Below are 57671 nucleotides of genomic sequence, written 5' to 3' on the forward strand. Positions count from 1 at the left end.
GGAACAACCTAGATTTTATGGCTTTTATAGATACTACAGGCACGTTTCATGGGTGATTTTGGTATATTTATTTAATCGCTTAGTTAATAAGAAACTTGGGTTAAACACAAGAAAAGCACCATGGAACCGCTAAGATTCTAGCTTCTCACGCTAATTTTGCAACAACCTCTATAAAAGATAAAAATGCTGTTTTGGCTAAATTGCAAGATATCATCAGGAATATGGAAGATTAACTTCTTGATTACACCTTGAATAGGCACTAGTTACAACTAGGGTAAATAAGAATGAATTACATTGGAAAAAATCCGATTTCATGCACACTCTGTCAATATACAAACTTAAAGCACTTGACAACCTTTTTACGGTGACAAGTGCTTATCTGTTTTCTAATGTTAATTATTCTGCTGCTCATACGAATGAACTCGGAATAAAATAAAGGATACTGGTATTTGGATAAAAGAAAAACCATTTTCCCGTTGTTCCAGTGCTTTCATGCCTGGTTAATTAGCGGGAAAATGGTTTGTTTTTGTTCATAGACATCCTATTTATCGGCGATCTGTCTCGTCTTCGTCACCTAACGAGATAGCATGCAAAGAAAGTTCAAAATCATGCATCAATTGCATAGATATCATCCTCACTATATAACTTTAGTTCTTTCTTTAGATTAAGTAGTTTTACCATGCACTTACTACATTCAGAATCTAGACCCATATTACCAAAACAAGTAGCCAACTGCAATAAGGCGGTGCATTGGCGTCTTTTAAACCCGTTCTTTTCCGCTATTTGTTCAGATTCCTGATAGAAGGGGATTGCTTCCTTAAATTTGTTTTGAGCCGAAAGTATGTCCCCCCTTACGATCAGTACTTTTGAGAGTCGGTAATGGGAATTTCCCTTAGCTATATCTAATGCTTGTTCAATACTCTGTTCAGCATCTTTCCAACATTTTTTATGAGAATGAATAATTGCCAAGTATGTAAGGGCATCGATTAAATTTCTGGGAAAGTGTTGGTCACGGTCGTAATTCGCTACCATGTCGAAACATTGCATTGCTTTTTCTAACTGTGCTTGCAGTAAATAAATACTTCCTAACACATTGATTAAGTCAAGATAGCGATTCTGAACTTGATTTCGTCGGGCTATGTCAATTCCTTCTCTGCATACATCAATTGCTTCTGTGTACATCTTCATTTTCCGCAATATGATGGCACGGAATTTATATATATTTAGAATGGTGAAGATATTCCTGATTTGAGGTATAAATGTCCAAAGTTCATCTAAAATTTGTTTAGCTGCGTCGTATTGATACATATTTAATAAGTAAAGTATTTTATTGCTCATTAAAGGATATTTAATTTCTTTGCCTTCCCTATTTTCATCGCAGGCAGCCAATCCTTTTTCTACATAATCAAGTGCTTTTTCTATTTCGTTTTGGGTATAACTGCAAATACTTAATTCATTATAGCAAATGGATACAATATTACCTCTGTAAAAAAGTTTATATTGATTATGTAATCTAATAGCAAACTCATACTGTTTCTTCGCTTTTTTAAATTGCTTTTTTGCTTGCAAATTCCTTCCTTCAAGATATGTGAAATACGGAGCTAATGGGTGATACCTTTCTAATGAGAGCTGTTTTAACAATTTCTCGGCTTCTTTTGGTTTTCCATGATCAAACATTGACTCAATATATTCCAACTGAAAAGCGAGCGACTCAATCCGTTCCTGTTCTTCAGTAACCAGTGCCTTAAGTTTTTTCTGGGTTAACATTAACTTAGCTAAATACCTTAAAACTATACTTTCATCTACATTATTTACACCCCGCTCAATGTTCGAAATCGTACCGTAAGACATTTTATTGTCCGATAAATCCTCTTGTCGTAAATTTTTCTCCTTCCTGACTCTCCGAATTACATACCGTACAATACTTGGTTCAAGTCCATAATACATTATTTTTCCTCCTATCGCCAAATCAAATTGTATTTTATTTCCATTGTACAATAATTCTGGATAAACTGGTGATCCGAATATATGATTTAAAGAAAAATTTTTTGAAGCAATCCCTTTCTTTCTATTTCTTATGCTATATTCTAGGACCTGATATTAAATACAAACTGACTATTCAATCAAATGATATTAAATTAAATTTGTGTTGAGCCACTATACTGAATTATACTACAATTCACTTGAACACAGGAAATTTCAGGGAGGTGAGAACAATGCTAAGGCTGCCTGTTGGAGGACAGTCAGGAAGGGGAAGCGTGGTAAATGTCCAAATCGGAAACGGTGTGGAGATTGCCATTTCGTTTCTGGACCTGATAAGCGCGGAAATTGAGGAAGGGGTTTACATTTTCGCGGGCCGGGTTTCTGATGATTTTTGCATAAAAAAAGAAGCCGAATGGTGATCGGCTCACAAAAAAAGCAAACGGTGATTTCATTATAACACAAGTGCAGAGTGGTGACTTTCCACAGAAAGGAAAAAAGTGATGCCGAAAAAAGAAACGGTCCATTATGTTTCTGACATTCAGGCAGTCAGTTACATTGTCTATGTTTTGGCAAAGCTGGGCTATTCGAGGAGTCAAATTACGGTGGTAACCAGGGAGCTACAAAAAATGTTTGATTTGCGGTGCACTTCCCGTACATTTGACAACAGTTTAATCAAGGGCCGGGCGGAACGAAAAAAATGGCTGCCGACGATTCGTTCAGATCAGACAAGTCCTGACGATCAGGACTAGAGATGGATAGGAGCCGGAGAGGAAACGGGAGGTTTTAGATGGTGAAGCTAAAAAAGTATCGTTTGCTCCTTCAGATTGGAAAGATGATTTCTCTGGGTTCGTTTTTAACGCGAAAGGAAGCCGAGCGGAAACGGGAAGAAGAGGAGCCGTGGTATAAACGACAAGCGGAGTTACACCCTGCCTTATCTTATGAAATATGGATCGAGGAGTCTGATTTAAAACGGAAAGACACGATTTGTTACAAGGGATTCACATACAAAGTAGCCGAAATCGGTGACGTCATTGTTTTGCGCGGCGTTTTCAAATCGGCAAAGATACAGGTCAAAGACTTATTAAAAGTACGTTGATCCATGTCCCGCCTGATGTATTTGGATGCTTCGGGCGGGACGTTTCTATCATGGGGGATTTATGCTGGCGGAACCGCACTAACCCAAGTATTGATGTATTTGAAGTTCCGCCATTACCGGAATAGGATATTGCGAACTTTCCCAAATGTACTTATCACAAAAAACATTTACATTTTTCATTATGATCGTTAAACTGATAATGACGGGATATCCACTCAAAGATGATGGAAAATGTGAAGGTGCACAATGAAAAAAATTGACAAAAGCAGCCGTATTCCACTTTATATTCAGTTAATGGACATTTTGCTTGATGAAATTGAAAACGAACTGAACGAAAATGATCAGCTGATGTCTGAACGGGAAATCTGCCAAAAGTATGACGTTTCCCGAACGACCGTCCGGCAGGCGGTCACTGAATTGGAGCGCGAGGGTTATATTTACAAAGCGCATGGAAAAGGAACCTTTGTCGCTCCCAAAAAGATGCATCAAGACTTAATCCGCTTTTACTCATTCACCGAAGAAATGAAGAAACTGGGCAAAACGCCGTCCTCCCGGGTGTTATCATTTGACATCGTTGCAGCCGGGCAAAAGATTGGACGTAAGCTGGGGATTTCGGAGAATGAAAAGGTGTACAAATTTTCACGGCTCCGTTTGGCGGATGGGGTTCCGATGATGCTTGAAACAACATATGTTCCGTATGAGATCTTTCCGGACATGACCAGAGAAGATCTGGAAACAACTGCTTTGTATGAACTTTTTACAACACGGTTTCAAAGCAAAATATCGATGGCGGAAGAATTTTTCCAACCACTGGTCACAAGGGCGCATGAAGCTGAATTGCTGGATATGCCTGTTTCGGTCCCGTCGTTAAAAATTGAGCGGTTTACATATGAGAACGACAGAATCATCGAGTATACCAATACGATTGCCCGCGGCGATAAATTTAAATATCGCGTACGCCTGGAAAACTGATATTACGTATGGTTCAACTGGTAATGACGTGATGATATCATAAAGGAGAGAATTTCTATGGATCAATTAAATACAGACGGCAACCGGCATACGATGAAGGAAATTTTCCAGCAGCCAAAGCTCTGGCGGGAAACCGTCAACATGATTGAGCAACAAAAAGAAGAGATTCAAGCCTTTCTCCATGATCCGCTCATCAGGAAAAAGGCCCGGGTGCTTTTTACCGGAGCGGGTACATCCGCTTATGTGGGGGATACCGTCACCCCCTGTGTCAGCCGGAAAATCCCCAACCGAACAGAGTCGATTCCGACAACGGACATTGTGGCAAACCCCATGGATTATCTGCATGAACATATCCCCACCATCCTGGTTTCTTTTGCCAGAAGCGGAAACAGCCCCGAGTCTGTCGGTGCCTATGATCTGGCAGAGCAAATCGTCAAAGATATTTATCAAATCGTGATCACATGCAACCGTGAGGGAAGTCTCGCGAAAAAAGCCTCGTCCAACAGCAATAGCCTGGTGATTTATATGCCGGAGGAATCAAACGATCTGGGCTTTGCGATGACCAGTTCATTTAGCTGCATGTATCTGGCGGCACTTCTGCTGTTTGACCTGGACGATTTAGAAGCGGCGAAGAAAAAAGCTGCACAAATCGCCAACCATGCACAGCGAATTTTAAATGAGCAGCTGAAGGAAGTGCAGGAGCTTGTCAGTTTAAATAAGAAAAGGGTTGTCTACCTGGGGTCTTCCACGTTAAAAGGGCTGGCCAAAGAGACTTGCTTGAAAAATTTGGAGCTGACTTCCGGAATCATTCCGACATTCTGGGAATCGATTTTAGGGTTTCGCCATGGTCCCAAGTCGTTGATTGATGATGAAACGTTAATCTTTGTGTTTTTGTCCAACGACCCCTATACACGCCGGTACGATCTTGATTTATTGCGGGAATTACACAGCGACGGCGGAAACAAAACGATTGTCGCTATCACTTACGGGGATGAGCCGGAATTGTATGAATGGTGCGGGAAAGTGCTGGTGGTTTCAGAGACGGAACATTCCGGTTTGGAGGATCATTTTATTGCGTTGGATTATTTGTTATACGGACAGTTATTTGCAATGTTCAATTCCCTCTCTCTTGGAATCGACCCGGACAATCCGTCTCCAAGCGGGACTGTGAACCGTGTGGTTAAAGGTGTTCATATTCATCCTTTTGCAAATTAAGAGAGGGGGAACCGGAACATGGAGTTTGTAAAAGAGTCAAAAATCGTCTACACGCGAAATGTTAGCCCGCGCGCAAAGAGAGCAATATGCCATTCCCGCTTTTAATATCCATAACCTTGAAACCATTCAGGCAATCGTTGAAACAGCCGCTGACATTCGGTCACCCGTCATCTTAGCCGCAAAGCAATGGCAAGGCATAAGGCCAAACAGCATTCCTGCCTAATATGTAAACAAGTGCGGCATCCCCCCTGCAAGCAGCCCGGATTTTTCCGGCTATGCTGTTTCCCATCTAAGGATGGTATACTGAAGTCCATTCTTCATGCAGGCTTGCAGGGTTGAGTCGCACTTATTATTATGAATGGCATACAAATTGCATCATCTGCACGAGCATAAAGATTGATACAACCATCATCGCCAGCAAAACTCCAATCACAACTTGAACGGCCAAACCAAATTTTCTCATTGTTTCAGCCCCCTTAAACGCAAACTCTCCATCCCTTTTTTTAGAGAAGAAGATTGATTTTATTTTATAGTTCAACCTATAAAAACCTACATAAATATACATTTTGATCCTTTTTTTTCACAAAAAAATTGTTCCAGATTATATAAACAGATCCGGCAAATGAAAATCCCTTTACAAGTCCCCTGTATATGGAGCCGCCTCCGCTATTCCTGTTCGTTTAACCGTTTTGACTCCAGATAAAAAGCCTGGATAAACTTTTTGGTATGGAGACGAATGGGTGATTGAACAGACTTGGTCCCATTCTCCAATTCAAGCATCTTTTTCCTGATTTCTGTAAAATCAAAAAACTTGGGAGCATAGTTTTCAAATGTCGGATTGGAATAATCAGTAAGACCGATGGAAGCCAGGTGATTTAAAGATTGAATCACAGCCCTGCGGACCCGTTGTTCGGAAGCCTTGATCTCCCTGTTTAATTCTGCTGTATTCGCCGACCTCCCCAGTTTTCTCCCCGCTATAGTTAAAAAGATATCTTTCAGCGAAGGAAACTCGTGTCCAAGGGGCTTCTTTTTTTCATACTGATAGAGAAACAAAAGGATTTCCAGTAAATCTTTGCTCCCGGTTTCACTCAGGATTCCCAATTCCGATAAAACCAGCTTTCCGGAGGTCAGTATATTTTTCTCTGTACATGTCGCTTGTTGTTCGGCTGGATTTCCCGTCAGGGCGTTCAATGACCTCTGAATGTCACGGATCGATTTTTCCAGGCGCATCCGTTCCGCTACTCGTTGAATGACTCCCCGCACTTCAAGGCGGTTGATCGGCTTGGTAATATAATACTCAATTCCCAGCGAATATGCTTCACCAACCATATTTTTGGATTCAACCTGGGAAATCATAATGATTTTTCCGGCAAAAGAACCCAATAGCCGCACGGTTTCAATGCCATCCTGTACCGGCATCATTAAATCGATGAACAGAATATCCACTTTTCTGCCATTCAGCAGGTAAGCATCAACCAAAGAGCCATCTTCAGCTTCCCCCACTACTTCCCCAAGGTCATCATCCTCAATGATTTGCGCCAACATCGAACGAATCGCTTCATCATCATCAATGATAAAAAAACGCATCGCCTCATCCTTTCTCCACAAGACTTTCGGCCGGCAATCGGATCACAAAAACGGTTTCAGGATTGACTGTCCGGCTCTGTACGGAGACCGTGCCGTTTAATTGTTCAACCATTTCCTTCACATAAGAAAGACCGATCCCTGTGGACTGTTTGCCGGAAAGGTCATATTTTGTGGTAAATCCGGGTTTAAAAATAAGTTCCTGATTTTTTTCCGGGATTCCGGGGCCATCATCGCTGACACGGAATTCAAGCCATTCTCCATCCTTACAAATATCGATTTCAACCTTCCCTTTCTCCCGGATCGACTCTACGGCATTTGACACCAGATTATTCATCAGCGATAAAGTGGAATAAATATGATAAGGTGGATGATAGCCTTCAATATAGAGCGAAAATTGAATATTTTTATCCAATAAACGAGCGTACTTTTGATTGGTTCGGATCACAATGCCGCCCAGATCCCTGATGCTCATATAATCGGTTAAGCTTTGTCTGGAAATCAGCCTGGAAAGCCCTGCATAAATTCTTTGATTATCTTTTTTTATTTCATGTACCTGCCCGGCAATCCGCAAGGCAGTTTGTGTGTATTCTCCAATCCCGTCGAGGGGTTTGTGGTGTTTTAGATTCCTGTATAAATCATAGCAATCTCTGGTAATCTCTTCAGCATTTTGCAATGATTTCCGCAATTGAATGGTTTCTTCAAACAAATTGGAAATAAGCATCATCTTTTGTTCATTTTCCTCTTTTTCCTGGCGAAGCTTAATCAGGTTAAAAAAGCCGAGAACCAAAAAGCTGCGAACAACGGCAATAACAATGATTTTACCGATAATCGATAAAGTGATGGTTTTCTCTATGATAGAATATCGGGTAAGCAGTTCCGCAAAACTGGCTCCCGCTTCCACCAATACTCCCAAAAGTCCCACGACCAGCGGCCGATGATGAAAATGGTTGATTTTTGCGAAGTAGAAGAGACAACCATAAATAAAATAATACAAAAAAGAAGGAAAATAAATGTTAAAAGAAGCTCCCCATTCAATTCCCCCATTCCACAACTCCAGAGCCATGCGAAACGCCACCACACATACGCCGATCACAAATCCTGAGAAGATGGGAGATATTTTTCTGATCCATAATAAGAAAAAGAAAAAAACGGGGATGCTGAAACTAACGCGATAATCATCGTTAAAAGGGTTAAGTTTCAATTCACCGGCTAAGGGCACAGTAATGACCATCAATACAAAAATCAGTATATTTTTTTTAATGAACAGCACTTCCCCCCATTTTCCCTAAATAATGATTATTTAAGAGGTACTATTTATTATACATAATTTTCTAATTATTTTACAGTTCGTTTTAACTGATTCTAACGCTTCGCATGATGTTAACTGATGAGATGTAACACAAACTCCCCGCTGGCTTTATAGCGGGGTTTTGTTGGCAAAAGCGGCTGTTCCGGATAAAAAAACAGCGGGCAGGAACCGATTCTCCTGCCCTGTCTGTCAGTTGCATTCTTTTATGGATCGTTTGTATCAATGGGAGTCTGTCAGTGATGGTTTTTCATCCACACAATCGGTGCATCTTCCGTAGATCTCAAATTTATGCCCGGTGATCTCAAAATTATCCGGTTCCCCCAGGATCGCATTCATCGGGCAGACGTGAATGGTGCGGGTTCGCCCGCATTCCGTACAGATTAAGTGATGATGGTGAGAGTCCCCGTCACATCTGAGACGGTAACGCCTCTCTCCATCCCACTCCGTCTCTTCAATAATCCCCAACTCTTCAAACAGGGATAAATTTCGATAAATGGTATCAAAGCTGAGGCCGGGGTAATCATTTTGCATGTAGTCCAAAATCTCTTTGGCTGTCAGGTAACGGCCCTGCTTCTGAAAAATGTGAACCATTAACTCACGTTTTCCGGTATATTTGTATCCATTTTTCTTCAGCAAGTCCAACGCTTGTTTCAAATTCATAGAACTCGCTCCCAAACAAGGTAAATCGTTGTTTTATCGACTTTGGCCTTTAAACAATGTTCACTGATCTATAAGCTTATTCTATCTTACTTCTCCTATTTAGGCACTCCTCAGCAGGAAATAAATTCGTTTGATCACCAGCACCAGAAGCAAAATCAGGATTGAGACAAGTACAATGGTTCCCCCGGAGGCCCAATCCAGATAGTAAGCAGCAAATAAGCCGCTCAGAACCGCAAGTTGCGAAAAGATAACCGACCAGACAATCGTTTGCCGAAAACTGTTGGTAAATTGCAGGCTGGCTGCAACCGGAACTGTCATTAAAGCAGAAACGAGCAAAATTCCTACTACCCGGATCGCCGCTGAAATGACCAGAGCTACAATCACGATAAAGAGTAAATTAACTGTTCGGCGGGGAACTCCGGTTAAGATTGCATTTTCCTCATCAAAAGAGAGAGCAAACAGCTCTTTGTAAAAAGCAAAGAAAAAGAGAAGCACAATCACCCCGATCACTGCAATGGTGATTAACTCTTCTTTGCCAACCGCTAAAATGCTGCCAAATAAGTACCCGGCAATATCCACATTAAAGCCGTCCGCCGCACTGATCAGTACGACACCCAGACCGATCCCTCCGGACAGCATGATGGGAATGGCCAATTCCTGATAAGAATGGTACAGCCGCCGAATCTGTTCAACAAACAATGACCCCAGAACGGAAAACCCGATCCCCATATAGAGAGGATTCACTGGCTGGAACCAGGCAACCTCCTTTTGCAATAGCAGCCCGGCCGCTACTCCGGACAATGTAACATGGGATAGTGCTTCGGCAATGAGCGATAAACGCCTCACTACCAGATAGACACCGACCAGGGGAGAGATCAGTCCGATTATCATGCCCGCAATCAGGGCATGTTGCATCCAATCATAGCGAAATAAAATTTCAAGCATAGTCCCCAGAGCACCCCTGTCAGGCGCATACCTCCTCTTCCTAAAACTCCGGACAAGAAATGGTCAATGATGGTGCTCCATCACTTGAACTTCATACCCGTAAGCGGCAGATAAAATCTCTTGTTGACGTTCAACAAAATCACGCGGATTTCCATGGAAAAACAGACGTTTATTTAAACAGGCGACCCGGTCCACATAAGTGGAGACCACACCGATATCATGAGTGACAAGGATCAGGGACAATCTCCGGTCACGGTGGAGACGGGCCAGCATTTCATAAAATTGCTCCGCTGATTTGGCGTCAATTCCCACTGTCGGTTCATCCAGAATCAATAAATCCGGATCACTGACCAAGGATCTTGCTATAAATGCGCGCTGTTGCTGACCACCGGAAAGCTTGCCAATATTTCTTTTCACAAGCGGGGTTAAACCAACCTGGTCAATCGCTTGATCGATACGTTCCCAGTCCGTTTTTTTCATACGCCGGAAAAGCCCCAGCTTCCCCACCAGTCCAGATGCGACAACCTCCCGGACAGTGGCGGGAAATCCACGGTTAAAACTGTTGGATTTCTGGGAAACATAGCCGATGCGAGAGCGGTCTTTGATTTGCCGGACCGGCTGGCCGAACACTTTGATCTCCCCCTGCCGCGGGCGCAGCAACCCCAGGATCAACTTCATCAGGGTTGATTTCCCCGATCCGTTTGGCCCGATAATCCCGAGAAATTCCCCTTCCATTAATGTAAGATTGACGTCGTCCAGCACTTTCTGATGTTCATAGGAGAAATGGACATGTTTCATTTGAATGATCTGTTTACTCATTGGCAGCACCCAGAGCCCTGGCTAAATGGGCTTTATTTTTTCTCATAACTGAGAAGTAATCGTCCCCCCGGTCCAGTTCCTCCTTTGTTAAACCTTCCAGTGGATTTAAAGTCAGCGCTTCTGCTTTTACTTCTTTTTTCACAACTTCGGCAACCTTACCGCTCACCAGTGTTTCAAACAGGATCACCTTTACATCGTGTTTGCGGACCGTCTCAATGATTTCCTGCAACTCTCTGGGGCTTGGCTCATCGGAGGGAGTGATGCCTGAAACGGCAATTTGCTGCAATCCGTAACGTTTTGCCAGATAGCCAAAAGCGGCATGGGAGACAACAAATTCCTTACGCGGAGCTTTCTTTACCATTTCCATATACTCCTGATCCAACTGGTCAAACTGATCCGCCAGGACAGAATAGTTTTTTTCATAATCAGCTTTGTGTGTCGGATCAGCCTTGATCAGGGCATCACGGATTTTTAATGCCTCCTGCTTGGCGAGAGTGGGGTCCATCCACACATGGGGATCAAAGTTTCCCCGATCATGGGGATGTTTACCTTTTTCATGGCTGTGATCATGTTCCTGTCCGGTAACCGGGATCAGATCCATTTTTTCCGTACTGTTCACGATCACCGTTTGATCCTGATCCAGGGATTGGACAGCTTTTTCAACCCAGGGCTCAAATCCCGCACCGTTATAGATAAATACATCAGCCTCACTCAGATTTGCCATATCCCGCGCGGAGAGCTCAAAATCATGGGATTCTGTGCCGGGCGGAACCAAATTGGTGACCTGCACATGATTGCCGCCGATTTTTTTGGCGAAGTCCTCCAGCGGATAAAGACTGGTATATATCTGAAGCTTACTGTCATCTTTTTTGGTTGCGGTAGTGGAAGAACCACAGCCGGCCAATGCCGTCACCGCGAGCAGCATTACAGCGACCCATCCAACAATTCGTTTGCTCATCTCTATAACACTCCTAAATGAAAACATTCCGTTTTATCTTTAACTCTATTACATTATATCCTGGTTTTATTTGATTGTAAATCGTAAATATTACGTTTTGGCATTTATTAATTCAATTTCTATGCCAACAGTATATCCTTCCATTAAGATAAAAAAGCGATACCCTGGCTTCCCATGAAGGAGTATCGCTTTTCTTTTATATTTTTGTGTGTTCCGATTCTAAGCAGCGGAATCAATGAGGCTTGATTGCATCATACTGCTATTCTTCTTTTTAAGCCTGGAATCACCGCTCTTTTGATCCAGGGTTTTACCCATCTGAGATAAATTTGGGTCACCATATAAGCACCGCTCATAAATGCGAGCAGAATGCAGCTATCCTGGAATACAGCATGTATATTTCCGCTCGACAGAGCCGCTCTTAAGCCGTGGATCGAATAGGTCATCGGCATATAGGCGTGCAGGCCCTGAAAGAAATCCGGCAGGAGCGGGAGAGGATAGGTACCCGCACTGGACGTAAGCTGAAACATGAGAAAAATAATAGCCAAAAATCGGCCCACATTTTTCATCAGTGCAACCAGCATCCGGTTAAGAGAGATAAAAGTGAGAGACATAACAATCGTAAACAGGAAAAATTGGGTTGGCAATTCAGGCTTAATACCAAGGCCCCAGATGATGGCGGAAGAACAGATCACCGCCTGGGCAGCCCCGATGATGGCACCTGACGCCAGAGAGAGCGGCTCTCCTCCCGGTTTATCCAACACCCGGTACAGATCAATCACCGTAAATAAAAACATCGCTCCTACCCATAAAGATAAGGAAAGAAAATAGGGTGCAAATCCGGTGGCATAATTGGGTACCGGATGGAGCGATTCTTCCTGTACATTTACCGGGTCTGCAATCATATTTTCCTTTTCTTTGGCAGATGTTAAATTTTTATTTGCAGCATTGACCCCGTCATGGAGCCCGTTCGCCAGCTGATATTGTCCCGATGCAATGTTCCCCAGTCCTTTTTGCAGCTGTATGGCTCCTGTTTCCAATTGATTCAAGCCATCGATCAGGCGGCTTTGTCCCGCTTCCAGCCGCTGTGCACCTTGCAGCAACTGCCCGGTGCCGGTTACCAATTGATCGAGCTTATCGATGCTTGCAATCGCCCGGTCCAGATCATCCGTCAGCTTTTGTGAACGAGCGGCGATCTGTGCCAGTTCGTCCGGGCTCAGGTCGGAAGGAAGGCTATTCTCTTTTTGTTTCATCTCACTGAGCTGATTTTGCAAACGTTGATGCTGCTTTGCCTCTGTGGACAATGCCAGTTTTAATTGCTTGGCATGCGGGTCTGCGGCCAACTCGGGGTGATCCTTGATCAGCTCCTGCAACAATTTCCCGGATTGGTCATTGTTCCCGTTTATCTGGCTGATTGTCTCTTCCATCGCGTAAATCCGGGAATCTTGCCCGGGCCATTTTCCCGTTTTGGCGATGATCTGTATTTGCTCATTTAACTGATGGATCATGGTTTGCACTTTTTTGATCTGTTCCCGATGCCCTGCGATCTCGCCTTTGGTCTTTACCAGCTCCCGGTTCATCGCAGCCAGATGCCGGCTCAATTGATGAGTTCCTGTGTAAAGCCGGTCAGCCCCGGATTGCAATTGATGAATCCCGCTTTTGATCTCTCTGCTTCCTTGCTCCGCTTTTTTGACAGAGTCAGCCAGTGTGGCGGCTCCGTCGGCGGCCCTGGCTAAATCTTCGGCCGATTTCTTAAGTTTATTAAAAATCTCTGCAATGTAAACATGAGTCAATTTCTCTTCCAATGTGTTTTCCAATTCCCGGATGACTGATTGACCGATTCGCCCGGAAAGGTAATTATTGCTCTCATCATAGTAATACTGAAGCTGTCCTTTCAAAGGGGCGGGACTGTCTGCAGAAGCCGCTCTTTGTGAAAAATCCCGCGGAATCACAACGGCTATATAGTACTCTCCCTCTTTCAGGCCTTTTTTCATCTGAGTGCGCGGGATAAACTCCCATTTCAGTTTGGAATCTTTCTCTAATTCCTGAACCAGCTCTTTACCGGCATTGATCTGCTTTCCGTCTTTTACCGCCCCATGATCCTCATTAACAATTGCCACCGGCAAGTATTTCATATTTTCATACGGATCAAAAAAGGCCCAAAGGTAAATAAAGCTGTAAACCAGGGGGATTGCAAGCACCCCGAGCAATCCCAAGCGCATGGACCGGCTTGCCCACAAATGTTGCAAATCGGTTAAGCCCGTAGAAAACCCGGATGATTTCACTTTTTCCCTCATCATGTACACACCTCCATCCAGGAAATTCTAAACTGACCGGTCAGTACAATTGACATTATACTACTCCTAATTGTGATTTCAAGGGATTTTGTATCAAACTTGTTTATTTTATCAGCGGATGAAATACGAGTTGCTGCACACTCTCAATCATGGTAGGGGCGGTTGCTTCAATTTCCTCGCTCTGGTTCTCTTCCAGGCTGTAGATTTTTTGTAATACAACCACACTGGCCGCACCAAAAATAGCACTGGCCATTTCACGGGGATGAGCCATTTGAAACTCGCCCTGTTCGATTCCCTGTTGCAAAACGCTTTCAATCAAATTCAAATACTCGCGAATCTTAGTCCGAAATTGCCGCTGCCGTTCTTTCGTGCCAAACGCCTCATTGAGCAGAAGTTTGGCCAGCTTTCCGTTTTTAACAAAAAAAAGAATATGAGCATGAAGAAGGGCCTCCAGTTGCTCAGATGGTGATTTTTTTAAAGCAATCCCTCGCCGTACGCAATCAGATAGCTTTTCCATCCCTTCATTCATCAAGCCAACAAAAAGCTCTTCTTTACTCTTAAAATGGTAATAGATCGTACCTTTGGCCACCCCGGCAGCCTGGGCGATCTCATCCATCTTTGCCTGGTCAAACCCGCTCTCCGCAAACACTTCCACTGCTGCCTGAAAGATAACCTCTACCTTCTCGTGACGCATATTCCTTGATCCTCCAATGATTCCATCTATTTTCACCGTGTTGCTTCGTATGTTTAAAACTCTGTATTTATCATTTTACAGTATTTTTGCCTCATTTGCTGAGCCAAAGAAAAACAGGCTTGTCTTAACATAACCAGCTGGTATTCCCTCTCCCCCAGGTGAGGATCTCCTCCCTGTTTTCATTCTTTCACAGAAATCCCTCATAACCTGGGAGACACAACCTTGGCATGAAAGTTTTAATCATGCCGGGGAGGCAGGTTTTCTGGGGAGCGATTTTTGGCTGCCGACCCAGCGGAAAAGACGGAACAAGGGAAAAAGCGAGGCAATTCTACATTGAATTCGCTGATGATCAGCGGAATTCAATATCCCCGGGAAATAGACAGAGTTCTCAAACACTGCGGAGTCATGCTGCTGGGCTGCCGTGAAGTAGAAGAGGAAAGCCCGTTTTGTCCTTGTATTGGCCTTTTCGACGCATAAATAAAAGACGCCCTCCATTCGTAACATCAGAAGGCGTCTGAGGATCGCACTGTGATTTTCCGATTGAAACCAATGTGTTCAAAAAGCCTTTCGCGAAGCACAATGTAATGAACACAAGGCAACTTTCAACTTTTGGCGCGCCCGAGAGGACTCGAACCTCTGACACATGGTTTAGGAAACCATTGCTCTATCCTGCTGAGCTACGGGCGCAGATAAAACAATTTACCACTATAGTTTAACTTTTTCTCAGCATAAACGCAACACCTGCTGGCGATTTGCCCTTTTATTTATTCAATGTGATAGGGAGCAGAATTCTTTAACAAACTCCTTATACCATGGTAATAAGGCATTAACCGGTCGGCTTCATCAATGGATTTCCATTCAACGCACTGAATTTCTGAATCATCTGTTTGCATCCGGCCCCCGACAATCTCGGCGCGAAATGTAATAAACAGGGCGTGATCCCTGACAAACTTCTCGGAAATATGAACAATTTCCCCGATCTTAATATCGAAGCCCGTCTCTTCCATGGCCTCACGAACAGCCGCTTGCCCGAGTGTTTCGCCATCTTCCCTTTTTCCGCCGGGAAGGCTCCAGGCTGTTTTATTTAAGACCATCAACACTTTTTCCTTTTCCTTATCAACCACTAAGGTATATACGACGTCTACACGTGCCAATTGAGAGACACCTGACATCAGTAGTCCTCCTCTTATCATTTTTCTGTCTATACCAGGCCATGCCTTCCCATTTTGAGCGAAATAGATCTATGAATCTCTAAGACAGAATGGTTTATAGGTTTAGATAAATTCATAATGGTATTATACAATATTTTGGTCACAAATATGGAAAGTCGACTCCCTGTTATCCCCAACAATTAATCAGTCTGGTTGAATTAGCTTTAAATTGTGTCCAAATATTGAAAAGAAATTTTTCTGGACTCAAAAAGTCCCATTTATACGAATCTATTAAATAGAACCGTTGTTATTCATAAGATATGTATACTATCCTAAAAGATTGTGCTTACAACAAAAATAAGGAGGAATGGAATGAGTTTTAAAGGAAAAGCAGGACTTATTATCGCTGCAGGGGTTGCCGCAGCGGCGGTTTTTTCTCTCCCCATTGTTCCATCAAGCTGGGCGAAAGCAACGGTAGTTAAGCCGATGACCGGTTTAGTGCGTCACCAGTTGCAAGAGGATTATCAAGGGACGCCACAAAACATCCGCTTTCAAAACGAAGCAAAACAAGCAGTGCTGACGGTAGATGCTAATGAAGAAGGGTATTTTACTTCAAAAGCAATCAAATCGAGGTTTCCATTTAACTACTTTGCTGTAGAGTGGAGAAACCGTTCCGCCAACAAAAAAGAGGCCCGCAAATTGATTAAAGTTGAAGTTCGGACTTCTGTTGACGGGAAGAAATGGACTGCATGGCAAGCAGCGGAACCCGATGAGTTTTCCCATCCGGGCCAGGAAGAAGTTTACAGTAACCTTGTATTTGCCGATCGGGCAAACTATGTACAATATCGCGTAGAGCTTGAAGGGAAAGCTAAAGTTCAACCACGCGTGAAAGATATTCGTATCTTCTTTGTAAACTCCCGCGACGGTAAGAAAGTGGAAGAAAAGAAATCGGTATGGGAGACGCTGTTTGATTCTGCCGAGGCGGCGGTAAACAAGCCAAACGTGGTGAGCCGTGCGAATTGGGGAGCAGATGAATCCCTGCGTTATGACTCCAATAACCAGGAAGTGTGGCCGCGTGAGTATCGCACCGTCACGCATATGGTGGTTCACCATAGCGCCACTTCCAATTCAGATACGGATTATGAGTCAACGATTCGCGCAATTTATGCTTTTCATGCAAAGCCAAAGGATCAAGGGGGCCGGGGCTGGGGTGATATTGCATATAATGCATTAATCGCACCGAACGGCACCATCTATGAAGGACGCAAAGGGAAAGACGGAGACATACTGACAGAAGGCGTTGTCGGGGGTCACGCCTACTCTTTCAATTATGGCACCTTTGGCGTTTCTATGATTGGAAACTACAATGAAAAACCGCTTGCCTCTCAGGCACGTGCATCTTTGGTCAAGTTGCTGGCCTATGAAGCAGGTTACTGGAATATTGACCCAACAGCGAAGAAGGATTTTGTTCGCAATTATGAGTATAATGACCCGAATGTGCCCAAGGTGGACTATAATCTACCAACCTTGACGGGCCATGGATTGTTGCCGCGAGCATCAACCAGTTGCCCCGGCGCCTATATTAAACCCGAATTGCAAAACGGCAATTTGGCGGCCGATGTAAAACAAGCCATGCAAACTTCGGAAAACGTGAAACGTCTGGACGGAGCAAACCGTTTTGCGGTATCGGCAAATGTCAGTAAAGAGATTGACTCCCTTGGCTCTGCGTCCGATACGGTCGTGATTGCGCGTGGAGATTTATACACAGATGCACTGTCCGGTGGTCCTCTGGCGGGGAAAACAGACTCACCGATCCTGTTAACTTCCACTTCTTCTCTGCCAATGGAGATTAAAGAGGAAATTACTCGGCGCAAGCCAGCCAAAGCCATCATTCTAGGAGGAACCGGTTCTGTTTCGACCGATGTGGAATCACAGCTGAAAAGTCTGGGTGTGAACACGGTTGAACGGATTGATGGTCCCAACCGCTTTGCTGTATCCGCTTCGGTAGCAGAAAAAGTGATGACAGAGAGCACCAATGACACAGCGATTATCGCTAGTGGTTTAACTTTCCCTGATGCTTTGTCTGTATCAGGCGTTGCAGGAAAAAACGGAATGCCGATCCTGTTGGTATCTACAGATAAGATTCCAGCAGAAATTCAATCCTTTATCGACAAGCACCCGGAGATTACGAAATACGTGATCGTTGGCGGGCCGGCCACCGTTTCTGATACAGTGAAAACATCTTTGGCCAATTCCGGAAAATCGGTTACCCGTATCAGCGGAGCAAACCGATTTGAAGTAGGTGTAAACATTGCAAACTACTTCAACTTGAATCCGGCAACCACTGTCTTTGCCCGCGGAGATAATTTTGCTGATGCCTTATCCGGAGGGCCACTCGCTTCTGCGACAGGGGCACCGATCTTGCTTACACCAAGTACCAGATTGGACTCATCGGTTGAGTCTTATCTTCAGACACACCAGGCAAAGTTGGATAAAGCATATATCTTGGGCGGAGTATATTCTGTTTCGCCGGAAGTGGAATACAAGATTAGTTCATATGTTCAATAAAATGTAGTTGCGCTATCTGGATTTTAGATAGCGCTTTTTCTAACTCATTTGATATTTCCCTTTTAAAACATACGGCCATCCCATCAAGATTTTGGGTTTACTATGAATGTCTTTACTATGTCACTCTCACTTTATATCTGACCAGCCACTCATTCAGCTGAAGCCAATAAGCCAAAAGTGCAGGTACATTCATCAGCTGTCCAAACCAGGGAAAGTGTTTTTTGGACAAGTCTTGTTCGGCAAACTGGCGGACAGCCTTCCGGTCGAGCAACTGGAACAGGGGAGCGTTTGGGTCTTTGCTCAGCTCAATAACCTGACTTTGCATCGTTCGCAGGTAATCCGGATGGTGGGTTTTCGGATAGGGGCTTTTTTTCCGCTCAATAATTTGATCCGGCAAGATCCCTTTGAGGGCGTGGCGCAACAATCCTTTTTCCCGGTGGCCGTAGCTTTTCATCGACCAGGGGATATTCCATACATATTCCACCAGATGGTGATCACAGAACGGGACACGCACTTCCAGGCCAAAAGCCATGCTCATCCGGTCTTTACGGTCTAAAAGAGTGGGCATCCATCGGGTGAGATTGAGATAAAACATCTCTCTCATCCTGGCTTCAATGGTGTTGTCTTCTGACAGGCGCGGCACCTCGGCCAGTGCTTCCTGGTAACACGCTTCTACGTAATCCAGCGGTTTGATGCGTGAGACGATGTCCGGGCAGATAAAGGGAATTCTGTCAGCAACAAGGCGTGACCATGGGAAGGTGTCCGCATTCACCATCTCTTCGCGGTGAAACCATGGATAGCCGCCAAACACTTCATCAGCGCACTCTCCCGATAATACCACTGTTAACTCCTTTTTAATCTCCCTGGAGAATAACAGGAGCGAAGAATCGATGTCGGCCATTCCGGGCAGGTCACGCGCTTCCATTGCCCGGTTCAATGTATCCATCAGCTCATGATTGTCAATATAAACGGTATGATGGTGTGAACCGATATACTCTGACATGATTCGGACCCATGGAGCATCCGGATTGGGTTGAAATTCATTGGGGTTGAAATGCCTGTCATTATCCGGATAATCAACTGAAAAGGTATGGAGAACCCCACGCCCCTCTTCTTTAAATACCTGAGCTGTGCAGGCGGAGATGGCACTGGAATCCAAACCGCCGGAAAGCATGGTGCCGATCGGTACATCTGAAACCAGCTGTCTTCGTACGGCATCCCGGAACAACTCCCTCACTCTGACCACCGTCGTTTCAAAATCATCGGTATGATGGCGGCTGACCAGCTCCCAATACGGCTTCACCACCATTCCGTCCCGGTTTACTTTTAACCAGTGCCCCGGTTTTAACTCTTTGATTCCGCGAAAAACACCCACACCCGGAGTACGTGCCGGTCCAATCATTAAGATTTCCGCTAACCCTTCATCGTCAATTTGCGGTTGAACCTCAGGGTGGACCAACAGTGCCTTCAGTTCCGAACCAAACAGAAAAGAGTTGCCCGCTTGTGTATAGAAAAGAGGCTTCACTCCGATGCGGTCTCTGGCAATAAACAGTTGCTGCTGTGCCTCATCCCAAATGGCAAAGGCAAAAATGCCGTTGAGATGTTTTGGACACTCAAGGCCCCACTCTGCATAGGCAGTCAGGATAAGTTCCGTATCAGAGCGACTGGTCAGTTGATGCCCTAAAGATAACAGCTTGAGGCGGAGTTCCTGCATATTGTAAAGCTCGCCATTGTAGGTGATCACAAACTTGCGATTCCCCACTTGTTTTATCATGGGCTGGATCCCGCCTTCCGGATCAATGACGATCAATCTCCGGTGCCCCAGTGCCGCATGTTTGGATACCCAGGTCCCCTCCGCGTCCGGGCCCCGGGCTGCAAGAGTTTTGTTCATGGCATCCAAGATGCCCGTTTTTTGGCTTACATCCTCTTTAAAATCGACCCAGCCAGTTATTCCGCACACGAACCTTCTCACCCTTTCCACAGCTTTTTCCCAAAGCCTGGGCAAATATCTACCCTTCATCCTATGCAAAAAGAGTGCAAAGGTGTATCTCTTATTTTAATGATGGAGTCCTGGCTTGGCCGAAAAAACGACCAGAAGCAAAAATAAGGCATCTGACCTGATACCTGTGCGGATAGACTTTCATAAGATACTCATGTGTGAACAACCAAAAAAAGGAGCGAATGCACAAATGCATGATCACATGATGGATTATCACAAAATGCATAAAGCCTATTATCATTGTAAAAAAGCCTACAAAATCATGAAGCATATGATGAAACACCATTATCATTACTGCCCGCCTCCCCATCACCACCGGTATATGTATATGGAGAGCTCAAGCCGGCCATACATGCGGAGCGAAAACCCTCTCGGCAATCCGGACATATAAAGCTTAAAAGCACCCTCTATCTGGGTGCTTTCTCCATCTTTCACTGTTTTTCTTGATCAGAGATCCGGTTCAGGATCCGGGACCAGCTCCGAAACTTCCTCCGCCATCCGCCGGTACTCTTTTTGATGGCTTTTTTCCCACCGTTTATCCCTTTGTTCCAAACGCCTGAACATACAGACAGCAAATACCAGACATACAAAAGCAAAATCAAGTCCGACCATCAGGTATGTAATCACTTTTTCCGGTTCACCCATTCCAATATCACTCCGCGACTTAACATCCATGGCAGAAAAAACTCAGCCGGGATGATCCGGCTCCTTCATGCAAAACTTCTGTTGCCTGTTTGCCGGACAGATCAGAGGCATCCCTTCAACTTTTATTGTTTCCCTTTATTAAGTTTAATTATTTTTATCTAAATGAAAAAACGATCACCCACTGTTTTTTCGGACCGGCTGGTGTTTATTACTGATATGAAGATTGCATGTGGCCAATCGGGATTTTCAGGCATCCCAACGCCTCCTTTGAAAATATTCACACCCTTATATACGAAAAGTTGTCTAAAATCCTCTCAGAAAAAATTATTCACTTGCCGGTATAGTCCGACAGAACGGGGAATTTCCAATAAAAAAAGGCTCTGGCTGGTAATCCCTGAGCCCTACTGCTTCACTGAACCAACTTGTTTCTGTGTGCGTAGATCGCCGCCTGAGTGCGATCATCCACTTCCAGTTTGGAGAGGATATTGGTGATATGACTCTTGACCGTTTTTACCGTGATAAACAGCATGTCAGCAATTTGCTGATTATTTTTTCCCTCGGCGATTAAGCGCAATATTTCCATTTCACGCGCGGTTAATGACTCATGCGGTTTCCCTTCCTCTGTACGACGCATCCTGGAAAGCATTTTTCCGGTTACTTTCGCCTCCAGTACAGGTTCCCCTTTCATCGCGGCACGTACCGCTTCAGCGATTTCATTTGCCTTTGATGTTTTTAACAGATAGCTTAACGCCCCCGCTTCAATGACCGGATACACCTTGTCGTCATCAATAAAGCTGGTCAGCACGATAATTCTGGGATTTTTAAGCACACGGCAGATCTCTTTCGTCGCCTCCACACCATCCATCTGGTCCATAACCAGATCCATTAAAATCACATCAGGCTTTTTTTGCTGTGCCAGTTCAACCGCTTCCTTACCGTTTGAAGCTTCAGCGACAATTTCGATATCCGGCTGGGCTTCAAGATAAGCAGACAGCCCCATTCGTACCATTTCATGATCATCCACAATCATGACACGAATCACGCTTCTCCCTCCTATTTCTCATCAACGATCGGCACTTTCACTTCCACTTGTGTACCTTTGCCGGGAAATGATACTACTTCCGCAATCCCTCCAATGGCACTGGCCCGTTCCTGGATTGATTGCAAGCCGTATGAAGACGCCTTTGGTTTGTTCATGTCAAAGCCGACTCCATTATCAATAATCTTCAGGTATACTTGCCGGTTTCGCGCTGCGAGGCGAACAGTAACCGCGGTTGCCTGAGAGTGGCGGAAAACATTGGACAATCCTTCCTGGACAATGCGAAATAGATGGTCTTCAATCCCCTTCGCCAGATTGGGCAAATCGGACACTTCCCAATCAATCTCCACTGAATGTTTTGCTTTAAACTCCTCCAGCAGCTCTTCCAGTCCTTCTTTTAACCCTTTGCCCTCCAGCGTGACCGGGCGCAAATGCAACAACAATGCACGCATCTCATTCTGCGCGTTTCCTGCCATCTTTTCGATCATCGTTATTTGTTTATTGATTTGGATATCAGCTTCGGGTAAGGTTTCTTTCACCGCTGATGACATCATGGAGATGGCAAACAACTGCTGGCTGACCGCATCATGAAGCTCCCTCGCCAACCGCTGCCGCTCTTCGGAAATGACTGCCTGTTTCATTCTTTCCTGCCACTGCGCTTTTTCGGTAGACAGCTTTTGCAATGAGGCAACCTGCTTTTCGATTCGCTCAGCCATTCTATTTAAGTGATCTGCTACCATTCCGATTTCATCTTCACCGGAAGCGGGCACCCGGTGGGCAAAATTCCCCCGCTCAAATCGCATGATCGACTCTGCCAGCATTTCCATCCTTCTTTTTATACCATAACCAAAAATAAAGCCGGAGACCGCTCCCGTGAGAACCACCAGTGACGGAATCAGTATAAGAAGAGGTATATCGTATATTTGGGCCGTCAACAAGGTTTGTAAACCAAGCCCGTAAGAAAGCAGGGTAAGCACAAGCACAAGCAGGGATAAACCCGTACAAATCCAGACCGTAAAACGTATCAACCGCCAATGGATGCCCGCTATCTTTTTTCTGCTCATAAATACCTCACACCAATATCACCGAACAGCATAGAGACAGAGATTTTAACCCTTCTCCTGGCTTGATCAAATCCTTTTGTGGCCAATTGAACCTGGCGGTTTACTCCTCCCTGCTTAAAGCCCGGTACATCGAGATACCCGGCGGTCACTGTGGCGGCGATCGATACATCCAAATCATCCGGGATATAGATATCCACATTGCCGATCAGTCCGCTGATGACAATGGTGTTTTCCCCTTCCGGAATGATTGCCTTTGACAGATCTATTTTTACATCGCTAATGGCGTAAGACATATTCATATCTGTCAGTTCAAAACGGCGGTTGATCATATACAAATGACCGACTGCAGAACTGCGGAACAGAGGTGTCTTAAATTGAATATTTTCATGCTCACCCACCGGAATCTCTGCTTGTGTTTGCCCGCTTTCCCGGGATGGTTGGGATAAGGGGGGTTCAGGCTCTTCTGTTTCTTTCTCCGGTTTTCCCTGTTTCTTTGGCTTCCCTGCATCTCTAAACAGATGGTAACCGTAGTAAATCAACAGCAGAGAAACGAGGGTCCATACCCAGTTAAAATGAAATAAATTGTCCAGCAAAATCAGGACAGACAGAATCAGAAAACAGTAGCCCGCTTTCCGATAGTGTTTTCTCAGCAGCAAGACCCCGATGACGAACAAGACGAGCGGGCCGGACAAAAGATGATCAGTCAGGTTTAAAAAAATAATGACCCCGACAATCAAGATGATCCATCCCATAAATCTGCTCTGGAACAGGCGCAATTTTTTCGCCTCCTTCAATACACAAAGCCGGGCGGTCAATCAATAAGAATGTCGCCGCTTACACTGTTAAGGATCACGGAGTATTTACCGCTTCCGTTCGTTGCCGTAACTGTATCTTCCCATTCTTTTTGGCACGAAAATCCGCATTGGATATCACCGCCGGATGCTTTCGCTTTTAAGACAAAGTCGGCGTTTTGCGGCAAATCAACCTGAATATCTCCGGTGGTGACATCCGCTCGGATCCGGCCTGTTAAAGAATCAATCCGGGCCGTCAGGTTGCCGATATCCAGACTGGTAAGAAAGGAGCCGGTGAAGTGATCCAACCGGATATCTCCCGAACCGGAATGAAGGTCAGCCTCTTCCGCTGTCACCCGCTGTATGTTAACATTTCCTGTTGTGCTGTCATATCTCAGATCATTGACCTGCAGGTTTTCCAAGTAGCTGTCCCCTGATGTCAGATCCACTGTAAGCTGACGCAATTTCATCGGCTGCCCGGGGGACCGTCCGTGAAAATGCAAATTTCCGGCCACTGAATGAATATCCATATTCTGATCATACCGTTCAGGCACATAGACATTCAATGTTAATCTGTTGTCAAACATCATCCAGCGATACCAATGTGAGCCCATGGAAACTTTCAGGTCACCGCCAACCTGCCGGATATTTAAATCCGCGTTATCAGCCCCTTCTCCGTGTAAAGCTGCCTTTATATCTTTCCGGTTTTCAGGAATGATATGAACATCCTGAAGCGCCTCAATCTTAATGGAATTGATACCATCCGCAGGTGCAGCTTCTTCATACAGTTCCTGACTGGAAAACCAACTGCCTATGGCACTGTTTACAGCCAAACTGATAAATATGCCGAAACCGCAGATCATCAATAGCAGTCCGAAAAATTTTTTCTTCATCATCGCCGCAGGTTACCTCCAGCCATTTTTGGGAACAATACGACTCCACCTCCTCGCTGCCATTATAAAATACCGGACCGCGTTCTTAAAAACAGGGCACCCGGCGGGCGCCCTTTTCCAGATAGTGTCGTTCTTTTACTCACTATTGGCACGATACAGGTTTTGTCTCTGCTCAGGAGAACCAGTTCCCAATCATGGGATAGCGAAAGGGGCGTCCCTGAAGCGCACGTATCATCCCCTTGACAGGGGCAATGATGGCAATCAGGGCAAAAATAATGAGGAATGGAATCCCGATTAATATCCAGGAGAAAAAGGCGGAAATAGAGATCAAGATCCCTATGATTAAATGGAAGACCAGGGCTTGTAACGATAAACTCTTAACCTCACGATCCCTGATAACCAGATATACAATAATCGGCACTAATACAGGGGCAAACCACGTACTTGCATGTATGAGTACTTTTACCCATTTATATTCCACTGATATCAACTCCTTTCAGACTCCTGAAGAGGAAAATTTATATGGTTGAACCTGGAGGCCTTCTGGACCGCTTGTATCTCTTTTATCTTTCCCCAAAAAAAGAAACGTTTGTGCTCCTTTGCTTTCTTTAGAATACCAAACGCAGCCTTTTTCCAAATCAACCCCCGGTTCCACCTTGAAATACGACTCAGGGCCCGGATGGCTGTGGAAAGGAAAAGGCTCCGGACCTGACACCTGAGCCTCTCAAATTAATACACATGGATATTGCCACCTGTATTTGTCAGCTTAATGGAATGTTTTCCATTTCCATTTGTTGCGTTAGCCGTTTCATTCCATTTCGAATTGTTGCTCTGATGCGGGAATTGGCAGCGAATTTCACCGGCAGTCGTACTGGCATCCAGGTTGAAATCAGCGTTTTGCGGCAGATCAAGTGAAATGTTGCCTGCGGCTAAATGAGACCGGACCGGCCCTGTTAAAGAATCAATTTGAGCATGGATGTTACCCGCTGTAAGATGAGCCCGGAAAGAACCGGTAAAGTGATTCAACTGAATATTTCCGGCCTGGGAGTCTAGATCGGCCGTTTCCGCTTTAACATGTTGGAGGTCCATGTTGCTGGCCGTGCTATCGTATTTAAGCCGGTTCACTTTTAAGTTCTGTAAATCAACATTCCCCGCAGCAAAGCTCAATGTAAGCTCATGCAGAACCATCGGCCGGCTGTTTGATGGTCCGTAAAAGCGCAAATTGCCCGCAACCGACTTAATGGACATGTCCCGGTTATAATCTTGCGGGACATAGACATTCAGTGTCACTTCATCCCTAAACCACCTCAACCATTGATACCACTTCGCTTCCATGGATATCTGCAACTCGCTGCCGTTTTGCCGGATTTGCAAATCTACACCATTTGCTCCGTCTCCATCCAATACAGCCCTGATATCTTTTCTGTCTTCAGGAATGATATTCAAATTTTGGATCGCCTCAATCCTGACACGCTTGATTTTCGATGCCGGGACAACTGTGTCGTCATGTTTGCCGTTTGCAAACCAGCCATCCGGGAGCCAGCCGCCGATCATGCCATACGCAAGTGAACCGAGTAAAATAAAGAACCCGCCAATGATTAATAACAAACCGATCCCTTTTTTCATCATCTTCGCCACACGATCCCTCTTCCGGCCGGGTCGGGTGGAACGCTCCACCTCCTCAGATTTTCTTTAAAAAAAGGAGCACCCAGCGGGCGCCCATTTTCTGCATTGCCATGTTTATGACTGAGACGCTTCCTTTCCATTGTCGGTTTCGCTTTTGGTGCCGCGCAATTTCTCTAATTCTTGTTCCACTTCATCTGCATACTCTACTTTGGCAAAGCTCAGGTCTTCGCCGCCCAATCCGGCATTGGCGTACGAATTGGCTTTGATCTCCATCTCGGTAATCCGGTCTTCGATGCGCTTAAACTCTTTCAGTGCGCTATCTGAAGCGACAAAGCTGAGCGTAGCGTTCATGCTGTATTTCGCTTTCGCAACAGCCGCGCGGGCGACCAAGTCATTCTTTTTATCTTTCAGGTCCTGATATTTTTTCTCCAGCTTGCCCAGTTGCTCCCTTAACTCCTTCACTTGCTCTTCCGATTTTACCGTATATTCCTGATATTCTTTTGCTTTTGCTTCATAATGCTTCATCTCGGCGAACGCTTTGCGTGATAACTCCTCTTCGCCCGCCTGAAACGCGATTTGTGCCTGTTTTTCACGCCTGGCCGCCAGCTTCTTGGCCTCCTCCAGCTGCCGGGCAAATTCTTTTCCCATCATTTGCTGTTTAACAATGGTATCTTTCGCTTTCTCAATCTCTTTCTCCACTTCACGCAGATACTGTTTCAGCATCGCTTCCGGATTTTCCAGTTCATCCATCACCTCATGGTAGGTAGCCGCCAGAAAATCCCGCAATCGTTTTAATGCCATGTTTCATTCCTCCCTTGGTTTCTATCTCAACCGTTTTTGTTTTGCCTTTTCAAAAACTCCTGCCAATCAGCTTCAAAAGAGGTATCCACTTTAGCAGGGGAATTCACTGTCATCGCTCCGTCCCCCGCCGGTCCGGATTCCATGGCCCAGCCTTCGGAATCCCCGTCCTTTTTAAACAGTTTCCAACCATAGTACAGGCACGCACCGCCAATCAAAATCCCAAGCATGAGCGGCAGCAAATGGAGCAGCATCAACGCAGCGATTCCCAGGACAATGACCGCAAACACTTTTTGGCCTTGCGTTTTTGAGGCTTTCAGCTTTTTCACACCATAGTATGTGAGCCCGGCCACAATCAGGAAGGCGATCACACCGCCAAAATCTCCAAGGAAAATGCCGGCTCCCACGATTAGCAACAGCACTCCGGCCAGTTTTTTACCATTTTTCATGCTCTCCCTCCTCCATTCCGTTACTGACTTAAGCATATAAAACATCTGCTTTCACCAACACGAACCAGAGTTCCATTTTCAATTACGACTGTGGTCGTATTCAGAATGGGACTCTTCATTCTGGACAAAAAAAGAACCCCCCGGCCGGGAGGTAGTCATGGTGAACAACCTTGCTATTTTCTGCTATTTGGCTGTTCAAAATCCGATCATACAGGCTTTAGAGTTTAACGACTACTTAAGCTCTTAGAAAACCCAATGCTTTTAGGTTCATATCCCATACGATGATAAAAGAGATGTGCAGATTCACGAAGGTGTCCGCATTGACCATCTCTTCCGGTGAAACCATGGATAGCCGCCAAAAATGGAAACATTTCATTTTTTTGTATTGATATCAAATATAAGAGAAGGGAAATATTTCGATTTTATAGAAAGGAATATTCCAGATGAAATACGCAATCAGAGGAGGTTTTGGCCTATGCAAAAGCAAAAGCTGTGGTCCTTTCGTTTTTCAACTGCCGCACTGGTATTGATTCCGGCAGCTGCAGGCATCAACTATATAGGGAAATGGCTGGCCGATGGGCTGAAATTGCCGCTATGGCTTGATTCCATCGGTACCATATTAGCCAGTATGCTTGCCGGCCCTGTGATTGGTGCAATATCAGGTGCGATCAATAATATTGTCTATGGTCTCACCAATCCCATTGCTTTTGTGTATGCACTTACAAGTATATTTATCGGCCTTGTAGCCGGGATTTTGGCTTTTAGGGGCTGGATCTCCAGCTGGACGAAAGCTGTTGTTGCCGGTTTGGCTGTCGGGTTTACCGCCGTGATCATATCCACTCCGTTAAATGTTGCCTTCTGGGGAGGGCAAACGGGTAATATCTGGGGAGATGCACTCTTTGGACTGGTGATGGCCCAAACGCAATCAGTCTGGCTGGCATCCTTTTTAGACGAACTGGTGGTTGACCTCCCGGATAAATGTGTGTCTGTTTTAATCAGTTATGCGATATTTAGAGGTCTTCCCAAAAAGTTAAAGCAACTTTACAGTAACGAGAATAAACTGGAGTCCCTGGATTGAATCACCCCTTTGCCCGATCCCCCGGGAAACGGAAAGAAGGTGAAATAACCTTGAAATCATTGAGTTTATATGTTGACAGAGATTCTTTTGTACACAACATTGATCCCATCAGCAAGATATGGTTTATTATTTTCTCGATTGCTGTTCCCGTGATTCTGCCAACGATTCCGGTTTCTTTTGTTTGCATGATGATTACTTTATCCCTGTTGCTCCTGGCTAAGGTTTTCAAACAAGCAATTCCGGTTTATGGCTTCATCTTTCTCATCCTTTCCACTGTCATCATCATTCAAGGGCTGTTTAACGAAGGAAATGAAACTCCTTTATATCACATCGGCCCACTGATCTTTTACCGGGAGGGTTTCCTTTACGGGCTTTTGATTTCACTCAGAGTGATCAATATCACCGGAGCTTTTATGTTGCTGGTCCTCACGACCAAACCCTCAGATCTTGTTGAAGCACTTGTTCGGAAAGGGCTTTCTCCCCGCTTAGGATATGTACTTCATTCAGTCTTTCAAATCATTCCCCAAATGGCTTCCGCGATGAGAACCATTATGGATGCACAGAGATCCAGAGGAATGGAAACAGAGGGAAACCTGATCGTGAGAATAAAGGCCTTTTTACCTCTGATTGCTCCCGTCGTATTCCATTCACTCATCAATACGAAAGAAAGAGCTCTGGCACTTGAAGTGAGAGGCTTTCAATCGAGTGGTAAAAAGACTTTTTTAAATGAAGAAAAGAAATCTCCATACAGCTGGCCCATTCAATGGGGGCTGATCTGTATAATCGTTGCAGCGATTGGCTGGAGGATGATTGCATGAAAAAAATCATCGTTGAGCATTTAAAATACAGATATCCTGAATCCCGAACCTTAGCCCTTGACGATCTCTCTTTTGAAGTTGAACAAGGGGAGTTGATCGGGATCATTGGACGAAATTCAGCGGGAAAATCGACTCTGTGTCAGGCTCTTGTCGGCCTGGTTCCCCATTTTTATCAGGGCGCTTACGGTGGTAAAGTGATGGTTGACGGATTGGAGGTAAGAAAAAGTACCATTAGTGAACTTTCCCGCAAAGCGGGGATCGTGTTTCAAAACCCCTTTACCCAGATAACCGGTTCCAAGCTTACCGTTTATGAAGAAATTGCATTTGGCCTGGAAAATACAGGGGTTGAACGAAAGGAAATGATCGACCGCATTGATGCCGTGCTGGATCTGTTACATTTAGAACAGGTGAAGGACCGGAATCCATTTGATTTATCAGGCGGACAAATGCAAAGAATGGCCATTGCCAGTATCATTGTGATGAAACCGGAGATTATTATTCTGGATGAACCCACTTCTCAACTTGACCCACAGGGATCTGAAGAAGTTTTTCGTGCCATTCAGAGATTAAGTGATGATGGCATGACAGTGATTATGGTGGAACATAAAGTGGAGAAGATTGCCCAATTTTGCAACCGGGTTATGCTGCTTGACCACGGAAAACTGATCGGCTTTGACACTCCGGAAAAAATTTTTTCCAGGAATGATTTGAACATGCATGGTGTGGAGGCACCTGTTTATACCAGGGTATGTAAAGCACTAAATGTAAAAAAAGCGGACTCTTCGTTTTATCCTGTTACTTTGGACGAGGCTTGTCAGGCATTGGGGAGAAATTAACCATGATTCAGGTAAAAAATCTATCCTTTTGGTATCATGAGGGCAGCAAAATTCTTAAAGATATCAATCTTCATTTTGATCAGCGGTCCACCGCGATCATCGGTCAAAACGGTGCAGGAAAAACAACCTTTGCCAAATTGCTTAAAGGCCTTTTAAAACCATGCACAGGGGATATTTATATTCAAAACCGAAACACAAAAGACACGACTGCCGCTGCATTATCCAAACAAATCGGACTGGTCTTTCAAAATCCAAATGACCAGATTTTTAAAGGGACGGTCATCGATGAAGTGATGGTTGGCCCGCTAAATGTAAAACTGGACAAAACAACAGCAAAACAAAATTCCCTTAAAGCGCTGGAGATGGTGGGTCTGGCAGATCAATTGGAGGAAAACCCTCAGGACCTGAGCTTATCGGATAAAAAGCTGCTTTGCATCGCATCGGTGATTGCCATGGAACCGGATATCATCCTGTTTGATGAGCCGACCATCGCGCAGGATGAGGCAGGAAAAGCGAAAATAAAGCGGATTATCCAATCCTTAAAAGAACAGAATAAGCTGGTCATGACAATCATCCATGATATGGACTTTGTGGCGGAAAACTTTGAGAGAACAATTGTGTTTTATCAAGGAGAGGTGGTTCTCGACGGCCACACGCGTGAAGTTTTCTCACATACAGACATCCTGGCCAAAGCTCAAGTTGAGACTCCTTATATCACACAGCTTGGCCGCCGGCTTGGGTATACGGAAACCTTTTTAACAACAGACGAGTTTATTAAATATAAACGCAATCAAAACACATCACCCATTTCCGGCTTCCGACAGCCTAAACCCTTCCCATATACCGACCGCTAACCGGAAAACTGCTATCGGCTCAGCCCTGCTTCTCTAAACACGACAAAAACGCACCTGACCGCTTGTTAACGGTTTGTGCGTTTTTGTCTTAGCCATCCTTATGAACCTTGCCTCTTGGGTCCATTTCCAGTTTGAAACTCACTCAAACCGGCAATTCCTGCTTATAGCCCGATTCGTCTGATTGCCATAATCTCTTTTTTCATTGACTCCGTCAGCGTTCTATACTTTATACCCTCAGATGATGAACTTAACAGTATGGTGTCGGAATCAACATAAAAGGCAACATAATTGGAGCTTCCATCCTGGTCAGAGTCGAAAAACACCAGATCTCCCGGTACAGCATTTGAAAGAGAGACACTCCTCCCCTGTGTCTGCTGTGTATTGGAAGTTCGGGACATGCCGACATAATGGTCATAGAAGACCTTTTGCACAAACTTCGAGCTATCGGGAGTTACCAGCTTTGGTTGTCCGTTCTCATCCGGTTCAATATCTTCAATCTGCTTTTTCCCTACATAAGTGACAGCCGTTTTAAAGACTTCCTCATTTAGCGGCAGAGGCCCTTTCAGATCGAGGATTCGTTTTCCCTTCACATATGCATCCTGCCAGTAAGACGAAAATGTGGTATAGGTGACGCCTTTTGATACCGTGGCATGAAGCAGTTTATTCTCATTCACATAAATGGCGACATGCGTAATAATGCCATCGTGATCGTTATCGAAAAAGACTAAGTCCCCCATTTTCAACTGATCCTTTGGAATATCGATGCCTGCCTTTGACATGTCATTCGCTGTACCCGGGAGGGGAATCCCGTGCTCTGCAAATACATCCCTTACAAATTTGGAAGCATTCATCGTTCCCGGCTGTTGTTCCGGATCGCTTGAAAAAGGGGTCCCCAAATATTTTTCACCTGTTGCAATAATTTCCGATTGCGTAACAGGGGGAATCGATTCCTCAATCATCCGTTTCACGATAACAATGTTGTTTTTTCGTTTCTCGTTAAAATACGTATAGTTGACTCCATACGTATTGGTTGCATGAAGCAGCGTATGTTCATTTATATAAATGGCGACATGGTGTATTTTCTCCACGTTGGGCGTTTCTTCCTCATTATCAAAGAAGATGAGATCACCTTTCTTTAGCTTGGATCGAATCTCATCGAAATGCAAACGCTCCCCTTTCGGTTTCTCTGTTCCATCTCCGATAAATTGTTCGGGACTCTGAACAGAAACGACGGTTTTTCCCTGTGTCGATTGTTCCCGCGAATCCCGTTTTAAGATGATGCCGTTCTCTTTAAAGACGCGCTGAGTAAACGAAGAACAATCAAAATAGCGATTGGTTTCGCTATACGGGTCAGCCCCCCATTGATAAGGCGTACCAATATATTTGTCCGCCGAATGGAGAACATCATTAATTTTCGATTGAGACGGCAGTTTCGCCTGAGACGACACCGTCTCCCCCGGCCCTAAAGGATCAGGTTCTTCTGCACGGGCGACACTTACAGGTAGTCCGACAAACAATGAAGTGGCCAGTACGAAAGCAAGATACCTTTTTTTCCTCAAATTATCTCTCCTCGCATTTACCCTTATTTCATTTGCTAAAATTCGGGAGTTTACCGTAAACACTAAAAAAAAGATAACATAAATATATGAAGGATAGCAATAGTGGCATAAATCTGTCAAAGGTTATGAAGCCGGAACTGATAAAAAAATGACCATTAATGGCCACTCATCACTTTTTATACGCCCTTCAGTTTCCCGTTCTCATTCACTTCCAAGTTAAATCTTGGCTTAGCTTTCCAAATATAAAAGAAGATTATAAAATGAAATACATTGTACATGAAGTCTCCTGAGAGAGTATAAGCAATCATTCATTATGATGGATTGCAAATGAGAACCGGAAGGAGTTAATGTAAAAAGTATGACCAGAAACAAGAGAGTACATTTTCTGTATTTATTGTCATTAGCACTAATGATATTGATTTCGGCAGAATGTTCTGTTCAGCTATTAGACAGTAAACCCTCAAAAGCCGAAACGCCTAAGAATCTGGGCCCGTGATACAGCAAGGAAATTGCGCATTGAGGTCCGCGATAACGCCCGCGATACGCGAATTCATACGCGGGATAAGGCCCGGGGTGAACGAATAGACATACGCAATCAAAACTGACCATAAGTCTTGGGTGAACGTCTCACCCATCTGACATGAAACCTGAGCGGGTGACCGCTCCTTTTTTTTGTATTCTAGCAAAACACACAGCGCAGCCATTATTCTAAAAACCAATGAACTAGTTTATTCAGCATAGGGAGATCCCTGATGCAACTATTTCACCCTCTGATCTGTCTAATAGTCGTAAATGTTTTTAAATAGGAGGATGTTGATGCGACACATTTTTCTTTTCTTCTTCCTTGCTGTTCTAACCGGATGCGGAGTCAATTCCTCTTCCTTTGAGGCTCCCCCTCCACCAATCAAAGAAGCGGAGATTCAAGTAGTCGATCCGGAAGGAAACCCTCTTCCCCGGGTGGGGTATTCGGATGATATCATAGGTTACAATCCCGGAGGGGCAAAGACGGCAATCGGCCGGTTGTCAAATGAAGACGGAATAATTTCTGCCTATGTCATGGAGGGGAAAAAAACTCTTGTAAAGATTTATAAGGATGGAGCGGAAAAGGAAGTGATCCTGACTTCGGAAGATGTAGGGAAAATCAGGAAAGTACAACTACCTGCTCCAAAACATTACGATCAACTCTCAGATTCAATCCCCAAAAATGAACAAGTGCTTATCCAAATTGTTGATGAGAAACAGAAGCCCATCCCGCACGTAACTTATCAGATTGGCATTGGTCCGAAAGTTTCTATGGGCCAATCCGACATTCCTCTGCAGGAGCAGATCCATCGCGCAGACGAGCAGGGAAAAGTAATCCAGCGAGTCAAGAAAGGACAAACAGTCAGGCTGTTATTCTTTAAGAAAGGATATGAGAAAGAAAGAGTGGATTTACATGGTATAGATGGCGGGCAAATGCGTATTATTCCCTTACAGAAGACCGATTTTAAAGCGGCAAATTAAGGTTTTGATCGCTTTTCAGTACAAAAACCCCAGGATTCTGGACTTTATTGACGGAGAGGGTGGGATCTGAAACCCGCGGCAGCCTCATTGAAAAGATGAATGAGTAGATAAAAAGGAAAAGACCGGGGAATCTGAACAAAAGTTCCCTGGTCTATGTTTATTTTGAAGTGAACACCCTGCTTAACTGCATAGGGGGGTTCCCAACTCGGCCGGCTGTAGTCAGCACGCTGACGATAGCCGCCAGGCCAGTACCGTGTGAGGACTTTTGCCATACTGGGACATGCCGTTTTTACTCTACTCTTCTTTTCCAAATGCTCAGTATGATGGCTGTAACCGCAGAGCCAATCAAAATAGCGAGAACGTATAACAGCGGTCGATTGACCAGCGGAATGACAAAAATGCCGCCATGGGGTGCAGGGAGAGTAATACCGAACATCATGGCCAAAGCACCGGCTACGGCGGAACCGGCGATGCAACTGGTAAGAACCCGAACAGGGTCAGCGGCTGCAAAAGGAATGGCACCCTCAGTAATGAAGGAAGCACCCATCACATAGTTGGTTATACCTGATTTGCGTTCGGCATCAGTGAATTTGTTTTTGAAGAAAGTGGTGGCCAGAGCGATGCCGAGCGGAGGAACCATTCCGCCAGCCATGACAGCGGCGTGGGGACCCAGGTTACCTGCTTCAATGGCAGCGATGCCAAAGGTAAATGCCGCTTTGTTAATCGGGCCGCCCATGTCGACCGCCATCATTCCGCCCAGGATTAGACCGAGAACGATCGCATTGGCACCGCTTAAATCATTTAGCCAGGAGGTTAACGATTGATTGAGTGCGACTGCAGGCCCATTGATGACGGTGATCATGAGAACGCCGGTAATCAGGATGCCAAACAGCGGATACAAGAGAACCGGCTTGATTCCTTCCAACTGGTCAGGAAGAAAAGCCAAAGCTTTCTTTAAACCCACCATAATATAACCGGCCAGGAAACCGGCAATGAGTCCGCCCAGAAAACCGGCGCCTGCACTGGCTGCCAGGAAACCGCCCACGGCACCGGGAGCGAATCCGGGTCGGTCGGCAATACTGCTGGCAATAAATCCGGCCAGAATCGGAACGAGAAAATGGAAAGCACCTTCGCCGCCGCCGATTTTCATCAAGGTTTCAGCAATCGGTCCTTTGGCTTCAATCCCGCCAAAAAGAAAGGCGATCGCAATTAAAATACCACCGCCGACCACAAAGGGCAGCATATGGCTGACCCCGTTCATCAAATGCCTGTAAAAACCGGTCCTTTTTTCACTGCTGTCAACTGTCGGATTTTCTCCTTCTCCCTGGAAAACGGGGGCATCTTGTTTTAAGGCGCGTTCAATCAATTTGCCTGGTTTGCGAATCCCTTCTGAAACAGAAGCCTGGATAACATGTTTCCCTATAAAGCGGTTCATCTCCACTTGTTTATCCGCAGCGACGATAATGGCTGTAGCTTTATCAATCTCCTCTTTGGTTAAGACATTTTTCACACCGGTGGAGCCGTTGGTTTCCACTTTGATGGGGATGCCCATTTCACTTGCTTTGGCTTTTAGCGCATCAGCGGCCATATACGTGTGAGCAATCCCGGTCGGGCAGGCGGTAACGGCAAGGATAAGCCGTTCTCCCGATTCCTCGCTCTTTTCAGACTTATATTCGTTTTCATTTTCTTTGCTATTTATGAGGGTGATCACTTCATCAGCCGTCTCCGCCTCCAACAGCTTTTGTCTGAAATCATTGTCCATGAGCAGCGTCGACAGGCGCGACAATGTTTCTAGATGTGCATCAATCGCTCCTTCCGGGGCGGCGATCATGAAAAATAAGCGGGCGGGTTGGCCATCCAGCGATTCATAATTAATACCCCCGGCGCTTTTTCCAAAACAAATTGCCGCTTTTTTAACCGCTTTCGTTTTGGCATGGGGAATGGCGATCCCTTCCCCGATCCCTGTACTGCCCTGAGTTTCCCGTTTTAAAATGGCTTCTTTAAATTCTTTCCGGTTGTTTAAACAGCCGGCTTCATCCAGTTTATCGATGAGTTCATCCATAACCGAATCCTTGGTTGTCGCTTGCAGGTTCATGATTACGGTCTCTTTCCGCAAAAGCTCTGTAATTTTCATGGGGCACCTCCTTAAAGTTTTTGAATCTCAATCCGGGGATATAACTGTTCGATCTGCTCTTTGGTACACAGATCTTGCGAGAAGGCAGTGGCGCTTCCGGTGGCCACCCCAAATCGAAAAGCTTCCAGGAGATCTCCGGTTCGGGCATAGGTGCCGAGGAAACCAGCGACCAGCGAATCACCCGCACCTACGGAGTTGACAACTTGTCCTTTGGGGACATTGGATAAATAGGTTCCTTCGTCGGTGATGAACAGGGCACCGTTCTCCGCCATCGAGACAATCACGTGTTGAGCTCCCATTTCGACCAGTTTGCGGCCATACGGAATGATTTCATTCACCGACTTCAGGGTAACACCAAATAGTTCCCCCAGCTCGTGATGGTTGGGCTTGATTAAAAAAGGCTTGTGCTTTATTACATTAAGAAGCGCGTTTCCGGTTGCGTCGACAACCACACGGATTTCGCGTTCGCTCCACCTTTTCGTCAACTCTTCATACAGGTTGCCGGGAAGCGAACGGGGAATGCTGCCGGCAAATACAATCATGTCCTCTCTGTCTATGGCATCAAGTTTGGATAAAAACCTCTCCAAATGCGGGTCGGTAATGACGGGGCCCATTCCGTTGATTTCAGTTTCTTCACCGGTCGGCGATTTCAGTTTGATATTAATGCGGGAATCTTCTTCAACATCAACGAAGTCGATATTGATTCCTTCACGAATAAGTGCATCCCGGATGAAAGCACCAGTGAATCCCCCGATAAATCCCAGAGCGGTTGTTTCAACTCCTATGCGGTGTAAAATGCGGGAAACGTTGATGCCTTTTCCGCCGGGAAATTTTTGTTCCCGTCTTGTACGGTTTAATTTTTCCGGCTGAAAGTCTTCTACTTCGATGATCAAATCAACGGAAGGATTTAGCGTTACTGTATAGATCATGGTTTAACTACCTCTAAAACTGATGTCTGTTTTTCATAAAACTCTCTTGTATCTTCGGGCATCTCATCTGTAAGGATGGTTGCTTCCTCAAGGTCCGCAATCTTAGCAAAAGAGATTTCCCCAAACTTGCTGTGATCTGCCAAAACATAAGATTGGCCGGATAACTGCAATGCGGCTTGTTTTAAGAATGCTTCTTCCGGGTCAGGAGTGGTATATCCCAACTCAGCGTGAATGCCATTGACACCCAAAAAACAGTGATCAAAGCGAAAACGGCGGATATTTTCCAATGCTACATTGCCAATGATCGCCCGGGTTGAAGCTTTCATCATTCCACCGAGCACATAGGCTTTCATATCGTTTCTAAGCAGAATTTCTAAATGATTGACTCCATTGGTGACTACAGTGACCTGTTTGCCGGTCAAATGAGGAATCATTTCAATCGTCGTGCTGCCTGCATCGAGGTAAATGCAATCCCCTTTGCCTACCAATGAGGCGGCAAAGGCAGCGATCTGTCTCTTTTCCTGAAGGTTTTTGGCTGATTTTTCAACAATGGTCGGCTCTGTTCCTTTACCCTGTAGCAAGGCGGCTCCGCCATGTACACGCTTTAATAAATTTTGCTTTTCCAATTCAACCAGATCCCGCCGGATGGTGGATTCCGATGATTCTGTAACACTGACGAGATCCTGCAACTTTACGACTCCCTGCTGCTTTAACAGATTCAAAATCAGTTGATGTCTCTGTGGCGTAAGGATGGTTGGTCACCTCGCTTCGTTGTTATTATCATAACGAAAACCCTTTCATAAAATCAATCATTTTCTTTTCTTTTCATCCAATTACATTCAACTACATTCAATTATGTTTATTTTTAGGCAAAATAGATAAGATCTCGAAGACACTGAGGACTCCCCGGAAAAAAGCAAATGATAGTTATCCAAAACAAATCGAATGAAAAATGAATGGAAATATGTAACTCAATCCCCCGCGAACTATTATTTTAAATAGTGTTGATATTTTGTTATATTTCAAATATAATCATATAAAATCGATAACATCTACAAACAATCAAAATCGATCAAACAGGGGTCGCAACTCTAATAGAAAAGAGGTGAACGATTCAATTCGTTTACTTTAAATAGTAAGCGCTTGCAAAAAAGTACGGTTCAGGATAGTTCCTGTGAGAAAGTCTGCGCGAATTTTATCCATTCTTTTCCCGGCGTTTATATTGATTCTTACCAGTCGTTCAAATCAAACCTTCATATGGTTCACCAAGAATATTTAAGAAAGTGGTGTGGGGAAAATGGTGAGTAAACAAAAAATGCTGGTTGCTCTGGTGCTTGCTTTAACAATAATTTTTTCTGTAAATTCAGTTGTTTTTGCTGAGGATTCAGGATATTACAATGAAGTTTACCGAAACCAATTCCATTTTTCTCCTGAAGCAAACTGGATGAATGATCCGAATGGAATGGTCTACTACGATGGTGAATACCACTTGTTCTATCAATATTACCCATATGGAAAAACCTGGGGACCTATGCACTGGGGGCATGCGGTAAGTACTGATCTCGTTCACTGGAAACATCCCCCAATCGCTTTGTCCCCTGATGAAAACGGATGGATTTTCTCAGGAAGCGCTGTGATTGACTGGAACAACACAGCAGGTTTTGGAAAAGAAGCCATGGTGGCCATTTTTACTCATGCAGATGGACCAAAGCAAGTCCAAAGCATTGCATACAGCCTTGATAAGGGAAGAACATGGAAAAAGTATGAGGGCAATCCGGTTATGCCAAACCCGCCGATTAATGATTGGCGCGATCCGAAAGTATTCTGGCATGAAGAAACAAAACAATGGGTCATGGCGCTGGCAGCAAGAAACAAAGTCATGTTTTACACTTCACATGACTTGAAAAATTGGAAACATGCAAGTGATTTCGGTCCTGACGGCGGAATTCAAGGAAACGGTATCCCTGGTTCTTACTCTTATGCTTTATCAAAGCAAAAAGGCAGTTCCTTTATCTATGAAGCTGATATCACCCTTGTTGAAAAGAACGGGCATAAAGGAGCAGGAGGACTTGTTTTCCGTTCTGATCAAGAAGTCAGAAATGCATATCTCACAACAGTCGATGCTGAAAAGAACACAGTCAGCTTAAGCAAAATGGCAGATGGTAAATTACATGAAATGGCTGCCTCATCTGCCAAACTGGAAGCCGGTCAAACCTACCATTTAAAAGTGGTGACTGACTACGAAAATCTGAAAGTCTTCCTGGATGACAAATTGGTTATTCATGAAACAGACTCTTCATTCATCAACGGACAATTTGGTTTGGTGGCCCGTAATTCTACAGCCGTTTTCCGAAATGTGAAGGTTGAAAACAGTTCAAATGGAGAGCCGAAGGAAGACGATCCAATCAGCCCGAGCGGAACCATCAAAGATTTCAGTGCGGTAGTTGGCGAATGGGTACCATCCACTTATGGAATTTATGGTGGAATTTGGGAATGTCCTTCATTAATCCAATTGCCTGTTGACGGAGATCCAAACAAAAAGAAATGGGTGTTGCTTGTCAGTATTAATGATGGCGCAGTGGCTGGCGGATCTGGTATGCAGTATTTTGTCGGCCAATTTGACGGTAAAACCTTTAAAAGCGACAACACCCCTCAAACTGTTTTGTGGGCCGACTACGGTGCAGACTTCTATGCAGGGGTTGAATGGAGCAATCTTGAAGGTGAAAACGGAGAAAAATTCTGGCTCGGATGGATGAGCAACTGGAGTTATGCTAACAATACGCCAACAAGTCCCTGGAGAAGTTCCATGTCATTACCCAGAAAATTAGAGCTCACTGAAACGGCAGATGGGCTGCGCTTAAAACAAACACCTGTTTCATTGAAGAAGATTAGAGATCATAAAGAAAAAATAAAGCACGAAGATGTTGTGCTTTCCAAAGACAGCAGCTTTCTGCCCAATTTAACGGGCGACACATTTGAAATCATCGCCGAATTTGATGTTTCCAAAGCAACAGCTACCGAATTCGGGGTTAAAGTCCGAAAAGGAAAACACGGGGACACGGATGAACAAACAGTCATCGGATATGACTTAGCTGAGCAAAAACTGTTTGTTGACCGTATAAATTCCGGCAACTTTAACTTTGGAAGCAATGTAAAAGGAAAACATGAAGCACCGTTACGTTCATCGCACAAAACCGTTAAAATGCACATTTTCCTGGACCGTTCCGCCGTTGAGGTATTTGGGGGTGATGGAGAAAGTGTCATTACCGATCAGATTTTCCCCCTTTCATCAAGCGACGGTCTGGAGCTTTACAGTAAAGGCGGTGAAGCAACCCTAAAATCGCTTGAAATTTATCCGCTGAAGTCGATTTGGGGCAAAAGCCCGGTCAAATCCCAACTGACTGGCTGGACAACAATCAACGGTTCCTGGGGAGATACCATTGCCGGCAGGCAGGGGCAAAGCACTGGAGATGCATTTACCATAGCAAAGAACACTGGAAACGACTTTACCTACCAAGCCGATATCAAAGTGCTTGATACCGACTCCCATCCGGACGACCCAAACAAGGACACGGTTGATAACCCGGTTGGGGCAGGAGCACTTGTATTCCGTTCAGATGCCACTGGGAGCAATGCCTATGTTGCAAATGTGGATGTATTAAATAATGTTGTGAAATTAATCAAGTTTGCTGATGGAAAACCAACCGAACTTGCTGTGTATAATGACAATGGAAACTTAGACTTAAAACCCAATACGGATTATCAATTAAAGGTAGAGACAAATGGTAAAAATATAAAGGTTTATCTAAATGGTGATCTTGTCGTTCACACCAGAGATAAATCCTTCATCAGCGGACACTTTGGCTTGAATGTATGGAACTCAACGGCTGTCTTTAACAACATCCGATACACAACAAAACAGGCGGCAAACGAAAAGGACACGGCCGCTTATCCCAGGGTGATCCCGGCAGATGGGAATCGTTAGCAGCCGCTTAGGTGCGGTCGAACGAGGCGAAAGGTACCTTTTAAACGACAAAAAGCCTAAACACGCTGGCAAAGGCGGCCATCCTCAGTTGATGGGTGAATGATTTAAATTTTTTAGAGGGCTTGGTTGGGGTTTCCTGCCGCCCTCGCTTTTTTGTTCTACTTACAGGAATTGTTTCTCTAACTGTTGAAGATAACTTAGTATCTGTTTGCAGAGGGGGTATTTAATGAAAAAATTAATGAAAAACCGTCTTACTCCTATAGAGGGTTTTTTACGTGGTCTGAAACCTGCTTGTCTAAGCAAAATGACCGATGAACTATCTGTCTATCCTTATCAACCTATGAGCGATGGATGGTACATGTTCTTTCGCTCCCATCAACAGAAAAAAGCCTTCTGTGACCGTTTATACCAAATAAAGACAGCAGAGGACCTTCACCGTTTAAAAGGAGAAGCGCTGGGATATCCCCCCAAAGCCATTGAATACTATTGTTACAAAAACTCCCCTCAGACAAGGGTGAGTCTACATTATTTCAACGGTATTGACTGTGTCAGCCATGTGGAGGACATAGAGGAAAATGTTTTTTGGCTTTGGAATACATACAAATATGACCAGTTGCTTTTGGTAAAGATCATACAACACGAAGAGCCTCAATACCTGCCGCCTGTTCCTTATAAGGATATGGAACAGCTTCAAAAGGTATCAAGGCTCGCAGAAAGTTTATTAAGCACCAAAGTTATTTCATCTTAGAGTAGTCTTCATGACCGCACTCCGGACAATAAACGACGCCGTCTTTTGTTTCTTTACAGCTTCCCTCGCAGCCGGGATCAAAGCAACAGAATCGGATGGCTCGAAACATAAAACCACCTCCTGTCTGTCAGCTCCAACTAATATTATATCTTTTATGAATATTCAAATAAATATATGGATAAAAAATATAAGGGTGAAAACATGAACACATTGATTCAACCGTACAAAACGCACTTACCGTTACAAAGCGGTGAATTGCGTTTTGTACTGGTGTGGCGGAGAGGGTGGGATTCGAAATCACGGTACGTTCACACGCACGGCGGTTTTCAAGATTGACAAAAAGCGTAAATCAAGAACAACCATCAACAATAATCCCAAATTAATCAACCATTTTATGACAAGAAACCAATGAAAACACAGTTCGTGAAGAATTGTTAGAAGGTCTGTTGTTTAGCCATCCTACTTATCTATAGACAACAATCGCTTGTTAAACAAGCTAATAAAAGCGACAAATGCCAGTACAGCTCCCAGCACAATAAAAACGACACCAGAATTTATCTTTGCTCCCCATAACCCGATGAGTGTTGTTCCCAGTGGTGGAGCAATGGAAGAAACAAATTTCCTAACCCCAAATACCCTTCCTTGAATCACTGCCGGAACATTACTTTGCCAAATGGTCGCTTGATGACTACCAACAATACTAGAAGTAAACATTCTCATAAAGAGGAAAGCAGCACTCAAGTAAATGGAAGTCGAAAAGCCAAATAACATGATCATTACTCCGCTTACCAATAGAGGAACTAAAACGCCATAAATCCTATTTTTCTTTAATCCTCCCCACCAACTCATCAAAATGCCCGCAAGAGTCGCCCCAATAAATCCCATCGTATCTAAAAACGAATAAGCAAACGGATAACTCCATCCTTTACCGGACCAATCATTGAACAATGTTTCCTTTGTGATTACTGGCAATAATAAATCTACGGAGTAAACAATGGTTTCAATGAACCCCAGTACAATTAACAAAAGAAATGGTGGATGCTTGAACAAATAACGAAAGCCCAACTTCATATCACTTCTAAAAGAGGTCTTATCCTTTGATTTACCTTTTTCTTCCCTGATCGGGGAAGGGATTTTCAAAAATAATATACTTAATCCGCTCAAGAAAAAGGTCACGGCATCCACGCCAATAGCTGAAACCATCCCTGTCCCGGCTCCAAATAAGTTCACAGAAAATAGAGTGGCTGCCAAGACAGGAGCTATTACACCCGTTAAAGTCCACATGGTATTCATCATCGCATTGGCCCTTGGTAAATATTCCTCTGGAACTAACATAATATAAGAGGTATCAAACGCCAGTGAATGAAAAGTACTTATTACAGACAAACACACCAATAGAAAAAACAAAAAAGGAACATTCAAATCCTCACCCAACAACAAAAAGAAAATGATTAACATAACAAATCCCTGGGTAAAGTCAGCTAACAACATGATGGTTTTTCGCTTAATCCGATCCACCCAAATCCCCGCAAACGGAGATATTAAAATACAGGAAGAATATTAACTAAGCTAAGGACCGTCAACGCATAAATCAGCTCCGCTTTTTGTGAAGAGTGGGGATAAACATTTTGAGTTAACCAGAACACAAAGGTAAAATAGCTAAGCGCGCTCCCTAAAGCTGAAAACCCTTGAGTAATCCATAGGATGATAAATGTACGAAATCCATTTGCCTTCTTCTCCAATATTCCTACTCCTTACCTTCCGGTTTAAAGAACTCCAATCCAAGTACAGATGGAACTTTAGTGGGCGCATATGCTCTCATTAAGCCATAGCCAATTCCTGAAATGCCAGTCATTAAGTCAGGTGTTTCAATTTAAAGGATTACCGCAAAGCCTTCCTGATCTCAATAAGCCATCATAAATTGTTGTAATCATTCTTTCTAACTCTATTTGATGGTCATTCGCCTTTGCCATTATTAAAAAATCTAAATTACCCAAATCCCCATGACATAAAGAATGGTTTCTTCCAAATCCTTCTTTTATTGTTGTATCAACAGCAATACGAACTTCTTCACTAAACAAAGGTTCATTGTCAAAATTGAGAGATAATAGACGGGCCATTCCGATCCCCGGCGCCCCTGAACACCACTGAACATCAAAAGACTGTTTTCTATTTTCCTTGGAAGTAACCCAATTTCCTCTGTCCTTATTGAACGCGCTTCTCTCATATTGAATAGCTTCTAACGCTACATTCCGAAAATATTATTTCCCAGTGATTTGATGTAAGTGTAGAAGCGACAAAGCGTAACCAGCTACTCCATGCGCCATACCCGTAAGAAATCGGGCATTAGGTGTGATCCATCCAAGTCCATATTCTGTTTTTACTGCTTGTCTACATATTAATTCCCCACAACGAATAGCGACTACTTGAACAAGAAGGAATATACACGATAATCCTAGTAAAATTGTGATTGAGATCAGGACAAATTAGAACAAACCCAAAAGTTTGAATTTTTGGCAATACAGGATAGAATATTCATACCAATAGGTTGATTGTGAGGCTGTAAAGGTAGAAAATAAAATTATGGGATAAGTATTCGTGATTGTGAGGTTATAAAGACATGAAATACCATTATGGGGTAACTATTCGTGAAGCTAGGGAAAAGTTAAATATGACACAGGCACAGTTAGCAGAGAAGTGGCCCCAAGCAGGCGGTGGAACCGGCGTTAGTGTGAATTACGTTTCTGATGTGGAACGCGGCATAAAGAATATCACCGATCCCCAAACGCTTCGACGTTTGTGTAAAATTTTACAAATTCCACTCTGGAAAATGGGACTTTCTGATTACGACCCATTTAATCCGAGTAACTTTCGCGAAACTTTTATGTATGATGAGACATTAAACACAGCGGAGGGTTTGATAAAGAGGACATGGAATCTTCGTCGTGTTATGTCTTTGCCATATGTTGAAGAGGCTGTCAATGATCTGAATCGGCTTTTTGATTATTTACAAGCGAATACACCGCCCCCTGTACGTCTGGACAAGCGCTTTCAAATGCTTTACGCCCAAGTACTGCGACTCAATGCTGTAATTGACGTAGAAAATCAGCGATACGAGGAGGCACTAAACAAATTTCGCAGGATGCATGAAATTGCGAAAGCAATTGATCATACGGCTACTCTCGCTATGAGTTATCTTAATATAGGTACGGAACTAGAGCGAATGGGAAAACAAGAGGAGGCGATTGATTACCTCGAGCTGGCCAGAGATGAATCATTCAGAGCGTCGAAACATGTCATGGTCGTAACCAACGCCTACCTCGCTAGAGCATATGCTAGTGCTGGACAGAAGGTGAAGTTTAAGAGAGCCATAGAAGCCGCATTACGCACTGCAAGAAGTATCGAAAATTATTATTATGGTGATGGAACAGATTTTGTGTTCCACTCTTTAAGTGGTGTTCTGGCAGAAAAGAGCTATGGCTATCTGGAGATTGGAGAGCCAGAGGAAACCCTGGCCATGCAAGAAGAAATCAAAAGCCAGATCGCCTTGGAAGCCAATATCTGGTTGGATGCGTGGATTCCGCTAGATTGGGCGAGAGCATATCTAATGTTAGGTCAGGTCGACAAGTGTGTACAGGCAGGCCAGGAATTCTACCGGAAGGCCAAATTGTTGAAATCTCCTCATGCGAAGAGCCGCGCCTATCGACTATTAAACACGATTGAAGCAGCGGGTTATAGTGATGTTCAGGCCGTAAAAGATTTCCGCCATATGCTTGATAATGAGGAGGATAAGAACGGTCTAAAAGAGCTAGATGCTCATTATTTCACCTAAGTAAGATCCAAAAGACAAGAGAATCTTATTAGCTGAGCGAACAACTCATAGTCGGTTAAAGAAGAGAACAAAAGCTGGTCGCAATTCACATTGGCCGGCTTTTGCTGTTTGTAATACTTTTACTCTGTGGACTTGTCGGGTATGTGAAATTTTTTGTGTGAATGGCTTTTCCTTAGCAGCTATCCCTACACAAGATTAACGGCAAACATACATTATACGAACAAGTTAAGAATAAGTTTTTTTCAATTTGGAATAATGAATCCATTACTAAGGAGATTTAACAATGAACAAAGAGCTTTACTTTAAATATCAGTGGAGATATAAAAAAGAGGACTTAAAATTTTGTCCTCGATGCGGGCATCATTTTTCATTAGAGGACTTGCATATTCCCAACCAACCTCAACTACTTTGTCATCATTGCCAATTTGTCTTCTACTTAGATCCAAAGCTGGTAGTAGTGGCAGTGGTTCTAAATAGACAAAAAAACAAAGTATTACTTCTCCAAAGAGATGAAGAGCCCGGGAAAGGATTATGGGCTTTTCCAGGAGGACATGTTGAACGTGGACATGATCTTTTTGAAACAATAAAAAATGAGGTAAAAGAAGAAACAGGTCTTTCTGTAGAAGTTTATGAAATTATTAGTACATTCTCCTCTCCCAAAGATGGACTTATTCAATTGACCTACGAAGCGATTGCCGATAATGAAGAAGTGATCGTCAATATCGAAAGCAAAAAGGGTTGTTTTTTCTATTTTGATGAAATTCCTTGGGATAAGCTCGCATTTCCTTCAACTGAAAAGCTATTACGTTTGTATACAGATAAGAACAAGTAGTTCAACCTGAAGCAAAAAACGCACTTTACCGCTTTGTAACGGTAAGTGCGCTTGTACTCTTGTGGCGGAGAGGGTGGGATTCGAACCCACGGATGCCTCACGACATCGGCGGTTTTCAAGACCGCTGCCTTAAACCACTCGACCACCTCTCCACAGCTGATATTGAGTTACAGAATACAATTATACTTATTTTTTGTCTGCTGTCAAGTATCAGCCGGGAGATTAGTTTTTGCTAATCCGGGTCAGTCCGCCCATATAGGGCTGCAAGGCTTCCGGGATGCGGATGCTGCCATCCTCTTGCTGGTGGTTTTCGATGATAGCAGCAACGGTACGGCCGATTGCCAGACCGGAACCGTTTAAGGTATGGACAAATTCAGGTTTGGCCTTGGGATCACGGCGGAAGCGAATCTGGGCCCGTCTGGCCTGGAAATCTTCAAAGTTGCTGCAGGAGGAGATTTCACGGTACGTATGGTTGCTGGGCATCCACACTTCGAGATCGTATTTTTTGGCTGCTGTAAAACCTAGGTCCCCTGTACACATCAATACGACACGATAGGGCAGCTCCAGCAGCTGCAAGACCTTTTCGGCGTTTGCCACTAATTGTTCCAGTTCATCGTACGAGTCTTCCGGGCGGACCAGTTTGACCAGTTCCACTTTATTAAACTGATGCAAGCGGATCAGGCCGCGGGTGTCTCGTCCTGCCGAACCGGCCTCCGAGCGGAAGTTGGCGCTAAAAGCAGCATAATATTTGGGGAGTTCTTCGTTTGCCAGGATTTCGCCACTGTGGTAGTTGGTTACCGGCACTTCAGCGGTTGGAATGAGAAAATAATCGGTTTCAGCCACAGGAAATACATCTTCGGTAAATTTAGGGAATTGTCCCGTACCTGTCAAGCTCTGGCGATTGACGACATAAGGGGGAATCATCTCCGTATAGCCGTGCTGCCCGGTATGCAAATCCAGCATAAAATTCATCAAAGCCCGTTCGAGACGCGCCCCCAATCCTTTATAAAAAACAAAACGGGAGCCTGTTACTTTGCTGGCCCGCTCAAAGTCCAACAAATCCAATTCTGCGGCCAACTCCCAGTGCGGCTTCAGTTCAAACGAAGGTTGCGGAACTTCTCCCCAATGCCGGACAGGGACATTATCTTCCTCTGTTAACCCTGCGGGAACGCTTTCATGAGGAATGTTGGGCAAAGCGAGCAACAACTGGTCGATTTTTTCATCCAGTTCCCGCAATTCCTCATCTAAACGCTTGATTTCATCCCCGACACGACGCATCTCTAATATTTGCGCTTCAGCATCTTCTTTGGCTTTCTTTTTTGCCGCTATTTCCCGGGAAACAATATTGCGTTGATTTTTTAATTGTTCCGTTTGTTGAATCAGTTCTCTTCTACGCCGGTCGTATTCGGCGAACGAGTCCAAACCGCTGATATCCTCATTGCGGTATTTTAACTTTTCTCTTACTTCATCAAGCTGGTTGCGTAAAAGTTTAAGATCCAGCACAGGTTAAACCTCCCTTGTTCAAAAAATAAAACCCCCCGCCCTGTGAAGGGACGGAAGGTCCGCGTTGCCACCCTTATTGACCGGAAAGCTTAAAGCTACCAGTCCACCTCTTGGCGAAATAACGGTACGCTGCCGATCACGCTTAAGCGGGGGATTCCCCGTGTTCACGTATCGCTCCGAGGTGGATTCACCGCTTGTTTGGGACGATTTTCACCAGCCATCGCCTCTCTGAACCAACCAGATGCGGTTACTTTTCTCTTCTTCGCGATTTTGATATCCCTTTTTCTTTTAGTATATCCTAATTATTCACTTTCGTAACCAGAGATTCCTGCACCATTTTTGTAAAATACGAGTGGAAGCGCAGGTCATCTGTCAACTCCGGATGAAAAGCAGCTGCCAGCAGGGTTCCCTGACGTGCTGCAACAATCTTTCCGTCCAACTCTGCCAATACCTCAACACCGGGCCCAACTTCTTCGATATAAGGCGCACGAATAAAGACTGCCTGGAAGTTGTCAGCGATCCCCGCGATGTTTAAACTGGCTTCAAAACTCTCCCTTTGTCGGCCAAATGCGTTTCGTTTGACGGTTATATCCATCAGGTCGAGATGAGGGGTATCCAGACCTTCCACACGCCTGGCAATCAGGATTAAACCGGCACATGTCCCAAAGATGGGCTTTCCGTCCCGATGCATTTGCATAATGGGTTCGGCCAAATCATATTCCCGGAGGAGCTTGCCAATCGTGGTAGACTCTCCTCCCGGGATGACCAGGCCGTCCAGGTCCCGGAGTTGATCGGCCCGTTTCACAGCCGTCGCGGCGGCTCCTGATCGTTCTAAAATGTGAATATGCTCACGGACAGCCCCTTGCAGGGCGAGCACCCCGACCTTCATACCTGAATCCTCCTACCAACCCCGCTCTTGCATACGGTCTTCTGCGCTGATTTTGGAAATTTCCAAACCGGTCATGGGGGTTCCCAAGTCTTTGGATACTTCTGCAATGAGTGCAAAATCTTCATAGTGTGTGGTTGCTTTCACAATGGCACGCGCGTACTTCTCGGGGTTTTCAGATTTAAAGATACCTGAACCGACAAATACGCCGTCTGAGCCCAAATGCATCATGAGTGCTGCGTCGGCGGGTGTCGCGACACCTCCGGCGGCAAAGTTTACAACCGGAAGTTTGCCCGTTTCATGCACCTGCAGCAAGAGCTCATAGGGAGCTCCCAGTTCTTTGGCTTCGGTCATCAATTCGTCGCGGGACATGCTTTGCACTTTGCGGATCTGGCTTTGCATCATGCGCATATGCCGTACCGCTTCCACAATGTTTCCGGTACCGGGCTCCCCTTTGGTACGGATCATGGAAGCTCCTTCTCCGATCCGGCGCAGAGCTTCTCCAAGGTTACGGGCACCGCAGACAAAAGGTACGGTGAACTGGGATTTATCAATGTGGAACAGCTCATCGGCGGGTGTAAGAACTTCGCTCTCATCGATATAATCCACACCCATGGATTCTAAAAGGCGTGCTTCCACAAAGTGCCCAATCCGGGCTTTCGCCATGACGGGAATTGAAACAGCTTTCATCACTTCTTCAACGATGCGGGGGTCAGCCATACGGGCGACTCCGCCTGCAGCACGAATTTCTGAAGGGACGCGTTCCAGTGCCATAACGGCAACTGCACCTGCTTGCTCAGCAATTTTTGCTTGCTCTGCATTGACAACGTCCATAATGACGCCGCCTTTTTGCATTTCTGCCATTCCGCGTTTTACACGGTCTGTCCCTGTTTGACGCAATTCACTCATCAGTCTATGCCTCCTACTCTTTACGAACAAGTCGAAACCATTCCTCGAACTGCTAAATCTATGAACAATTGTAACGGAATGCCCGTTACTTGACAACTAAGCAGGACAATCTAACGCCAAGGCTTTGTGAAAGCTGATCCATCCATTGATTTTCTGTAACAGTGATACTGTTATCATTCAACAAACAATGGAAAATAATGAACGACTAAAACCAACTGCTGACCGTGTCACCAATATCGCGGAAAAAGAGGCGGAACCAGCTGGCTTCCTCAACGCCGACACGGGTGACCACATCAATCGGCGCAACTCCTTTGATTTCCTTTCCCTCATACAACACCTTTGCCTGCCCGATCACGGTTCCCGCAGCAAGCGGAGCTTTCAAATTCGGCTTAAATGTAACCTGCCATTGGTATTTATTCCGTTCCCCTGTATGTATGGGTAATTTTAATTCTTCTTTCGCCACGATTGGAACCGTTCTTTCCACTCCGTTGGGCAGGGGCAACGAGGCGTAACCGGGGATTGCCTTTTTCTCAGCGACCAGGGTTTCCAGCTGAAAATGGTTAAAGCCGTAGTCCAACAGCTTTTTGGTCTCTGAAAATCTCCTCGTCTGGGATCCTGTTCCCATCACAACTGTAATCAGACGGAAATCCTCCCGTTTTGCAGTCCCGGTGAAACAGTATCCAGCTTTATCGGTGTGCCCTGTTTTTACCCCGTCAACTCCCGGATAATATTGCTTCAGTCCCGGAAGCATATGGTTCCAGTTGGTTACCTTCTGCTCACGGGGAGTCCCTTCGCGAAAAGTATAGGTGGATTTGGACATAATTTCCAGCGCCTCGGGATGCGTTTTCAACAACTGGCTGGCCAATATGGCTGCATCATGGGCTGACATCATAATCTCCCCCTCTGTTTCAGGGGGGTCCCTGTATAATCTTCGATCTAATCCGGTTGCATTGCTGTAACGGGTATTTTTCATTCCCAGCTCTTTCGCTTTCTGGTTCATTAGCTTAACAAAAGCCTCTTCGCTTCCGGCAACATGTTCGGCTAAAGCAACGGCTGCATCATTGGCTGACTGGACAGCTACTCCGATCAACAATTCCCTGATCGTCTCTTTTTCCCCGGCTTTTAAATGAATCTGGGCTTCATCCACTCCCGCGGCCCGCTTGCTCACTGTTACTTCATCATCCCAGTTTAGCTCCCCGGCCTTGATTTTATCGAGAACGATAAACTGGGTCATCATTTTGGTCATACTGGCCGGCGGTCTTGGCTCATCCGCCATTTCTTCTTCCAGGATCGCGCCTGATGTAAAGTCCATGAGAATAAACGATTTTGCTTTAATCTCCGGAAGACCTTGTGCGGCAAACGTTTGAGCCGGTTGAATAAAGAGAACTACACATAACAGCAACACAGTGCGACATAAGAACCGCGATTTTCTTAACACTTGAGGCAACTCCCCATTCCCTTTACCTTCTGACTGTTCACAGCATTAAAATGATCATTCCGATTCCAAATCATTTTGACCTGCATATCATTTTACAAGATTTTAACAGAAACATAAACGAAAAAGCAGGATAAAACCTGCTTTTTCAACATAATTTCATTCTAAATATGATAGTTTGGTGCCTCTTTTGTGATTTGGATATCATGGGGGTGACTTTCGCGCAAAGATGCACCGGTAATACGGATAAACCGGGTCTTATCTTTCAATTCCTGTAAATTCTTCGCACCGCAATAACCCATTCCGGACCGCAAACCGCCAATCATCTGATAAACTGTATCAGCCAGAGGCCCTTTGTAGGGAACGCGTCCTTCAATCCCTTCCGGTACCAGTTTTTGCTGGTTTTCCTGGAAATAGCGGTCTTTGCTTCCTGCCTGCATCGCACCGATGGATCCCATCCCGCGATAAACTTTAAAGCGCCGTCCCTGGAAGATTTCAGATTCACCGGGTGCTTCCTCGGTTCCCGCAAACAAACTGCCAAGCATCACTGCATCAGCTCCCGCTGCCAGAGCTTTTACAATATCACCGGAATAACGGATTCCACCATCGGCGATGGTGGGAACACCGTATTCACGTGCAACCGTTGCACAATCGTAGATGGCTGTAATCTGGGGTACACCGATTCCGGCGACGATCCGGGTCGTACAGATCGATCCGGGCCCGATTCCAACCTTAACCACACTTGCCCCGGCTTCAATCAGATCACGGGTTCCCTCCGCTGTTGCCACGTTTCCGGCTACGATGACCAGATCGGGATACTCTTTACGCAGCTCGGCAACTGTGTTGACCACTCCGATGTGTTGTCCGTGTGCCGTATCGATGACAACAACATCCACTTCTGCCTCCACCAGCGCAGCCACGCGGCGCCGGGTATCTTTGGAAACTCCCACGGCTGCCCCGGCAAGCAGTCTCCCTTGCCGGTCTTTGGCCGCATCGGGAAACAGGGTTGCTTTCTCTATATCTTTAATCGTGATAAGGCCTTTTAATACACCATTTTGATCTACTAACGGCAGTTTTTCAATCTTATGGCGCTGTAAAATCCCTTCTGCTTCTTTTAAAGTGGTTCCCACCGGTGCGGTAACCAGATTTTCCTTTGTCATCACTTCTGAGATCGGGGTGGAGTAATCATGAATAAAGCGCAGATCCCGGTTGGTAATAATACCGACAAGTTTCTGCCTTTCATCAACAATCGGCACTCCGGAAATACGATATTTTGCCATCAATTCCTCTGCATCGTGCACTTTGTTCTCCGGGTTCAGATAAAAGGGGTTGGTGATCACACCGCTTTCTGACCTTTTAACGCGGTCTACTTCTTCAGCCTGCTCTTCCACCTTCATGTTCTTATGAATGACACCAAGCCCTCCCTGACGCGCAATCGCAATGGCGAGAGCTGACTCTGTAACAGTATCCATTCCGGCACTGATCAAAGGTATATTTAAATTTACGGTTTCAGCAAGCTTTGTCCCTACCTGTACGTCTCTGGGTAAGATTTCGGATCTTCCAGGCATAAGAAGTACATCATCAAAGGTAAGGCCCTCTTTTACAAATTTATCTTCCCACATGATTCTGCTCGTCCCCTTTAGGTCCCGTTATTTTTTAGCAAGTTTAGCAAGGGTTTTCTGTCCTGTCAACACGAACAGGCACTGGGCACGGTACTTTATCCACGGTTTGAATGAGTTATCCACAATTTCTGTGTATAACTCGCCCAAAAATGTGGATAACTTTGGATTCCTGATCGTTGTCCGCTAGTTTTCCCCAAGATTTCAGAGTTTATCGTTCCTGCTACAACAAGGCATCTGCGGCGGTACGGGCCACTTCGGACTCTTGGATCAGTTCCAGATGATTATACTGATAAAAAGTGGCAAGATGGATCGCACCTGGTACGGTTGCCTGTCCCTCCATCACCACTCCGTCATTATCCACACCGTATTTTAAGGAGAGCAGAGTCCAGCCGACGGCCAGTTCCCCATGCCAGCCCCGGTCTCCCCAGTGATCTGCATCCCCCGCAATCGTATAGCAATGTCCGTTTCGGTAAAAAGGACTTTCTGCGACGGGATATGTATGATTAAAAGTTTTCATGGCTGCCGGCTTTAAATTTTGAATCGCTTCTTTTCCATTGACAAACATCCCCAACCATTCATATTCCTCTGCCAGAGGAGTACCCTGATGCGGTGTGCCCAGAGTCACCAGTCCGGCCACTGTATGAGGGCGGAGATATACCACTTCCCGCGCAACAACACCACCCATACTGTGCGCAATGATATTGATAACCGGACTAAGCCCGTGCTTTTCCTGTAAGAGATCAATCTTCTTTGCTACAATTTGTGCCTGTTCATCAATCGGGTCATTTCCGGCCCAATGGTCATTTTCACCGATAAATGTAATCGTTTTACCGCCCAGATCACGTGTCCAGACCCGATTGGAATGATTGGCATAGATAACATAAACTCTCCCTGAGCCCCAGTTTCTGACCAACTCTTGTAAAAAGCGGTCTCCCCATTGATGTCGGTTATTAAAACCGTGGATCAACACCAGATCATATTTTTTTCGGATCGGATCAACCGCCATCCCCTGCGTACCCGGCGAAAAAAATCCCCCTACAAATACCAGTAAGAGGATCATTACCATAAAACGTCTCCACATCTTTTTTGCAAAGATCCTCCTTCTCCTCATTCACTTTTGTTATAACATGCAATCATTCTTCAAACAATAATGAAGGATAGAATTCGGTTCGGGGTGAAAAGTTTGGCTTCACATTCAGTTCGTTTTGTTCAATGTGAATCACCGGAGCAATATATTTGGGAAGAATATCTGTTTTATGAGAACGAACGTTGGGCACGAAAGTTTTTAAAACAGAAGTATGACCGATTGGGAGTGGAACATCCGGACCGGGCTGCTTTTAAAAATGTACAGGCATTTATTACTTATCTAAAACAAGCAAAAGCGATTTTTTTGTCTCTCAGGCAAAACAGCTTATGGGTACAGCCTCTCCTTTTATATTACGGAATGATGAGTTTGCTTAAAGCCCTTGTCCTCACATTAGACACAAATTATCCACACAGTTCTTCCGTCTTGCGTCATGGTTTGTCTACACGCAAACGAAAAAAGGAACAGTTTTGTTTTCTTAAAGATGAAATTCGTGTGCAGAAGGAGGGCCTTTTCCCCTTAGCTGCCAAGCTGTTGCAAAATCCGGTTCCAGCCGGGGAGTCCTATACAGCTCAAGATCTGCTTGGCTGTATTCCGGAACTGCAGAGCAGCTGCCGGCGAATTTTTCATGCGCCCACATTGATCCCGGTTGAGTTTCCCACAGGGGAGGAGGAACGGGAAAAACCAGGAGGAATGCCCTTTTCCCTGGATGAAAGCATCCTTGACTTGTTACATCTTACTCCGGCTTCCTTTCTGGAGAGATTAAACCGGCCGTTGCCGCATCCGCTGTTTATGCTGGACATGCCTGAAATGTGGCAGGGGAGGTTGCGCCTGATCTGGAAGCATCCCCGGGTTCCCCATGTTTGGAAATGGGAGAAAGGGTTCGACCATCCCTGGTTTTATGATAATAACAAAGGCGGTTATTATCTGTGGATAGATAATAACCGCCCTGCTGAACCGTTAAGCGAAATCCTGCTTCATTATATGCTTCTCTTTTCATTGAGCATGTTATGCCGCTATGAGCCGCCTTTATGGGGGGAGCTTATTCACAGCCCTGTGTCAGAAGATGCAGTACTGGTTCAACAGCTGCTGAAGCTTGTACCGCGGAAGTTTCCCCATCTGGTTCTCAATCAGTTACGGGAAGAGAAGCTGATTATTCATGTTCACTGATCTGAAGAGGTTTCTTCCGGTTTCTCCTCTTCGTCAGGGATTTGTACACGTGCGACCGTAGCTACTTCATCACCGTCTACCTGAATTAATTTCACACCTTGCGCATAGCGTCCCAGAACGGAAATATCCGCAACATTTAAGCGGATAACCATTCCCGACTGGGTGACAATCATCAAATCTTCTGTTTCAGATACAACTTTATGGCCGACAACAGGACCTTTTTTCTTGGTGATGCTGAGAGTTTTAATTCCTTTTCCGCCTCGGGATTGAACACGGTATTCTTCAATGGGGGTCCGTTTGCCGTAACCGTTTCTGGTGACGATCAGTACATGTTTATCCGGGATGACAATATCCATGTCGATCACTTGATCGTCCTCGGCCAGAGTGATGCCTTTAACTCCTGTCGCCGAACGGCCCATTTCCCGTACTTCCGATTCGTGGAAGCGGATGGACATTCCCTTACGGGTTCCCATAATCACTTCCTGGTCCCCATCAGTTAAATGAACGCCAACCAGTTCATCTTCATCGCGCAGATTGATGGCAAATAACCCGTTGCGGCGGATATTTTCAAATTCGGACAGGGAAGTCTTTTTCACCACTCCATGAGCGGTAGCGAAGAAAAGATAGGTATCGGCAGTAAATTCCTTAACCGGAATAACCGCATGAATGTACTCATCCTGATCAATTTGAATGAGATTGATGATCGCCGTTCCGCGGGCCGCCCGTCCCAATTCCGGCACCTCATACGCTTTCAGCCTGTATACCCGGCCTTTGTTGGAGAAAAATAATAAGTGATTGTGGGAATGGGTGACAAACATCATCTGCACAAAGTCGTCTTCCCGGGTTCCCATGCCGGTTATTCCTTTGCCTCCACGCTTTTGCGCCCGGTAGGTGGAAAGGGGCATCCGTTTGATGTAACCGCGATGGGTGAGGAGAATGGACACTTCATCCTCGGGGATGAGATCTTCTTCCAGGATGTTGTCTTCATCCACCTTAATTAAGGTTCGCCGGTCATCGCCGAATTTATTTTTAATCTCCGTGATTTCATCGCGAACCACACCGCGGATTTTTCCTTCATCGGCCAGAATTGCCTTCAGTTCGGCAATCGTTTTTAGCAGTTCCTGATACTCGGATTCAATCTTCTCCCGTTCCAAACCGGTTAAACGTTGGAGCCGCATATCCAGGATGGCTTGTGCTTGCTTCTCACTGAGCCCGAATTTCTCCATCAATCCGGTGCGTGCCTCGGCGGTGGTTCGGGAACTCCGGATTAAAGCGATCACTTCATCAATATGATCAAGCGCAATCCGCAATCCTTCCAGAATATGAGCCCGTTCTTCCGCTTTGTTGAGATCAAACCGGGTCCGTCTGCGAATCACCTCAACCTGGTGCTCCAGATAATGATAGAGAGCCTGTTTCAGATTGAGCACCCGGGGCTGTCCGTCAACCAGAGCCAGCATATTGACGCCAAAGCTGGTTTGCAAAGCCGTATGTTTATAAAGGTTGTTCAAGACCACTTTCGGATTCACATCGCGGCGCAGTTCAATCACGACACGCATTCCGTTTCGATCTGATTCGTCTCGTAAATCGGTAATCCCTTCAAGCCTCTTATCCCGAACCAAATCGGCGATCTTTTCAACCAGTTTGGCTTTGTTGACCTGGAACGGAAGTTCTTCAACCACAATCCGCATTTTGCCGTTTCTCGCCTCTTCAATGCGGGTTTTGGCGCGAATCCGGATGCTGCCCCGCCCGGTCCGGTACGCTTTCCGGATCCCGTCGTGACCCAGTATAATCCCGCCGGTTGGAAAGTCGGGGCCTTTAATCACTTTCATTAATTCTTCCACCTGGATATCAGGGTTATCAATCAGCATAAGAATCCCGTCAATGATTTCCCTGAGGTTATGAGGTGGGATATTGGTCGCCATCCCCACAGCAATTCCCGCTGCTCCATTGACGAGCAGGTTGGGAAAGCGTGAAGGAAGCACCAGCGGCTCTTCCAGCGATCCGTCATAGTTCGGGCCAAAATCAATCACATCTTTTTGGATATCACGCAATAATTCCAGCGTGATTGAGGCCATTCTCGCCTCGGTATAACGCATGGCTGCCGCTGAATCACCATCTACCGAACCGAAGTTGCCGTGCCCGTCAACCAGCATGTAGCGATAAGAAAAATCTTGCGCCATCCGCACCATTGCATCATAGACAGCAGTATCCCCGTGCGGGTGGTACTTTGCAATCACATCTCCGACTACGCGAGCCGATTTTTTATATGCTTTATCCGGGGTCATCCCCAATTCATACATCGCATACAGAATCCGCCGGTGAACCGGTTTCAGTCCGTCCCGCACATCGGGCAGCGCACGGCTGACGATGACGCTCATCGCATAGTCCAAAAAGGAGGT

51 protein-coding genes, 2 tRNA genes, 3 pseudogenes and 1 other annotated feature (1 of these 57 running past the window's edge) are annotated in these 57671 nt (G+C 45.1%); of the genes and pseudogenes, 19 read left to right on the forward strand and 37 right to left on the reverse strand.

Annotation, left to right across the window (positions count from 1 at the left end):
- Positions 1-606 precede the first annotated feature (606 nt).
- Positions 607-1947: a helix-turn-helix transcriptional regulator gene (locus tag I8U27_RS06555; protein WP_181751406.1), complete on the reverse strand. Its 1341-nt coding sequence runs from the start codon at positions 1945-1947 to the stop codon at positions 607-609.
- A gap of 269 nt (positions 1948-2216) precedes the next feature.
- On the opposite strand from I8U27_RS06555, the gene I8U27_RS06560 reads away from it, so the two are divergent.
- The 6 genes and pseudogenes from I8U27_RS06560 to I8U27_RS06585 all read left to right on the forward strand — a co-directional run.
- Positions 2217-2402: a hypothetical protein gene (locus I8U27_RS06560; RefSeq protein WP_181751405.1), complete on the forward strand. Its 186-nt coding sequence runs from the start codon at positions 2217-2219 to the stop codon at positions 2400-2402.
- An 81-nt stretch (positions 2403-2483) separates the two neighbouring features.
- Positions 2484-2732 carry a hypothetical protein gene (locus I8U27_RS06565; RefSeq protein WP_181751404.1) on the forward strand — a complete coding sequence of 83 codons (249 nt, stop codon included), beginning with the start codon at positions 2484-2486 and terminating at the stop codon, positions 2730-2732.
- A gap of 38 nt (positions 2733-2770) precedes the next feature.
- Positions 2771-3079, forward strand: a complete 309-nt coding sequence (locus tag I8U27_RS06570) for a hypothetical protein (RefSeq protein ID WP_181751403.1) — start codon at positions 2771-2773, stop codon at positions 3077-3079.
- A gap of 246 nt (positions 3080-3325) precedes the next feature.
- A complete protein-coding gene (locus I8U27_RS06575) occupies positions 3326-4051 on the forward strand; it encodes a GntR family transcriptional regulator (RefSeq protein ID WP_181751402.1) in 726 nt (241 codons plus the stop codon).
- A 57-nt stretch (positions 4052-4108) separates the two neighbouring features.
- The gene (locus I8U27_RS06580; protein ID WP_181751401.1) at positions 4109-5266 is read left to right on the forward strand and encodes an SIS domain-containing protein; all 1158 of its coding nucleotides are present in this window, start codon (positions 4109-4111) and stop codon (positions 5264-5266) included.
- 58 nt (positions 5267-5324) lie between these two features.
- Positions 5325-5447 (forward strand): annotated as a pseudogene (locus I8U27_RS06585) (class II fructose-bisphosphate aldolase); the annotation flags it as partial.
- Between the two features lie 485 nt (positions 5448-5932).
- Here the strand turns inward: I8U27_RS06585 and I8U27_RS06590 are convergent.
- The 8 genes from I8U27_RS06590 to I8U27_RS06625 form a co-directional block, all read right to left on the reverse strand.
- Positions 5933-6853 carry a response regulator gene (locus I8U27_RS06590; RefSeq protein WP_181751399.1) on the reverse strand — a complete coding sequence of 307 codons (921 nt, stop codon included), beginning with the start codon at positions 6851-6853 and terminating at the stop codon, positions 5933-5935.
- 4 nt (positions 6854-6857) lie between these two features.
- Positions 6858-8084: a sensor histidine kinase gene (locus I8U27_RS06595; protein ID WP_181751422.1), complete on the reverse strand. Its 1227-nt coding sequence runs from the start codon at positions 8082-8084 to the stop codon at positions 6858-6860.
- A gap of 297 nt (positions 8085-8381) precedes the next feature.
- Positions 8382-8822 carry a Fur family transcriptional regulator gene (locus I8U27_RS06600; protein ID WP_181751398.1) on the reverse strand — a complete coding sequence of 147 codons (441 nt, stop codon included), beginning with the start codon at positions 8820-8822 and terminating at the stop codon, positions 8382-8384.
- A 99-nt stretch (positions 8823-8921) separates the two neighbouring features.
- Positions 8922-9767: a metal ABC transporter permease gene (locus tag I8U27_RS06605; protein WP_181751397.1), complete on the reverse strand. Its 846-nt coding sequence runs from the start codon at positions 9765-9767 to the stop codon at positions 8922-8924.
- 63 nt (positions 9768-9830) lie between these two features.
- The gene (locus I8U27_RS06610; RefSeq protein ID WP_181751396.1) at positions 9831-10586 is read right to left on the reverse strand and encodes a metal ABC transporter ATP-binding protein; all 756 of its coding nucleotides are present in this window, start codon (positions 10584-10586) and stop codon (positions 9831-9833) included.
- The gene (locus tag I8U27_RS06615) at positions 10579-11544 is read right to left on the reverse strand and encodes a metal ABC transporter solute-binding protein, Zn/Mn family (protein ID WP_181751395.1); all 966 of its coding nucleotides are present in this window, start codon (positions 11542-11544) and stop codon (positions 10579-10581) included. The genes I8U27_RS06610 and I8U27_RS06615 overlap by 8 nt, the downstream gene beginning before the upstream one ends.
- A gap of 251 nt (positions 11545-11795) precedes the next feature.
- Entirely contained in the window at positions 11796-13841 is a 2046-nt protein-coding gene (locus tag I8U27_RS06620) for a YhgE/Pip domain-containing protein (RefSeq protein WP_181751394.1), read from the reverse strand.
- A 100-nt stretch (positions 13842-13941) separates the two neighbouring features.
- Positions 13942-14532, reverse strand: a complete 591-nt coding sequence (locus I8U27_RS06625) for a TetR/AcrR family transcriptional regulator (RefSeq protein WP_181751393.1) — start codon at positions 14530-14532, stop codon at positions 13942-13944.
- Between the two features lie 276 nt (positions 14533-14808).
- Between I8U27_RS06625 and I8U27_RS06630 the strand changes: the two genes are divergently transcribed.
- The gene (locus tag I8U27_RS06630) at positions 14809-15009 is read left to right on the forward strand and encodes a hypothetical protein (RefSeq protein WP_181751392.1); all 201 of its coding nucleotides are present in this window, start codon (positions 14809-14811) and stop codon (positions 15007-15009) included.
- Between the two features lie 133 nt (positions 15010-15142).
- On the opposite strand, the gene I8U27_RS06635 is transcribed toward I8U27_RS06630, so the two are convergent.
- Positions 15143-15219 (reverse strand) — tRNA-Arg (locus I8U27_RS06635).
- Positions 15220-15296: 77 nt separating this feature from the next.
- Positions 15297-15704: an NUDIX hydrolase gene (locus I8U27_RS06640; protein ID WP_374057913.1), complete on the reverse strand. Its 408-nt coding sequence runs from the start codon at positions 15702-15704 to the stop codon at positions 15297-15299.
- 351 nt (positions 15705-16055) lie between these two features.
- Here I8U27_RS06640 and I8U27_RS06645 point away from each other — a divergent pair, with 351 nt between their 5' ends.
- Positions 16056-18251 (forward strand): cell wall-binding repeat-containing protein, encoded by a 2196-nt coding sequence (locus I8U27_RS06645; RefSeq protein ID WP_181751391.1) that lies wholly within the window; start codon positions 16056-16058, stop codon positions 18249-18251.
- Between the two features lie 115 nt (positions 18252-18366).
- Here the strand turns inward: I8U27_RS06645 and asnB are convergent, their stop codons facing one another.
- The 10 genes from asnB to I8U27_RS06695 form a co-directional block, all read right to left on the reverse strand.
- On the reverse strand, positions 18367-20211 hold the full coding sequence (asnB, locus tag I8U27_RS06650; protein ID WP_181751390.1) for an asparagine synthase (glutamine-hydrolyzing): 1845 nt from the start codon (positions 20209-20211) through the stop codon (positions 18367-18369).
- A 486-nt stretch (positions 20212-20697) separates the two neighbouring features.
- A complete protein-coding gene (locus I8U27_RS06655; protein WP_181751389.1) occupies positions 20698-20895 on the reverse strand; it encodes a hypothetical protein in 198 nt (65 codons plus the stop codon).
- A gap of 409 nt (positions 20896-21304) precedes the next feature.
- Positions 21305-21937, reverse strand: a complete 633-nt coding sequence (locus tag I8U27_RS06660; RefSeq protein ID WP_309506112.1) for a response regulator transcription factor — start codon at positions 21935-21937, stop codon at positions 21305-21307.
- A gap of 11 nt (positions 21938-21948) precedes the next feature.
- Positions 21949-22998: a sensor histidine kinase gene (locus tag I8U27_RS06665; protein WP_181751388.1), complete on the reverse strand. Its 1050-nt coding sequence runs from the start codon at positions 22996-22998 to the stop codon at positions 21949-21951.
- A complete protein-coding gene (gene liaF, locus I8U27_RS06670) occupies positions 22995-23774 on the reverse strand; it encodes a cell wall-active antibiotics response protein LiaF (RefSeq protein ID WP_181751387.1) in 780 nt (259 codons plus the stop codon). The genes I8U27_RS06665 and liaF overlap by 4 nt, the downstream gene beginning before the upstream one ends.
- A 35-nt stretch (positions 23775-23809) precedes the next feature.
- Positions 23810-24685, reverse strand: coding sequence for a DUF4097 family beta strand repeat-containing protein (locus I8U27_RS06675; protein WP_181751386.1), 876 nt, complete (start codon positions 24683-24685; stop codon positions 23810-23812).
- 169 nt (positions 24686-24854) lie between these two features.
- On the reverse strand, positions 24855-25163 hold the full coding sequence (locus I8U27_RS06680; RefSeq protein WP_181751385.1) for a DUF4870 domain-containing protein: 309 nt from the start codon (positions 25161-25163) through the stop codon (positions 24855-24857).
- A 248-nt stretch (positions 25164-25411) separates the two neighbouring features.
- A complete protein-coding gene (locus I8U27_RS06685; RefSeq protein ID WP_232345297.1) occupies positions 25412-26311 on the reverse strand; it encodes a DUF4097 family beta strand repeat-containing protein in 900 nt (299 codons plus the stop codon).
- A gap of 111 nt (positions 26312-26422) precedes the next feature.
- On the reverse strand, positions 26423-27109 hold the full coding sequence (locus I8U27_RS06690) for a PspA/IM30 family protein (protein WP_181751383.1): 687 nt from the start codon (positions 27107-27109) through the stop codon (positions 26423-26425).
- Positions 27110-27135: 26 nt separating this feature from the next.
- Positions 27136-27555: a hypothetical protein gene (locus tag I8U27_RS06695; RefSeq protein WP_181751382.1), complete on the reverse strand. Its 420-nt coding sequence runs from the start codon at positions 27553-27555 to the stop codon at positions 27136-27138.
- A gap of 475 nt (positions 27556-28030) precedes the next feature.
- On the opposite strand from I8U27_RS06695, the gene I8U27_RS06700 reads away from it, so the two are divergent.
- From I8U27_RS06700 to I8U27_RS06715, 4 genes are read left to right on the forward strand one after another with little or no spacing between them, the layout of a single operon-like run.
- Positions 28031-28633, forward strand: coding sequence for an ECF transporter S component (locus I8U27_RS06700; RefSeq protein WP_181751381.1), 603 nt, complete (start codon positions 28031-28033; stop codon positions 28631-28633).
- A gap of 50 nt (positions 28634-28683) precedes the next feature.
- Positions 28684-29451, forward strand: a complete 768-nt coding sequence (locus tag I8U27_RS06705) for an energy-coupling factor transporter transmembrane component T family protein (RefSeq protein WP_181751380.1) — start codon at positions 28684-28686, stop codon at positions 29449-29451.
- Entirely contained in the window at positions 29448-30287 is an 840-nt protein-coding gene (locus I8U27_RS06710) for an energy-coupling factor ABC transporter ATP-binding protein (protein ID WP_181751379.1), read from the forward strand. Before I8U27_RS06705 ends, I8U27_RS06710 begins: the two co-directional genes overlap by 4 nt.
- A gap of 2 nt (positions 30288-30289) precedes the next feature.
- Positions 30290-31141: an energy-coupling factor ABC transporter ATP-binding protein gene (locus I8U27_RS06715; protein ID WP_181751378.1), complete on the forward strand. Its 852-nt coding sequence runs from the start codon at positions 30290-30292 to the stop codon at positions 31139-31141.
- 161 nt (positions 31142-31302) lie between these two features.
- Here the strand turns inward: I8U27_RS06715 and I8U27_RS06720 are convergent, their stop codons facing one another.
- A complete protein-coding gene (locus tag I8U27_RS06720; RefSeq protein WP_181751377.1) occupies positions 31303-32700 on the reverse strand; it encodes a C40 family peptidase in 1398 nt (465 codons plus the stop codon).
- 816 nt (positions 32701-33516) lie between these two features.
- Here I8U27_RS06720 and I8U27_RS06725 point away from each other — a divergent pair.
- Positions 33517-34203 (forward strand): hypothetical protein, encoded by a 687-nt coding sequence (locus I8U27_RS06725; RefSeq protein ID WP_181751376.1) that lies wholly within the window; start codon positions 33517-33519, stop codon positions 34201-34203.
- A gap of 289 nt (positions 34204-34492) precedes the next feature.
- On the opposite strand, the gene I8U27_RS06730 is transcribed toward I8U27_RS06725, so the two are convergent.
- Genes I8U27_RS06730 through I8U27_RS06740 form a run of 3 tightly spaced genes read right to left on the reverse strand, consistent with a single transcriptional unit; the run spans position 34493 to position 38018 of the window.
- Positions 34493-36337 carry a PTS fructose transporter subunit IIABC gene (locus tag I8U27_RS06730; protein WP_181751375.1) on the reverse strand — a complete coding sequence of 615 codons (1845 nt, stop codon included), beginning with the start codon at positions 36335-36337 and terminating at the stop codon, positions 34493-34495.
- Positions 36338-36348: 11 nt separating this feature from the next.
- A complete protein-coding gene (pfkB, locus tag I8U27_RS06735) occupies positions 36349-37266 on the reverse strand; it encodes a 1-phosphofructokinase (protein WP_181751374.1) in 918 nt (305 codons plus the stop codon).
- Entirely contained in the window at positions 37263-38018 is a 756-nt protein-coding gene (locus I8U27_RS06740; protein ID WP_181751419.1) for a DeoR/GlpR family DNA-binding transcription regulator, read from the reverse strand. Before I8U27_RS06740 ends, pfkB begins: the two co-directional genes overlap by 4 nt.
- A 563-nt stretch (positions 38019-38581) precedes the next feature.
- Here I8U27_RS06740 and I8U27_RS21280 point away from each other — a divergent pair.
- The 3 genes and pseudogenes from I8U27_RS21280 to I8U27_RS06750 form a co-directional block, all read left to right on the forward strand.
- A pseudogene (locus I8U27_RS21280) lies at positions 38582-40126 on the forward strand (family 16 glycoside hydrolase); the annotation flags it as partial.
- A gap of 18 nt (positions 40127-40144) precedes the next feature.
- Positions 40145-41251, forward strand: a complete 1107-nt coding sequence (locus tag I8U27_RS21285; RefSeq protein ID WP_374057916.1) for a GH32 C-terminal domain-containing protein — start codon at positions 40145-40147, stop codon at positions 41249-41251.
- A gap of 226 nt (positions 41252-41477) precedes the next feature.
- On the forward strand, positions 41478-41999 hold the full coding sequence (locus tag I8U27_RS06750) for a hypothetical protein (protein ID WP_181751372.1): 522 nt from the start codon (positions 41478-41480) through the stop codon (positions 41997-41999).
- Here the strand turns inward: I8U27_RS06750 and I8U27_RS20945 are convergent.
- The 4 genes and pseudogenes from I8U27_RS20945 to I8U27_RS06765 all read right to left on the reverse strand — a co-directional run.
- Positions 41986-42108 carry a hypothetical protein gene (locus I8U27_RS20945; RefSeq protein WP_258567754.1) on the reverse strand — a complete coding sequence of 41 codons (123 nt, stop codon included), beginning with the start codon at positions 42106-42108 and terminating at the stop codon, positions 41986-41988. The genes I8U27_RS06750 and I8U27_RS20945 overlap by 14 nt on opposite strands.
- Positions 42109-42458: 350 nt before the next feature.
- Positions 42459-43517, reverse strand: a complete 1059-nt coding sequence (locus tag I8U27_RS06755) for an MFS transporter (RefSeq protein ID WP_181751371.1) — start codon at positions 43515-43517, stop codon at positions 42459-42461.
- A 23-nt stretch (positions 43518-43540) separates the two neighbouring features.
- Positions 43541-43741: a hypothetical protein gene (locus I8U27_RS06760; protein ID WP_181751370.1), complete on the reverse strand. Its 201-nt coding sequence runs from the start codon at positions 43739-43741 to the stop codon at positions 43541-43543.
- A 126-nt stretch (positions 43742-43867) separates the two neighbouring features.
- Positions 43868-44239: pseudogene (locus tag I8U27_RS06765) on the reverse strand (lanthionine synthetase LanC family protein); the annotation flags it as partial.
- 380 nt (positions 44240-44619) lie between these two features.
- On the opposite strand from I8U27_RS06765, the gene I8U27_RS06770 reads away from it, so the two are divergent.
- Positions 44620-45831, forward strand: a complete 1212-nt coding sequence (locus I8U27_RS06770; RefSeq protein WP_181751369.1) for a helix-turn-helix domain-containing protein — start codon at positions 44620-44622, stop codon at positions 45829-45831.
- 283 nt (positions 45832-46114) lie between these two features.
- Positions 46115-46663 carry an NUDIX hydrolase gene (locus I8U27_RS06775; RefSeq protein WP_181751368.1) on the forward strand — a complete coding sequence of 183 codons (549 nt, stop codon included), beginning with the start codon at positions 46115-46117 and terminating at the stop codon, positions 46661-46663.
- Between the two features lie 62 nt (positions 46664-46725).
- Here I8U27_RS06775 and I8U27_RS06780 read toward each other — a convergent pair.
- The 7 genes from I8U27_RS06780 to I8U27_RS06810 form a co-directional block, all read right to left on the reverse strand.
- Positions 46726-46815: transfer RNA gene (locus I8U27_RS06780), tRNA-Ser, on the reverse strand.
- A gap of 70 nt (positions 46816-46885) precedes the next feature.
- Entirely contained in the window at positions 46886-48166 is a 1281-nt protein-coding gene (gene serS, locus I8U27_RS06785; RefSeq protein WP_181751367.1) for a serine--tRNA ligase, read from the reverse strand.
- A 43-nt stretch (positions 48167-48209) separates the two neighbouring features.
- Positions 48210-48438: a binding site (T-box leader), on the reverse strand.
- 26 nt (positions 48439-48464) lie between these two features.
- Positions 48465-49055, reverse strand: a complete 591-nt coding sequence (pdxT, locus tag I8U27_RS06790; RefSeq protein ID WP_181751366.1) for a pyridoxal 5'-phosphate synthase glutaminase subunit PdxT — start codon at positions 49053-49055, stop codon at positions 48465-48467.
- Between the two features lie 12 nt (positions 49056-49067).
- Positions 49068-49952, reverse strand: a complete 885-nt coding sequence (pdxS, locus tag I8U27_RS06795; protein WP_220185912.1) for a pyridoxal 5'-phosphate synthase lyase subunit PdxS — start codon at positions 49950-49952, stop codon at positions 49068-49070.
- A 214-nt stretch (positions 49953-50166) separates the two neighbouring features.
- Positions 50167-51399 (reverse strand): D-alanyl-D-alanine carboxypeptidase family protein, encoded by a 1233-nt coding sequence (locus I8U27_RS06800; RefSeq protein WP_181751364.1) that lies wholly within the window; start codon positions 51397-51399, stop codon positions 50167-50169.
- A gap of 161 nt (positions 51400-51560) precedes the next feature.
- Complete coding sequence (gene guaB / locus I8U27_RS06805; RefSeq protein WP_181751363.1) at positions 51561-53018, reverse strand: IMP dehydrogenase; 1458 nt, start codon at positions 53016-53018, stop codon at positions 51561-51563.
- Between the two features lie 220 nt (positions 53019-53238).
- Entirely contained in the window at positions 53239-54084 is an 846-nt protein-coding gene (locus tag I8U27_RS06810; protein WP_181751362.1) for an esterase/lipase family protein, read from the reverse strand.
- A gap of 117 nt (positions 54085-54201) precedes the next feature.
- Here I8U27_RS06810 and I8U27_RS06815 point away from each other — a divergent pair, with 117 nt between their 5' ends.
- A complete protein-coding gene (locus tag I8U27_RS06815; protein WP_181751361.1) occupies positions 54202-55272 on the forward strand; it encodes a YaaC family protein in 1071 nt (356 codons plus the stop codon).
- Here the strand turns inward: I8U27_RS06815 and gyrA are convergent.
- Positions 55266-57671: the 3' portion of a DNA gyrase subunit A gene (gene gyrA, locus I8U27_RS06820; RefSeq protein ID WP_220185911.1), read on the reverse strand. Its footprint extends 6 nt past the window's final position; the window shows 2406 of its 2412 coding nt (coding positions 7-2412); its start codon lies off the right edge, out of view — the gene reads right to left on this strand; the stop codon is at positions 55266-55268. The genes I8U27_RS06815 and gyrA overlap by 7 nt on opposite strands.

This window comes from Paenactinomyces guangxiensis, from assembly GCF_016055185.1.
Taxonomy (GTDB): Bacteria; Bacillota; Bacilli; order Thermoactinomycetales; family Thermoactinomycetaceae; genus Paenactinomyces; species Paenactinomyces guangxiensis.

What these genes read in the sequence shown, in the direction of transcription:
- I8U27_RS06555 (WP_181751406.1), bottom strand. Translation starts at nt 1,947, where the DNA reads ATGTATTATGGACTTGAACCAAGTATTGTACGGTATGTAATTCGGAGA.
- I8U27_RS06560 (WP_181751405.1), top strand. Translation starts at nt 2,217, where the DNA reads ATGCTAAGGCTGCCTGTTGGAGGACAGTCAGGAAGGGGAAGCGTGGTA.
- I8U27_RS06565 (WP_181751404.1), top strand. Translation starts at nt 2,484, where the DNA reads ATGCCGAAAAAAGAAACGGTCCATTATGTTTCTGACATTCAGGCAGTC.
- I8U27_RS06570 (WP_181751403.1), top strand. Translation starts at nt 2,771, where the DNA reads ATGGTGAAGCTAAAAAAGTATCGTTTGCTCCTTCAGATTGGAAAGATG.
- I8U27_RS06575 (WP_181751402.1), top strand. Translation starts at nt 3,326, where the DNA reads ATGAAAAAAATTGACAAAAGCAGCCGTATTCCACTTTATATTCAGTTA.
- I8U27_RS06580 (WP_181751401.1), top strand. Translation starts at nt 4,109, where the DNA reads ATGGATCAATTAAATACAGACGGCAACCGGCATACGATGAAGGAAATT.
- I8U27_RS06590 (WP_181751399.1), bottom strand. Translation starts at nt 6,853, where the DNA reads ATGCGTTTTTTTATCATTGATGATGATGAAGCGATTCGTTCGATGTTG.
- I8U27_RS06595 (WP_181751422.1), bottom strand. Translation starts at nt 8,084, where the DNA reads ATGGTCATTACTGTGCCCTTAGCCGGTGAATTGAAACTTAACCCTTTT.
- I8U27_RS06600 (WP_181751398.1), bottom strand. Translation starts at nt 8,822, where the DNA reads ATGAATTTGAAACAAGCGTTGGACTTGCTGAAGAAAAATGGATACAAA.
- I8U27_RS06605 (WP_181751397.1), bottom strand. Translation starts at nt 9,767, where the DNA reads ATGCTTGAAATTTTATTTCGCTATGATTGGATGCAACATGCCCTGATT.
- I8U27_RS06610 (WP_181751396.1), bottom strand. Translation starts at nt 10,586, where the DNA reads ATGAGTAAACAGATCATTCAAATGAAACATGTCCATTTCTCCTATGAA.
- I8U27_RS06615 (WP_181751395.1), bottom strand. Translation starts at nt 11,544, where the DNA reads ATGAGCAAACGAATTGTTGGATGGGTCGCTGTAATGCTGCTCGCGGTG.
- I8U27_RS06620 (WP_181751394.1), bottom strand. Translation starts at nt 13,841, where the DNA reads ATGATGAGGGAAAAAGTGAAATCATCCGGGTTTTCTACGGGCTTAACC.
- I8U27_RS06625 (WP_181751393.1), bottom strand. Translation starts at nt 14,532, where the DNA reads ATGCGTCACGAGAAGGTAGAGGTTATCTTTCAGGCAGCAGTGGAAGTG.
- I8U27_RS06640 (WP_374057913.1), bottom strand. Translation starts at nt 15,704, where the DNA reads ATGTCAGGTGTCTCTCAATTGGCACGTGTAGACGTCGTATATACCTTA.
- I8U27_RS06645 (WP_181751391.1), top strand. Translation starts at nt 16,056, where the DNA reads ATGAGTTTTAAAGGAAAAGCAGGACTTATTATCGCTGCAGGGGTTGCC.
- I8U27_RS06655 (WP_181751389.1), bottom strand. Translation starts at nt 20,895, where the DNA reads ATGGGTGAACCGGAAAAAGTGATTACATACCTGATGGTCGGACTTGAT.
- I8U27_RS06665 (WP_181751388.1), bottom strand. Translation starts at nt 22,998, where the DNA reads ATGAGCAGAAAAAAGATAGCGGGCATCCATTGGCGGTTGATACGTTTT.
- I8U27_RS06675 (WP_181751386.1), bottom strand. Translation starts at nt 24,685, where the DNA reads ATGATGAAGAAAAAATTTTTCGGACTGCTATTGATGATCTGCGGTTTC.
- I8U27_RS06685 (WP_232345297.1), bottom strand. Translation starts at nt 26,311, where the DNA reads ATGATGAAAAAAGGGATCGGTTTGTTATTAATCATTGGCGGGTTCTTT.
- I8U27_RS06690 (WP_181751383.1), bottom strand. Translation starts at nt 27,109, where the DNA reads ATGGCATTAAAACGATTGCGGGATTTTCTGGCGGCTACCTACCATGAG.
- I8U27_RS06695 (WP_181751382.1), bottom strand. Translation starts at nt 27,555, where the DNA reads ATGAAAAATGGTAAAAAACTGGCCGGAGTGCTGTTGCTAATCGTGGGA.
- I8U27_RS06700 (WP_181751381.1), top strand. Translation starts at nt 28,031, where the DNA reads ATGCAAAAGCAAAAGCTGTGGTCCTTTCGTTTTTCAACTGCCGCACTG.
- I8U27_RS06710 (WP_181751379.1), top strand. Translation starts at nt 29,448, where the DNA reads ATGAAAAAAATCATCGTTGAGCATTTAAAATACAGATATCCTGAATCC.
- I8U27_RS06715 (WP_181751378.1), top strand. Translation starts at nt 30,290, where the DNA reads ATGATTCAGGTAAAAAATCTATCCTTTTGGTATCATGAGGGCAGCAAA.
- I8U27_RS06725 (WP_181751376.1), top strand. Translation starts at nt 33,517, where the DNA reads ATGCGACACATTTTTCTTTTCTTCTTCCTTGCTGTTCTAACCGGATGC.
- I8U27_RS06730 (WP_181751375.1), bottom strand. Translation starts at nt 36,337, where the DNA reads ATGAAAATTACAGAGCTTTTGCGGAAAGAGACCGTAATCATGAACCTG.
- pfkB (WP_181751374.1), bottom strand. Translation starts at nt 37,266, where the DNA reads ATGATCTATACAGTAACGCTAAATCCTTCCGTTGATTTGATCATCGAA.
- I8U27_RS06750 (WP_181751372.1), top strand. Translation starts at nt 41,478, where the DNA reads ATGAAAAAATTAATGAAAAACCGTCTTACTCCTATAGAGGGTTTTTTA.
- I8U27_RS20945 (WP_258567754.1), bottom strand. Translation starts at nt 42,108, where the DNA reads ATGTTTCGAGCCATCCGATTCTGTTGCTTTGATCCCGGCTGCGAGGGA.
- I8U27_RS06770 (WP_181751369.1), top strand. Translation starts at nt 44,620, where the DNA reads ATGAAATACCATTATGGGGTAACTATTCGTGAAGCTAGGGAAAAGTTA.
- I8U27_RS06775 (WP_181751368.1), top strand. Translation starts at nt 46,115, where the DNA reads ATGAACAAAGAGCTTTACTTTAAATATCAGTGGAGATATAAAAAAGAG.
- pdxT (WP_181751366.1), bottom strand. Translation starts at nt 49,055, where the DNA reads ATGAAGGTCGGGGTGCTCGCCCTGCAAGGGGCTGTCCGTGAGCATATT.
- guaB (WP_181751363.1), bottom strand. Translation starts at nt 53,018, where the DNA reads ATGTGGGAAGATAAATTTGTAAAAGAGGGCCTTACCTTTGATGATGTA.
- I8U27_RS06810 (WP_181751362.1), bottom strand. Translation starts at nt 54,084, where the DNA reads ATGGTAATGATCCTCTTACTGGTATTTGTAGGGGGATTTTTTTCGCCG.